The following is a 57,671-nucleotide window of genomic DNA, read 5'->3' as shown; positions in this document are numbered from 1 at the left end:
AATCTCTGGAACGCTGATCTGTATTGCGGATCAGAAGAGAAATTGGAGTACCGGTAGTCTTTCCTTCAAAAACTCCGGAAAGGATCTCCACCAGATCTCCTTCCTTACGGGCAGTTGTATAACGGCTCTGACCGGGCTTTCTCCGGTCAAGAAAAACCTGGATATCTTCTTCGCAGAGAGAAAGACCTGCGGGACAGCCGTCGAGAACGGCACCGATAGCCTTGCCGTGAGATTCTCCCCAGGTGGTAACCACGAATTTTTTTCCGAATGATGACTGACTCATTTGTATAACTTCCTTTCGTTGGAATTCTGGAATCATTATATAGGAAGCCGGAAAAAATGTAAAGAACGTGGAAGGCAGAATGAATTTTTATGTAAAGATCATGTGAAATTATTTAAAAGCTCTTTTAAAAAGAAAAGGTATGAATTGACAAAGCTATTTTGACTATTTATAATAAAAAAGAATTTTGCCCTGGCAAAAGAAAAGTAAGAGAAGGGAAGTGGGAATCGTGGTAAGGATTTACAAGACAATAGACGGAGCCATCCACCAGATACAGGAACCGGAGGAAGGCTGCTGGATTGCGCTGACGAATCCGACGGCAACAGAGATTTTTGAATTTTCCGAGAAGTTTGATATAGAGGTTGACGATTTACGATCCCCTTTGGATGAGGAAGAACGGTCACGTATCGAAGTTGAGGATAATTATACACTGATCCTGGTTGATGTTCCTATGATCGAGGAACGTAATGACAAGGACTGGTATGGGACAATACCGCTTGGCATCATTGTGACGGGGTCTATGATCTTTACCATCTGTCTGGAGGACACACCGGTTCTTACCAGATTTATGGAGGGAAGAGTCAGGAGCTTTTTTACCTATATGAAGACCCGTTTTATCTTTCAGATCCTTTACAGAAATGCGAGCATGTACCTGCGTTATCTGCGTATCATTGACAAAAAAAGTGAGCAGGTGGAAGAAAAACTGCATCTTTCCACAAGAAATGAGGAGCTGATCGAGCTTCTGGAGCTGCAGAAATCCCTGACTTATTTTATCACATCACTCCGGTCCAATGAGGTTGTGCTGGAGAAGCTTCTGAAGATAGACAGCATCAAGAAATATCCGGAGGACACTGATCTTCTGGAGGATGTCATTACTGAGAATAAGCAGGCGATCGAAATGGCCAATGTGTACAGCGGTATCCTGAACGGAACTATGGATGCTTTTGCATCGATCATCTCCAATAATATGAATATCGTTATGAAGGTACTGGCGATCATTACTATTGTCATGAGTATTCCGACTATTGTGTTCAGTGCTTACGGAATGAATGTGGCTGGTTCCGGTATGCCCTTATCAAGGAGTCCATTGGGATTTCTGATCATTATCCTGATTTCTGTGGCGATCAGTGTTGTGGCAGCGATCATTCTTTCCAAGAAGCGATTTTTCTGATTTTCAAAAGTTTTCTGAAAGGAGATTTTAATGAAATTTATCGACAAACTGGAACGTAAATTCGGAAGATTCGGGGTTCCGAATCTGACGGTTTACATCATCGGATGTTATGTGTTGGGGTATTTTCTGGCTATGTTTGCTCCGGGAGTTTTGAACATGCTGAGTCTTGATATGTCCATGGTCATGAAGGGACAGATCTGGAGACTGGTGACATGGGTGATCTATCCGCCGTCCAGTGTGGGAGGAACCGGCAATCTTGTGATGTTCCTTCTCGCAATCTTTTTTTTCTATTATCCGATCGGTACTTCACTGGAACGTACCTGGGGAACTTTCCGGTACACATTGTATATTTTTTCAGGTGTTTTGTTTACTGTGATCGCAGCAGTGCTTTTACATGTGTTTACAGGTGGTTATGTGGTGATGAACGGGATCGCCTATTCTCTTGGCGGAAATATTTTTACCACATATTATATCAGTCTTTCTATTTTCCTTGCCTATGCAGTCACATATCCGGATCTTCAGCTGCTTCTTATGTTTGTGATCCCGATCAGGATGAAGTGGATGGCCTTTGTATACGGACTGTTCATTGCGTGGGATATCGTATCTTATCTTCGAGTCGGGCTTTGGGTAGGTGTAGTACCGATCGTAGCATCACTTTTAAACTTTGTGATCTTTTATTTCAGTACCCGTGATATGAACCGATACAATCCGAAGGAGATCCACAGGAGGCAGCAGTTTAAGAAGGCTGTAGCTCCTTCCAGAACAGGGTCCGGTCCGGATGGGATCGTCAAGCATAAATGTGCGATTTGCGGACGTACCGAAAAGGATGACCCAAACCTGGAGTTTCGTTTCTGCTCAAAGTGCAACGGAAATTATGAATATTGTCAGGATCATTTATTTACACATAAACACGTACAGTAAAACGCACAAACGAAGGAGAACATTATTATGAAAAAAACTAAGATTATCTGTACACTTGGACCTGCCAGCAATAACAGGGAAACTCTGAAGGCTCTTATGGAGAATGGAATGGATATTGCCAGATTCAACTTTTCTCACGGAGACCACGAGGAGCAGAAGGGCCGTGTGGATATGATCAAGGAGCTTCGTGAGGAGCTTGATATGCCTATTGCCATGCTTCTTGACACAAAGGGACCGGAGATCCGTACCAGACTTTTAAAGGACGGACAGAAGGTTAAGCTGGAAGCGGGAAAACAGTTTGTACTTGGAATTGGCGATTTTGAAGGCGACAGCACAAAGGTTGCTATCACATATGAGACACTTTACAAGGATGTAAAACCGGGAAACAGGATCCTCATTGATGATGGTCTGATCGAGTTGGAGGTTAAGGCGATCAAGGGAACCGATATTGTCTGTGATATCTTAAACGGTGGTGAGCTGGGAGAGAAGAAGGGTGTAAATGTTCCCTATGTAAAAGTAAATCTTCCGGGAATCACAGAGCAGGATAAGAAGGATATTATCTTTGGTATCGAGCAGAAATTTGATTTCATCGCGGCATCTTTTGTCCGCTCCGCAGAGGTGATCCGTGAGATCCGTAAGCTTCTGAATGATAATGGTGGAAAGGATATCGGTATTATCGCGAAGATCGAGAATGCAGAGGGTGTTGAGAATATTGATTCCATCATTGAAGCATCTGACGGTATCATGGTTGCCAGAGGAGATCTCGGTGTGGAAATTCCTGCAAGCCAGGTACCTCACATCCAGAAGGAGATCATCCGTAAGTGTAACGAACATTATACACCGGTTATCACAGCAACACAGATGCTTGATTCCATGATCCGTAATCCGCGTCCTACACGTGCAGAGGTAGCTGATGTTGCCAATGCGATCTACGACGGAACCGATGCGATCATGCTTTCCGGAGAGACAGCAGCTGGTAAATATCCGGTTGATGCTCTTAAGATGATGGCAGATATCGCAGAGATGACAGAGCCGCATCTGGATTATAAAGTGTTTATTGAACATCGTTCCATGGATGGAAGAGAGAAGATCTCCAGTGCAGTGGCACTTGCAACGGTGCGTACTGCAAAGAACCTGAAGGCGAACGCTATCGTAACACCGACAATGAGTGGAAATACAGCCAGACTGATCTCCAATTTCCGCCCGAAGGTTCCAATCTATGCGATTACACCAAACTCAACCATCCAGCATAAACTTCAGCTGATCTGGGGTGTAACACCTCTGAAAGGATATCAGAGAGATACCACGGACCATATCATGTCTCAGGCCATGAATGTTGTCCGCAGCCGTCATCTGATACATAAAGGAGACCTTGTTGTATTTACAGCAGGAGACCCTGCGACCAACATGACAAACGGTCGTGGTGCAGTGACAAATATGATGCACGTGATCGAGGCAGAATAAGACTGAGTTTTCTTCGGGAACAGCAGTCGGAAAAACAGGAGATGCAGTTATTATGAAAAAAGAACCATTTGTGACACTTGAGAAACTCAACGAAATTACTGAAAAGTTTCCGACACCCTTCCATCTCTATGATGAGAAGGGAATCCGTGAGAATGCAAAAGCCCTGAAAGAGGCCTTTGCATGGAACAAAGGATTCAAGGAATTTTTTGCGGTAAAGGCAACACCGAATCCATATCTGATCAATATTCTGCAGGAGTATGGCTGTGGCTGCGACTGCTCCTCAGAAACAGAGCTTATGATGGCCAAGGCAGTAGGCTGCAAAAAGGGCGATATCATGTTTTCCTCCAATGACACACCGGAGAAAGAGTTCAGATATGCAGATGAGATCGGTGGGATCATCAACCTTGATGACATCACACATATTGAGAGCGTAGAGAAAGCTCTCGGAAAAATCCCGGAAGTGATCAGCTGCCGTTACAATCCAGGTGGAGTATTTAAGATCAGTAACGGTATCATGGATAATCCCGGAGATGCAAAATACGGAATGACTACCGAGCAGATCTTTGACGCATTCCGTATCCTGAAATCCAAAGGTGCCAAAGAGTTCGGAATCCATGCATTCCTTGCAAGCAACACAGTGACCAATGATTATTATCCAATGCTTGCAAAGGTTATGTTTGAGCTTGCCGTGAAGCTTCAGAAGGAGACAGGTGCACACATTAAATTCATCAACCTTTCCGGTGGTATCGGAATTCCTTATAAACCGGATCAGGAGCCAAATGATATCCGTGTGATCGGTGAGGGTGTCCGCAAGGTTTATGAAGAAGTCCTTGTTCCGGAAGGAATGGGGGATGTTGCAATCTATACAGAGCTTGGCCGTTTCATGATGGGACCGTATGGCTGCCTTGTCACAAAAGCAATTCATGAGAAGCATACACATAAAGAGTATATCGGCGTAGATGCCTGTGCAGTAAATCTGATGCGTCCGGCTATGTATGGTGCTTATCATCACATTACGGTTATGGGTAAGGAGAACGAGCCGTGCGATCATAAATATGATGTGACAGGTTCCCTCTGTGAGAATAATGATAAATTTGCCATTGACCGTATGCTTCCGAAAATCGACAAGGGAGATCTTCTTGTGATCCATGATACAGGTGCTCATGGTTTTGCAATGGGTTATAACTACAATGGTAAACTGAAATCTGCAGAGATCCTTCTTCATGAGGACGGCAGCTTTGAGATGATCCGTCGTGCCGAGACACCGAGAGATTATTTTGCAACCTTTGACTGCTTCCCTGTTTTTGAGAAACTTCTTCAGGATGAAGACGAACTGAAATAAAATAGCGAAAATATATAAAAACAGCCTTCTATGCATCTTGTAATGATGCCGGAAGGCTGTTTTATGTTTAAGTATCTGGTAGGCATAAGATCGCGAGCAGGGCGGAAGGTGGTCAAATGCAGGGTTACAGCTTCCGGCTGCCGGAGATTTCTGCCAGGGCTTTTCTAAACTCAAAGAAAAACAGGATGGCAGTAAATGTAACGGCCAGGATATCCGCAACCGGCTCGGCCATATAAACTGCATTTGTCCGGTCAGCACGGAAAATATTGGGCAGGATATAGATCAGCGGGATGACCAGAATAAATTTCCGGACAATAGCCACAATGATGGAATCTTTGGCTCTGCCAAGGGAGATAAAGGTCATCTGGCAGGCAATCTGGATACCAAAGATAAACACAACTGCCATATAGATCCGGAGCGCTGTTTTTGTGAAAGCAAGTAATGTACTGTCCGAAGTAAACATTCCGGCAAAGATCTGCGGGAAGATCATAATGATCAGCCACAGGATCACGGAATAAGAAACACTTGTTTTTATAAGAAGCTTAAATGTAGAACGTACACGTTTTTCGTTACGTGCACCATAGTTGTAGCTGATGATAGGCTGTGCACCCTGACCAAGTCCCTGAAGAGGAAGCATGGCAAACTGCATGACGCTGGTAAGGATAGTCATGGCTCCTACGGCAACATCCCCGCCGTATTTTAAGAGTGAGGAATTGTAGCAGACAGAGATAACGCTTTCACTGAGCTGCATGACAAAGAGAGAAGAGCCAAGAGCCATACTGGGCAGAATGATATCGGCTTTTAGTTTCATGGTGCTTTTCCGAAGCTTCAGGAAGGTCTTTTTTCCAAAGAGGAAGGAGAGGACCCAGATGCAGGAAAATGCCTGGGAGATCACTGTTGCCAGAGCAGCGCCCCGGACCCCCATGTGGAATCCGAAAATAAAAACCGGATCCAGAATAATGTTGGAGATCGCACCGATCAGTACGGAGAGCATTCCGGTTTTGGCGAATCCCTGGGCTGTGATGAAATTATTCATGCCAAGAGTCAGCTGTACAAAGATAGTTCCTACTGCATAGATATTCATGTAACCCACCGCATAGTCGATGGTGTTTGCACTGGCGCCGAATGCAAGGAGAAGGCTGCGGTTTCCGAGAAACAGGATAACAGTCAGGATCAGGGAGATGATGACCTGCATGGCGAAGCAGTTTCCGAGAGTCTGTTCGGCTTTCGACGTGTCATTTTTACCCATAAAGATGCTGGCTCTGGGAGCGCCTCCGTTTCCGACAAGAGCAGCAAAGGCAGATACGACCATAATAAGCGGCATACAGACACCTACACCGGTAAGAGCAAGAGCACCCTCTCCGGGAATATGACCAATATAGATACGATCGACGATATTGTAGAGCATATTGATGAGCTGTGCGGCAACGGTAGGAAGTGCAAGCTGCAGAAGAAGCTTTCCGACAGACTCGGTTCCTAAAAAGCTTTTGTCTTTTTCCATTTTTTTATTCCTTTCGTGTTTTTTGATAGTATATAATAAAGACCTGACAGATTTCTCCGTCAGGTCTTTTATGCGAATGCCGCTGGCCGGACTCGAACCGGCACGGATCGCTCCGCTTGATTTTGAGTCAAGTGCGTCTGCCAATTCCGCCACAGCGGCATAACCATTTATTATAATAGCACAGTATCAGGTGGCTTGCAAGGATTTTTTCAGAATAAAGGTATTATTTGGAAATATTTTTAATTCTAAAATGTTTATGAAATCGGATGAGGCATCCTTGAAATTGACTGAAAAAAGTGGTAGAGTGTACTACAAGGCTGTACCACCTGATATAGCACTGTGGATATAGCAATATACTATAAGATAACGGAGGAGACTGCATGAATCTGAATTCCAAAAAACCAGAGAAGCGGCCGCTGTATGTATATTATCTCATTGCGGTCGTAATTATAGTTCTGCTAAATGTTTTTGCTCTTCCTGCTCTTTCTGAGAGAAGTGTAAAAGAGACCGATTACACCACTTTCCTGAAAGCCGTAGACAGAGGAAAAGTATATGAAGCAACTATTAATTCTGATTATATCTATTATACGATGAAGGTAGATGGAAATGATGTCTATTGTAAGACGGTATCTGTAGAGGATCAGGATCTTGTATCCCATCTTTACGATGCGGGCGTAAGTATAGAGGGTACTGCACCGCAGAGACAGTCCCTGCTTTTATCTCTGATCCTGGGATATGTATTCCCAATCGCAATCTTTATTCTCCTGGGACGCTGGCTCAGCAAGAAGATGATGAGTTCCATGGGAAACGGAGGACCGGGAGGCATGATGTCCTTTGGCAAAAGTAATGCCAAGGTTTATGTGAAATCCTCTACGGGAATCAAATTTTCAGATGTTGCCGGTGAGGATGAAGCCAAGGAGCTTTTGACGGAAATTGTAGATTTCCTTCATAATCCGGAGAAATACAGAGAGATCGGTGCCTCCATGCCGAAGGGTGCCCTTCTTGTAGGCCCTCCCGGAACCGGTAAAACTCTTCTTGCCAAGGCAGTTGCCGGTGAGGCGGAGGTTCCGTTTTTCTCAATTTCCGGTTCGGAATTTGTGGAGATGTTTGTGGGTATGGGTGCTGCCAAGGTCCGTGATCTTTTTAAACAGGCCAATGAGAAGGCACCATGTATCGTATTTATTGATGAGATCGATACCATCGGCAAGAAACGTGACGGCTCCGGAATGGGCGGCGGAAACGATGAGCGTGAGCAGACACTGAACCAGCTTTTGACAGAGATGGACGGTTTTGACGGTTCCAAGGGTGTTGTGATCCTGGCAGCTACCAACCGACCGGATTCCCTTGACCCTGCACTTCTTCGTCCGGGACGTTTTGACAGAAGGATCCCGGTTGAGCTTCCGGATCTTCAGGGGCGTGAGGAAATCCTGAAGGTTCATGCCAAGAAGATCAAAATTGCGGATACAGTCCGGTTTGATGAAATTGCCAAGGCGGCAGTCGGTGCCTCCGGTGCGGAGCTTGCCAATATTGTCAACGAGGCAGCTCTCCGTGCAGTCCGCGACGGACGGAAATTTGCCACACAGGCGGATTTTGAAGAAAGCATCGAAGTTGTTATTGCCGGATATCAGAAAAAGAACCGTGTACTTTCCAATAAGGAAAAGCTGATCGTTTCCTATCATGAGGTTGGTCATGCACTGGTTGCTGCCAAGCAGACAGATTCTGCACCGGTCCATAAGATCACGATCATTCCACGTACCTCCGGTGCACTGGGATATACCATGCAGGTAGATGAGCAGGAACATTTCCTGATGACTAAGGAAGAACTGGAGAATAAGATCGCTACATTTACAGGCGGCCGTGCAGCGGAAGAGCTGATCTTCCATTCCATTACTACCGGTGCCTCCAATGATATTGAGCAGGCGACCAAGATTGCCAGAGCGATGATCAGCAGGTATGGTATGAGTGATGATTTTGACATGGTTGCCATGGAAAATGTAAGCAATCAGTATCTTGGCGGAGATGCAAGTCTAACCTGTTCCTTTGAGACGCAGACGCTTTTGGATAAGAAGGTTGTGGAGCTTGTAAGACGGGAGCATGAAAAGGCTACGAAGATCCTGACAGATAATATCGGAAAGCTCCATGAGATTGCCAAGTATCTGTATGAGCATGAGACGATCACCGGTGAGGAGTTTATGAAGATCTTGAATGAAGCGCCGGTGGAGATTGAGAATACACAGGAAAATTAAATATGTTGGCGGGAGGGACGCCGAAGGGAATACTTCTGTATGGGCTTCGGCTTCCGTTGGGCGTTAGTTCTAAGGCCCTGAAAATCTGCTAAAACCATTAAAAAAAGTTCGGAACTCGCGGCTTGTTGCCGCTCAGACAGCCGAACTTTTTTTAATAACGCAGATTTCCAGAATCTAAGGACTAGCAGCCCTCCTCCAGAGACAGAGCCATACAGAAGTATTCCCTCCGGCTGTGCTCTGGCCATGTGGATTGCTTCTGACTAGTCTTTACCATATTTCCGGGTGTACCTTGGAACAGGTGAGTGCCAGACTTCCGGGGCCGATGTGGCAGGAAACGCTCAGGGAGAGAGGGAAGATGTTGACTTCACCGATATTCGGGAAGGTGGTGAGGACTTCTTTTCGGAATTCTTCGGCTGCTTCCAGGTTGTGGGAGTGGATGACATCCAGGTTGATCTTTTCTCCAAAGCGGTCTGCAATGTCATCTTTGATGGCTTTAGTCATAGTGTTTTTTGCCTGGGTCATGGTGCGGGCCTTGGAGAAGGCGTCCAGCTTTTCGCCCTGGATCTGCAGAACCGGTTTCAGACGGAGCATGGTTCCGATGGCTGCAGCTGCAGGAGTGATGCGGCCGCCCTGTTTCAGGTACTTCAGAGTAGCTACAGTGATATAGATGCTGGAGTCGAAGCGGGTTTCTTCCAGCCAGGTTCCGATCTCATCGGCAGAGAGACCGTTTTTAGCCTGCTGGATAGCCTCGATGGCAGAGTAACGTAAGGTCCCGGAGATCCTCTGGTTGTTTACGACACGTACACGGCCATCATAGTCTTCTGCAAGCATGCGGGCAGTCTGCATGGAACTGGAGAGACCGCTGGACATGGGGATATGTACGATCTCGTCGTAGTCTTTGAGCAGCTTGTCCCAGAGGGTAGTGACGGATTCCGGTGTAGGCTGAGATGTGGAAACTCTGCAGCCTGGATTTTGTTCAAGATGCTGAAAGAACTCTGATTGGTTCATGTCAATGTCTTCCAGATATTCCTTATCATCTATAAAAAACGGCATTGGAAGCATGTAGATGCCAAGGTCTTTTACTTGAGCGGGAGACATGCCGCAGTTACTGTCTGTAACGATTGCTATAGATTTCATAATGGTGATCCTCCTTGCCTGGATTTTCATATTTGGTCAGTTTTTCTGTTTTCTGACCGGGACATCTCAAGTATACCACAGGAAACCGCCCTTGTCATTCAACGTTTAATTCGCTATAATGATATAACATTCTGGGAAATATTTCCCCAGTCTGGGGTAAATTGTGAAGCGGGATCTCAGAAGAGGCTTATCATATGGGAGAATCCGCTGCTTTGAAAGAGAGGGAAAATATGAACTGTCGTATTGCAGAGGGAATGGTTAATAAATATATCGATCATACGTTGCCGTTGAATGATCTGGAGGATTTTCTGGAGCATATTGAGAAGTGTTCCTCCTGCTACGATGAGCTTGCCACATATTTCATTGTACATAAGGCCATGCAGCAGCTGGATGAGAAACAGGAAGATACTGTTCTGGATTTTAAGGAGCTTCTGGAAGAGGATATCCGAAAATCCAGAAGGTATATCCGAAAAAAGAAATTTCACAGAGCGATCGCTGCAGTGGCAGTCTGCGTTCTGATCGCGGCACTGGTGGTCTTTCTTGTTTTTGTGATCCTGGAACTGAAGGAGGGAATTTGATTTTGAGTGAAAAAATATTACTGATCGATGGTCACAGCATCCTGAACCGTGCGTTTTATGGTCTGCCGGATCTTACCAATGCAGAAGGACGTCATACAGGAGCGGTATATGGATTTCTGAATATTATGTTCAGGATCATGGAGGAAGAGAAGCCGGAGTATCTTACCGTTGCATTTGATCTGAGTGCACCTACGTTCCGGCATAAGAGATATGAAGCCTATAAAGGCACCCGAAAAACCATGCCGGAGGAGCTTCGGGAACAGGTTCCGCTGATCAAGGAGATGCTTTCTGCCATGGGAATCAACATCATGTCCCTGGAAGGCTATGAAGCAGATGATCTTCTTGGTACGGTCGCCAGAAGAAGTGAAGCAAAGGGTATGGATGTTACCATTCTTTCCGGAGACCGTGATCTTCTTCAGCTTGCCACAGATAAGGTGCTGATCCGGCTTCCGAAGACTGTCCGGGGAAAGACAACCATTGAAAACTACCATACAGCGGAAGTTCTTGAGAAATATCAGGTAACGCCGCCGCAGATCATAGAACTGAAAGCACTGATGGGCGACAGCTCCGATAATATTCCGGGAATCCCGGGTGTTGGAGAGAAAACCGCGACCAAGATGATCGTGCAGTTCGGTTCCATTGAGAATGCTCATGAGCATCTGGAAGAGGTAAAGCCTAATAAGGCGAAAGAATCTCTCCGCGAGCATTATGATCTGGCACAGCTTTCCAAAGAGCTTGCAACCATCAACACAGATAGTCCGCTGGAATTTTCCTACGAAAAAGCGAAAGTGGAAAATCCCTATACTCCGGAGGCATATGAATTGTGTAAACGCCTGGAATTTAAGAACATGCTGAACCGTTTTGATCCGGCTACGACAGCAGATTCCTCCATGGAACTGGAATTTTTTACCTGTAATGATCTTTCCGGTGTGGAGGCACTGTTTGAAAAAGCAGCGCAGAAAGATCAGGTGGGTATTTCTGTTCTTGCAGATCCGAATCAGGTGTATACCGTGGGACTGGTCCTGGATGAAAAAGAAATCTATCAGATCCCGGTAGGAGGACTTCTCACAGGGGATTACCTTTGCGGAAAACTGAAAACTCTGGCGGACAGTACAGTGCTCTGTGCTATGGATATTAAATCAGTTCTCAAACATGTTTCCCTTGATGATCCGAAGAAGGTTTTTGATGCGGGGGTTGCTGCATATCTTCTGAACCCGCTGAAATCTTCCTATTCCCATGATGATATCGCCAGAGAATATCTGGATGGTATGATGCTCCCCTCAAAGGAAGACCTTCTTGGAAAGACTTCTCTGAAAAAGGCCTGGGAAGAGGAAAAGGAATGCCTTGGAAATTATGCCTGCTATCAGGCGTTTGTGCCCTGCATGGCCCGAAAGGTTCTTCTTGAAAAACTGGATGAAACAGGCATGCGTAAGGTTTATGATGAGATCGAGCTTCCTCTTGTCTTTACCCTGGACTTCATGGAAAAATGGGGGATTTCCGTTAAGGGTGAAGAGCTTAAGAGCTATGGTGAAAAACTTAAAGTCCGTATCCAGGAGCTGGAAAAAACCATCTGGCAGGAAGCAGGGGAGGAGTTTAATATCAATTCCCCGAAACAGCTGGGTGTGATCCTTTTTGAAAAGCTGGGACTTCCAGGTGGAAAGAAGACCAGGACCGGCTATTCCACAGCGGCGGATATCCTGGATAAGCTGGCGCCGGATCATGCTATCGTAAAAGATATCCTGGAGTACCGCCAGCTGACCAAGCTGAAATCCACTTATGCAGATGGTCTCGGAAATGTGATCGGAAAAGATGGAAGGATCCACTCTACTTTTAATCAGACGATCACAGCAACCGGTCGTATCAGCAGTACAGATCCGAATCTTCAAAACATACCGGTCCGCATGGAGCTGGGCAGGCTGATCCGTAAGGTTTTTGTGCCGGAGGAGGGATTTGTATTTCTGGATGCTGATTATTCCCAGATCGAGCTTCGTGTGCTGGCACATATGTCCGGTGATGAAAAACTGATCCAGGCTTATCGTGAGGCGGAGGATATCCACCGGCTCACCGCATCCCAGGTGTTTCATGTGCCGCTGGATGAAGTGACATCTCTTCAGCGAAGAAATGCCAAGGCGGTAAATTTCGGAATCGTTTATGGGATCAGTTCCTTTGGACTGAGCCAGGATCTAAGTATTACCAGAAAAGAGGCAGCTGCCTATATTGAGAAATATTTCGAGACCTATCCGAAGATCAAGGGCTTTCTGGACGGTCTGGTAAAGGATGGCAAGGAACACGGTTATGTGACAACTATGTTCGGCAGACGAAGGCCCGTGCCGGAGCTGAGATCCAGTAATTTCATGCAGCGCTCCTTCGGAGAACGTGTAGCCATGAACTCTCCGATCCAGGGTACTGCAGCAGATATCATCAAAATAGCCATGAATCATGTTTATGAACGAATGAAAAAAGAGGGACTGCGTTCAAGGCTGGTGCTGCAGGTTCACGATGAGCTTCTGATCGAGACAAAGAAAGAAGAGATCGAGGAAGTTTCCCGTATTCTGGAAGAAGAGATGAAGGGAGCTGCAGACCTTGCAGTGGAACTTGACGTAGATATGCACCAGGGTGACAGCTGGTATGAGGCGAAATAAATGAGAGTGATCGGAGTAACCGGCGGAGTAGGGGCCGGAAAAAGTACAGTACTTGGAATCCTGGAAGAAGATTTCCAGGCATATGTGATCCAGGCAGACCAGCTTGGTCACATTCTGATGGAACCGGGGGAAGAATGTTACGATGCGGTGATCGCATTGTTTGGAAAAGAAATCATAAAAAAAGATAAAACTATTGACCGGAGACGGATTTCTGATGTAGTATTCACAGATAAGGATATGCTTTTGAAATTAAACGGGATCATCCATCCGGCTGTAAAGCAGAGAATCCTGGATCTTCTTGGAGAACAGAAGGAAGCCGGAAGAGAGATCTGTGTTGTGGAAGCTGCTCTTTTTCTGGAAGAGAATTATCAGGAATTCTGTGATGAAGTCTGGTATGTGTATACAGAGGAGGAAATCCGGATCCGTCGTCTGATGGAAAGCCGTGGCTATTCCAGAGAGAAATCTCTTGGCATTATCCGAAACCAGGTATCTGACCAGGTTTTCAGAGAACATACGGATTATGTGATCGAGAATAATGGAGATCTGAAGGGTACCCGGAGACAGATCAGAGAAGGGATAGAGAGAAATGAGACTTTGTAGTATTGCCAGCGGAAGCAGCGGCAACTGTATTTATGTGGGCTCTGAGGAGGCACATGTTCTGGTAGATGTGGGGATCAGCGGGAAGAGTATCGAAAAAGGCCTGAATTCGCTGGATCTTACCGGAAAAGATGTGGACGGTATCCTGATCACACATGAACATTCCGACCATATCAAGGGACTGGGAGTGATCTCCAGAAAATACGGAATTCCCATCTATACCACAGGTGGAACAGCAGATGCCATGCTTCGTATGAAATCCCTTGGAAAAATGCCGGAGGGACTGATCCACGAGATCCGGGAGGATGAGCCTTTTGGGATCAAGGACCTGACGGTAAATCCTTTTACCATTCCCCATGATGCTGCACAGCCGGTGGGTTACCGCATGGAATGTGGAGAGCATTCTGTGGGCATCGCCACGGACCTTGGAAAATATAATGATTACATTGTAAAAAATCTGGAGAATCTGGATGCGGTGCTTTTGGAAGCAAATCATGACATCCGCATGCTTCAGGTTGGAAAATACCCTTATTATCTCAAACAGAGGATTCTGGGAGACCGTGGGCATCTCTCCAATGAGAATGCAGGACGTCTGCTCTGTCGGATCCTCCATGATAATTTGAAGGCGGTTTTTCTTGGCCATTTAAGCAGAGAAAACAACTATGAAGAACTTGCCTACGAGACTGTGTGCTCGGAGGTGACACTTGGTGACAACCCGTACCGTTCCAGGGATTTTAAGATCCAGGTAGCGAAGAGGGATCACATATCAGAAATAATCACAGTGTAGAAAGGAAAAAACGATGAAGAAGACAATTATCACAGTAGTAGGAAATGACACAGTAGGAATTATTGCAAAGGTTTGTACATATCTTGCAGAGAATCAGGTTAATATTCTGGATATTTCTCAGACCATCGTTCAGGGTTACTTCAACATGATGATGATCGCAGACACAGCAAAATGTGAAAAGGATGGCGGTGAACTTGCAAAAGAGCTTGAAAATCTGGGCAAGGAGATCGGTGTTGTGATCCACTGCCAGCATGAAGATATTTTTAACATGATGCATCGAGTATGATCAAGCAGCGAATGCGGATTGCCAATGCATATGATATCTACTTTACATCAATCATCAGGGAGAAAATAAAATGATCAATATTTTTGAGGTAAACGAGACAAATAAAATGATCGAGCAGGAGAATCTGGATGTGCGTACCATCACCATGGGAATCAGCCTTCTGGACTGTATCGATCCTGACCTGGATGCACTGAATCAGAAAATATACGAAAAGATCACCACAAAGGCCAGAAATCTGGTAGCTACCGGTGATAAGATCGCAACCGAGTACGGTATCCCGGTTGTAAATAAACGAATTTCCGTAACACCCATTGCTCTGGTTGGCGGGGCTGTATGTAAGAAACCGGAGGATTTTGTGACCATTGCAAGAACGCTGGATAAATGTGCCAAGGAAGTTGGCGTTAACTTTATCGGCGGATATTCTGCACTGGTAAGCAAAGGAATGACTCCGGCAGAGGAGCTTCTTATCCGCTCCATTCCTCAGGCAATGGCAGAAACAGAGCGCGTCTGCAGTTCTGTAAACGTTGGTTCCACCAAGACCGGTATCAACATGGATGCCGTAAAGCTGATGGGCGAGATCATCCTCGCAACAGCAGAGGCTACTAAGGACCAGGATTCTCTTGGATGTGCCAAGCTGGTAGTATTCTGTAACGCACCGGATGATAACCCGTTTATGGCAGGCGCGTTCCACGGTGTCACAGAGGCGGACTGCATCATCAACGTAGGTGTCAGTGGCCCTGGCGTTGTAAAGAAAGCTCTGGAGCAGGTTCGTGGCGAGGACTTCGGAACTCTCTGCGAGATGATCAAACGTACCGCATTCAAAGTTACACGAGTTGGACAGCTGGTTGCACGTGAGGCATCCAAGCGTCTTGACGTGCCGTTTGGTATTGTGGATCTTTCTCTTGCACCGACACCGGCTATCGGTGATTCCGTAGCTGAGATCCTGGAAGAGATCGGCCTTGAGAGAGCCGGTGCACCTGGAACAACTGCAGCGCTTGCACTTCTCAACGACCAGGTGAAGAAAGGCGGCGTTATGGCAGCAGCTGCTGTGGGCGGATTAAGTGGTGCCTTTATTCCTGTCAGCGAGGATCAGGGAATGATCGATGCGGTAAACGAGGGAGCTCTTACTCTGGAGAAGCTGGAAGCCATGACCTGTGTATGCTCTGTTGGTCTGGACATGATCGCAGTTCCGGGAGATACCAAGGCGACTACACTGGCAGGTATCATTGCAGATGAGTCTGCTATCGGTATGGTAAATCAGAAGACAACTGCAGTACGTCTCATCCCGGTTATCGGTAAGGGTGTGGGCGAAACGGTTGAGTTCGGAGGTCTTCTTGGCTATGCTCCGATCATGCCTGTAAATTCCTTCTCCTGTGATGCATTTGTACAGAGAGGTGGAAGGATCCCGGCACCGATCCACAGCTTTAAGAATTAATTTTATTTTTGGGCTTGACAGACTCACGTTGATGTGCTAAAGTAAATACAACTTAAAAAACAAACCAGTGAGAAAGAGAAGTAAACATTTCAGGAAGCTTCACAGAGAGCGGTGATGGTGGAAATCCGCAGGGGACCAGATGTTGAATGGACTTTCGAGGGCGGCCCGAACTATTTATCTGTACAGTAGGCGCCGACGGGAACCGAACCCGTTACCAATGAGGAGTGTATGTTAGTACACCGGAAAGTGGACGATTCGTCAATTTGAGTGGTACCGCGATAATAAAGAACTTTTATTACCGTCTCAAGCATGATATAAGCTTGGGACGGTTTTTGTGTTACAGGAAAAGCGATTCTGTCGCATGAAAGTTGTTCCGGAAAAGCAGACCGCAAGGTGTACAAAAGGTAATCATAAGCGGAAATAAGAAGGGAGAACAAAACCATGAAAAAAAGAATGTTAGTGATTGCAGCAGCAGTAGCAGCAACAACTATGATGATGACAAGCCCGGTTATGGCGGAGGATTTTAAAGTGGGCATCTGCAATTATGTAGATGATGCTTCCCTGAACCAGATCGTAGACAACATCCAGTCCCGTCTGGAGGAGCTTGGCAAAGAAAAGGGTGTCACATTTGATGTGTCTTATGATAACTGTAATGCAGATGCCAGTGTTATGGAACAGATCATTTCAGATTTTCAGGCGGATAAGGTTGACCTGATGGTTGGTGTGGCTACACCGGTGGCAATGCGTATGCAGTCCGCTACAGAGGGAAGCGATACACCGGTTGTTTTCTCCGCAGTATCTGATCCGGTTGGCTCCGGTCTTGTAGATTCTCTGGATGCTCCTGGTGCAAATATCACAGGAACCAGCGATTACCTGGATACTTCTTCTATCATGAAGCTGATCCAGGCACAGAATCCGGATGTAAAGAAGATCGGTCTTCTCTATGATGTCGGACAGGATTCCTCCACAACAGCGATCCAGGAAGCAAAAGATTATCTGGATAAAGAGGGAATCGAATATGTAGAGCGTACCGGAACCACTACCGATGAAGTCCAGCTCGCAGCAGATGCACTGATCGCTGACGGTGTGGATGCCGTATTTACACCTACGGACAACACCATCATGACAGCAGAACTTTCTATTTATGAAAAATTCATCGACGCAGGAATCCCGCACTACACAGGTGCCGACTCCTTTGCATTAAATGGTGCTTTTGTAGGATATGGTGTTGATTATGCAAATCTGGGACAGAAAACAGCCGATATGATCGCTGACATCCTGATAGATAATGCGGATCCGTCTAAGACAGCTGTTGAAACCTTTGACAATGGTACTGCAACAGTTAATACAGAAACCTGCAAGGCACTTGGACTTGATTTCGATACCGTAAAGAAGGCATTTGAGCCTCTCTGCACACAGGTAAATGAGATCACAACTGCAGAAAGCTTTGATGAAGTAGAATCAAAATAAATTAACCGCTCACTTTTGTGAGCAGTTATGAAATAAATCCAATTGGAGGAAATCACTGTGACGATTGCAACTATGCTCTCCCTCGGGGAGACTGCCCTGAAGCTTGGACTGATCTGTTCTCTGACAGTTCTTGCTTTGTTCCTTAGTTATTCCATGCTGAATGTCTGCGACCTTTCTACAGATGGCTGCTTTACCTTCGGGGCCGCTGTAGGAGCCGTAGTTGCTGTAAGCGGACATCCGTTTCTGTCCATTGCGGCAGCCATGGCAGCAGGTGTTACATCAGGATTTGTAACGGCTATCCTGCAGACGAAGCTGGGAGTAGACAGCCTGCTTGCAGGTATCATTGTAAATACGGCGTTATATTCCGTAAATATCGCAGTTATGGGAGGCTCATCCCTGATCAATATGAATCGGACGACCACAGTATTTACCATGATGAAGGATGCGCTTGCAGGTACACCGTTAAAAGGCAGGGAAGATATCCTCATTGCAGCCATCGCAGTGATCCTCGTGATCGTATTTCTGGTATTCTTTCTGAAAACAAGACTTGGCCTTGCGATCCGGGCAACCGGAAATAATTCTGATATGGTAAAATCTTCCTCCATCAATCCGGTCTTTACAACGATGATCGGCCTTTGCGTGGCAAATGCATTTACCGCACTTTCCGGATGTCTTCTGTCTCAGTCACAGAAATCCGTAGATATCAACATCGGTCAGGGTATGGTCACCATCGCACTGGCATCCTTGCTGATCGGAGATACCCTTCTCGGACATGGAGGAATTTTTGTGAGAGCGGTGGGAATGGTGCTTGGTTCCTTTATTTTCCGTCTTGTATATACCATTGCACTTCGTTTCAACATGCCGGCATTTATGCTGAAGCTGGTATCTTCTGTGATCGTTGTTCTTGCAATTTCCGGTCCATATCTTAAGAAACAGTGGCCGCAGATCCGAAGAAGAATGACTCATACAAAAGGAGGAAGATGATCCATGCTGAAAATCAGCCATATTTCAAAAGCATTTAATCCGGGAACCGTAAACGAAAAAAAGGCGATCACAGATCTTTCCCTGGAACTGAAAAAAGGCGACTTTGCTACGATCATCGGTTCCAATGGTGCAGGAAAATCAACACTTTTTAATGCAATCTGCGGTGATTTTCTTACAGATGCCGGTTCGATCGAGCTGGATGGCAGGGATATCACATTTATGCCGCAGCATGCACGCGCAAAAGAGATCGGACGTCTTTATCAGGATCCGATGCGTGGTACTGCACCGGGAATGACGATCGAAGAGAATCTTGCACTTGCAGCCGGCAAGGGTGGGTGGCTTTCCCGCACGACCCGGCAGGAAAAAGAGCGTTTTCGTGAGGAATTAAAGAAGCTGGACATTGGGCTGGAAGAGCGGATGAGCCATCCGGTAGGTCTTCTTTCCGGTGGACAGAGACAGGCGCTGACGCTTTTGATGGCAACCATGAATCCGCCGAAATTACTTCTTCTGGATGAGCATACTGCAGCCCTTGATCCGGGAACTGCTGAGAAAGTCCTTAATCTCACCAGACGGATCGTGGAAGAAAATCAGCTGACCTGTCTGATGATCACACACAATATGCAGTCAGCAATTGATCTTGGTAACCGTATCCTGATGATGGACTCCGGCAATATCGTGCTGGATATCGGAGGGGAAGAGAAGAAGGATATGACCGTGGATGGCCTTCTTGAGAAATTTAAAACGGGAGTGGGCAAGGCTTTGGATAATGACCGTATTCTTTTGTCTGAATAAACGGAATAAATAATGAAGAACCGTTACCGATCATGTGTAAAGTGGAAAATGAATAGCTGCTTTACACAGGTGATGGTTCTTTTTTTTATGAAAATTCTTGAGTATGTCACGTTACCGTGATAAAATATATAAAATCGTTTTGCGATTTCGTTTATGAATATGCAGCAGAGCGGAATGCGAGTGCCTATAGGCACCGACGATAATAATTTATTATGGAAGAGGGACGAATGACATGCAGTTTTCAAAAAGACTGGACCGATTTGGAGATGAAATTTTTGCTGCTCTGAACAACCGACGTATGGAGCTGGAAGCACAGGGCATGAAGATCTATAACATGAGTGTGGGAACTCCGGATTTCAAGACTCCGGAATATATCAAGAAAGCTGTAGCGGAAGCAGCTATGGATGATAACAACTGGAAATACAGTCTCCGCGATCTGCCGGAGCTTCTGGACGTAGTCTGTACTTATTATAAGAAACGTTTTGATGTGGAACTGACACCGGACATGGTAATGACTGTTTATGGAAGTCAGGAAGGAATGGGGCATCTTGGCATGGCGCTTTGTGATGAGGGAGATACAGTACTTCTTCCGGATCCGTGCTATCCCGTATTTGCAGCAGGAAGTCTGATGGCAGGAGCAGTTCCTTACTATTATCCGCTGGTTGCAGAGCATGATTTTCTTCCCTATGTAAAGGGAATTCCGGAAGAAATAGCGAATAAGGCTAAATATATGGTAGTATCCCTGCCGTCCAACCCGGTAGGAAGCATTGCCACTCCGGGACTTTACGAAGAAATCGTGGAATTTGCGAAAAAATATGATATTCTGATCATTCATGATAATGCGTACAGCGATATTATTTTTGACGGGGCATTTGGAGGAAGTTTTTTGGCCACTCCGGGAGCGAAAGATATTGGAGTGGAATTTTTCAGTCTTTCCAAATCCTTCAATGTTACGGGCGCAAGACTTAGCTTTCTGGTAGGCCGACCGGATGTGATCGCAGCGCTCCGCAAATTGAGAAGCCAGATCGACTTCGGCATGTTCCTGCCGCTTCAGAAAGCAGCTATTGCAGCACTTCAGGGACCGCTGGACAGCGTAAAAGAACAGTGTCAGAAGTACCAGGAGAGAAGAGATGCTCTCTGCCAGGGACTTCGTGATATCGGATGGGAACTTCCAAATGGAAAAGGCACCATGTTTGTCTGGGCGAAGATCCCGGGTGGCCGCACCGACAGCATGGCATTCTGTATGGAACTGATGGAAAAGGCCGGCGTCATCGTGACTCCGGGAGCAAGCTTTGGTCCCCACGGAGAGGGCTACGTACGTTTCGCCCTGGTACTTCCGCCGGAGAAGATCCGGGAAGCAGTGGAAGCGATCCGAAAAAGCGGATTAAACTGAATAACTGAAAGTTGTTCAAAATCCGATCTCAAGCCATGAAAAGATTACTTATCAGCGTTTAAGCCGCTGTGGATCTTAAATGATCCGCAGCGGCTTTTTCATCTCGTGGATGAAAGGCTGACCTGTTTTGTGGCAGAGAAGCATTTCGTAAAGATTGGAAGCCGCACAGGTTTCATTAAAAAGTCGAAGCGCAGTTTCATCGAGGATCGCAGATGCATCGGCGGCTTTGGTGATCAGCGGGATCGATGAGTTTTTCTTGATCTGGCTGAGAAGCGGAGTGCTGTTTTTTTGAAAGCCAAGTACCCGGGCATAGGGAATGTGTCCGGGTGCTTTTGTTTTTTGGTCAAGAAAGATCCGGACAAGGCTGCGGCAGATAGCAGAACGGGTAATATCCCGTGTTTTCAAAAGATCCGCAAACTGGGAAAAACCTTCATATTGATTTCGGGATTTTAGGATACGCCGGATCAGTGCATCCGAAAGCTCCGGATACATTTTTAAAGTTTCTTCGGATTCCAGAAGCAGTTTGTAATGCAGAGGAAGATCCAGTGCTGAGTCAGAAAGCCATGCTCCTTTTTTGAGAGAATCCAGGAATCCGGGAAGGGAAGCAGAAGGGATCAACCGGGAAAGATCAGCAGACTGCACAGTTCCTTGGGATTTTTTCATAAGGCTCCGGATGCCGGAAGCAGAGGGAAATTCTTCGTCGGAAAGAAGAGAAAAATCCGTATCATGATAACCACTTCCCTTTCTTAAAAGTGCATGAGGAAGGATACGGCTGTTAAGACGGAGAAGCGCTTTGCAGTATTCGATTCCCAGGATGTTATTGGGAGAAGAAAGAATGAGTTCAATATGTTCTGATGAAACGCCGAATGTGTTATGCACGGAAGTGGCTTTTTCTCGCATGTAACGGATCAAAGCACTGCTTCTTGCAGCAGGAAAACTCATTCCGGTACGAAGATTCTGCTGAAGGAGTTTGCGGTATTCAAACGGTTCCTTTACAAGAATCTGTGCAATATTCATAAGAGTCTCTGTATCTCCGCATTCACTTCCGAAACATAGCTCATCTACAACACCAAGCCCGTCAAGAAGGCTTACGCCACCTGCGGCAAATCCTTCCGCACTGGCCGTTGCTGTCCGTACCGGCATTTCCAGGATCAGATCGGCGCCTCCGAGAAGAGCCATCTCAGCCCGGAGATGTTTTTCCATAAGGGCAGGAGCCCCTCTTTGGACAAAATCCCCGCTCATGGCGATCACAATATAATCAGCACCAAGGATCTCCCGGGCATAGCGGATCTGGTATTCGTGACCTTTGTGAAATGGGTTATATTCTGCAATGATTCCAACAACTTTCATATAAAAAAGTACCTGCCGTTTCTGAAAATTATAATGGTGCTATTTTAACATAAGCAATGTAAAAAGTTAAGCGGCATTCGAAATCTGTTTTTGCTGCCATAAACCCGAATGCTGCTGTCCGCTCTGGGTCCGGCAACACCCTTTGTGAGATACAGAAATTACGCAAATTTATGATCATGCGCCGAAATCCTCGGGCCATCTGTGATCTTTATCCACAAAAAACACATCGCAGAACATTGTCGATAAACAGTAACAATTGCACTTCAAAAAATACGCAGTATAGCCATTTTCTGACAATGAAACGCTTGAAAAGAAAAGGGTAAGGGGGTATAATAAACATAGTGTAGTGCCCGAACAGACACTAGCGTTTTTGTTACATCAAGAAAGGAGCCATTTAATCATGGGATTTGTTGAACTGCTTAAAAAAAGAGCAAAAGAAAGCGTAAAAACAATTGTACTGCCAGAGACAGAGGATATGAGAACTCTTGAGGCAACTGACAAGATTCTGAAAGAGGGAGTTGCAAAGATCATCCTCATCGGTAATGAGGAAGAGATCAACAAGAAAGCTGCAGAGGGCGGCTTTGATATTTCCGGTGCACAGATCGTAGATCCGGAGAAATCTGACAGAACTCAGGCATATATTGATAAATTTGTAGAGCTGAGAGCAAAGAAGGGAATGACACCTGAGAAAGCGAAAGAGATCCTTCATACTCAGTACCCATACTATGGCGTAATGATGGTTAAGATGGGGGATGCAGACGGTATGGTATCCGGTGCATGCCATTCTACAGCAGATACACTTCGTCCATGCCTTCAGATCCTGAAGACAAAACCGGGAACCAAGCTTGTATCCGCATTCTTCCTGATCGTTGTTCCTGATTGCGAGTATGGTGCAAACGGTGCATTCGTATTTGCTGATTCCGGTCTGAACCAGAACCCGACTCCGGATGAGCTTTCTGCGATCGCAGCATCTTCTGCTGAGTCCTTCAAGCTCCTTGTTCAGGAGGAGCCGATCGTAGCTATGCTTTCCCACTCCACTAAGGGAAGTGCAAAGCATCCTGACGTAGATAAAGTCGTAGAAGCTACAAGAATTGCCAAAGAGGAGCATCCGGAGCTTAAACTTGACGGAGAGTTCCAGCTTGATGCAGCTATTGTTCCAAGCGTAGGCGCATCCAAAGCACCGGGAAGCGAAGTAGCAGGTAAAGCTAATGTACTGGTATTCCCTGACCTTGATGCAGGTAACATCGGATACAAGCTTGCTCAGCGTCTTGGTAAAGCAGAAGCATACGGACCTGTTACACAGGGTATCGCAAAACCTGTAAACGACCTGTCTCGCGGATGCTCTGCAGATGATATCGTAGGTGTTGTAGCGATCACAGCAGTACAGTGCCAGGCAGAGGATAAATAATTATTAAAAGATCAGGAGAGTTAAATCATGAACGTATTAGTTATCAACTGTGGAAGTTCTTCATTAAAATATCAGTTAATCGATTCTGAGACAGAGAATGTACTTGCAAAGGGTCTCTGCGAGAGAATCGGTATCGACGGAAGACTGGTATACCAGAAAGCCGGATGTGACAAAGAGATCACAGAGGCAGCTATGCCAACACATAAAGAAGCAATCCAGATGGTACTGGATGCTCTTACAAACGATAAGACAGGTGCGATCGGAAGCCTTAAAGAGGTTAATGCGATCGGACATCGTGTCGTACACGGAGGCGAGAAATTTGCTTCTTCCGCAGTGATCACAGACGAGATGATCAAAGCAGTAGAAGAGTGCAATGACCTTGCACCGCTCCACAACCCGGCTAACCTCATTGGTATCCGTGTATGTGCAGAGCTTATGCCAGGCGTACCGCAGGTAGGCGTATTTGATACCGCTTTCCATCAGACAATGCCTGCTAAAGCATATCTCTATGGACTTCCGCTTGACTTCTACAAGAAATATAAAGTAAGAAGATACGGTTTCCACGGAACATCCCACAGCTTCGTATCCAAGAGAGCTGTTGATTTCCTTGGCCTTGACAAAGACAACTCCAAAGTTATCGTCTGCCACCTTGGAAACGGATCTTCCATCAGCGCAGTTGTAAATGGCAAATGTGTAGATACAACAATGGGTCTTACACCACTTGAAGGTGTTGTTATGGGAACTCGTTCCGGTAACATCGATCCGGCTATCATGGAGTTCATTGCTAAGAAAGAGAACCTGGACATTGAGGGCGTTATGAACGTACTCAACAAGAAATCTGGTCTTCTCGGACTTTCCGGCGGACTTTCCAGCGACTTCCGTGACCTCAACGAGGCAGCTGAAGGCGGAAACGAGGATGCAGCTAATGCCATCGACGTTCTCTGCTATGGCATCGCTAAATTCGTAGGCGGATATGTTGCAGCAATGAATGGTGTTGACGCGATCGTCTTCACAGCAGGTATCGGTGAGAATGCGATCCCGGTACGTGAGAAGGTTGTCAGCTATCTCGGATACCTTGGCGTAACACTTGACAAAGATGCTAATGGACATCGTGGCGAGGAAATCGTGATTTCCACACCGGATTCCAAGGTTAAGGTTGCAGTTATCCCGACAAACGAGGAGCTTGCAATCTGCCGTGAGACTGTAGCACTGGTATAATCAGCTGTTTCAGTACCGGTACAGAACCGTTCGGGCATGATCGGTAATCAGGCAGAATTATATATTACTGTGGATCAGCAGTATACATTCGGGGGGCGGACAATTAAAGGTCCACCCCCGTAATTTACCCCGAATTTCTGATTAAGCCAACAGTAACAAAAAATTAAAAAAATGTAATATTTTCCCGAAAATAACGTTGACAAATCACAAGACCATATGTATAATGGATTGAGTGTGGATAGGAGAGACTTATGCAGATTCATTTATTAGACATTTCTTCCTGTGATGGCAAGACGATCCAGGAATCAGTTGCTCCTGAACTGGAGAAGATTGATTTTCAGATGGGAAGTTTTCCGGTACTTGCGAAGGAACCGGTAGAGCTTACGATCACCAATACCGGTGATAAGGTTCTTGAGCTTACTGGAACCGGTAAGATCACAGTGGGTATTCCCTGTGACCGCTGTCTTGAGACAGTAGCCGTCGAGATACCGCTGGAATTTAAGAAGAAGCTCGATATGAAGCTTTCTGATGAAGAGCGTGTCAATGATCTGGATGAAAGCAGCTATCTCACAGGTATGAACCTGGATGTGGACCGGTTGGTCTATCTTGAGGTATTGATATGCTGGCCTTTAAAGGTCTTATGTAAAGAAGACTGTAAAGGTATCTGCAGCCGCTGCGGGAAGAACCTGAACGAAGGTCCCTGCGGATGCAAGGAGGAGCCTAAGGATCCCCGCATGGCAGCTATCAGTGATATATTCAGTAAATTTAAGGAGGTGTAACCTATGTCCATTTGTCCTAAGAACAAATCTTCCAAAGCTAGACGTGACAAGAGAAGAGCGAACTGGAAAATGAGCGCTATGAACCTTGTTAAATGTAGCAAATGTGGAGCACTTATGATGCCACACAGAGTTTGCAAAGCTTGCGGAAGCTACAATAAGAAGGAAATCATCAAAGTTGAGGACTAATTTTAATTAGACAGTCAATATATGATGCGAAAAGAGTCTGGTATGCTGAGATAAGTATACCGGCTTTTTTTATACTCTGGGGGGAAATAAAAAAATATGAAACAGAACAAGAATCAGAAAAATACCGCCGTGAACCAGATCACAGAGGGTGTGATCTGGAAGCAGCTTCTGATATTCTTTTTTCCGATCTTGTTTGGAACTCTGTTCCAGCAGATCTACAATACTGCCGATACAGTTGTAGTAGGCCGCTTTGTGGGAAAAGAAGCATTGGCAGCAGTAGGAGGCTCATCCAGTATGATCGTGAATCTCATCGTAGGTTTTTTTGTAGGTTTATGTTCCGGTGCGTCTGTAGTGATTTCTCAGTTTTACGGAGCGAAAGACCACAAAAACCTTAAAAAAGCACTTCACACATCCATGATCTTCTGCCTGGCTGCCAGTATTATTGTGGGAACAGCAGGTTTTATCCTGGCTGAGCCGATCCTTCACCTGATGAAAACACCGGCAGAAGTAATTCCCGATTCTGTGCTGTACCTGCATATCTATTTTGCGGGAACATTTTTCAATCTGGTCTACAACATGGTATCCAGTATCTTAAGAGCAGTGGGGGATTCCAAAAGACCGCTCTATGTGCTGATCATTACCTGTTTGTTGAATATTTTGCTGGATGTTGTATTTGTAGTGATCTTCCATATGGGAGTCCTCGGTGTTGCACTTGCAACAGTCAGCTGCCAGGCAGTCAGTGCCATCCTTGTAACCTGGTTCCTGATGCGCGCAGAGGATATTTATCGTCTGGAATTTCATGAGATCCGTTTTGATCTCCGGTCTTTGGGGGCAGTTCTCAGGATTGGACTTCCGGCAGGACTGGAATCGGTGATGTATAATATTGCCAATCTCACCATTCAGATTTTTGTCAATGAACTGGGGACTGACACAGTGGCAGCCTGGGGAACTATGGGAAAGATTGATGCGGTGTTCTGGATGGTATGCAATGCTTTTGCCATCTCAATTACCACCTTTGTGGGACAGAATTATGGTGCCGGAAAATACCACCGCATGCGAAAAAGTGTCCGCGTCTGTATGGTGATGTCATACATTTCAGCGTTTATTGTAAGCGGAGCACTTATCCTGTTCGCAAATCCGATCTACCATTTGTTTACAACCGATCAGGTGGTTGTAGACATTGGGGTGCATATGATCCGTTTCCTGATTCCCTCCTATGCCATTTATGTTGTGATCGGAATTCTTTCCGGAGCGCTGCGCGGTGCCGGAAGAGTACTGGTTCCGATGATCCTGACCTGTGGAGGAGTCTGTCTTTTACGTATCATCTGGTTGTTTGCTTTTGTAAGATCTCATCCGGGGATCGAAAGTATCATGCTCAGTTATCCGGTGTCCTGGATAATTACTGCGGTACTGTTTGTCATCTATTATTTTCGGCGATTTCCAGGTATGCAGAAAAAGAAATAACGATATATGAAAAGGTGCTGATTCTGTGCAATAGTAGTGATCAGCACCTTTGTTTTGTTCGAAAGATGTCGATTTATTACGTATAGATTTGATTGCCTGAAAGCTGAAAAAGAGGTATTCTGGATGCAGATAGATGAAACATATGTAATGGGGATGACCAGATATGCATAATCTGCAAAAAACAATACGATATGGTTTTTGGTTGATACTTGAAGTTATTGCACTGTGTGTCGGTATGATTTATAGCGCGAGAACTGTACGGGCTGAACCCGAAGCGCAGATGTCAGATTTTGCATGGATATTCAATATTTCTGGAAAAGAAAAAGTCCTTTTTTCGGCAGCAATGAAAAATATTTTGAATATTGATCCGGAAGGACAGCAGCCGGCCAGAAAGGTAACAGAAGTTGTTACTGAAAAATGGACTGTGATCAGTGGAAAACGTCTGGATCTTATCCTGAAATATATGGGAGATATAAATTTTGAAAAAGAAGGAATCAGTCTTCGTATCCCTGCTTCTGTGGCACAAAGTTGGAAGGTAGCAGAGAATGGTACAATACAGGCACTGGTACAAAAGGTTTCCAATCATTCATATGAAATAAAGATCTATAAAGGCACTCATAAGATCACGGATATTCCGGGGAGCCGGATCATGATACCGGTAAAAGAGATGTTTCCCAACGGAGATCCGGAAACTATGGAAATTACGGATTCCCGAGGAAGAAAACTAAAGACATTCCTGGATAAAAAGCAGGATCTTCTGATCGTTGACACGGACGAGACAGGAATCTTCTGCGTAAGAGGTCGGAAAATAGATGATGATATAGAAGAGAATCCTTTTGCAGTGGCAGTCCTGACGACAGCAACAATGATAACAGTGCTGATCGTAGGAATCCGAAGCAGATCCGGAAAGCGAGGTGACAGTCATAAAGGAGAAAAGTAGGCAATGGACCCTGATCTTTGGACTTACTGTGGTGTTATCTATGACTGCTTTTTTTATGATGTATCTCATAAATAATGAATATACAGCGAAAGGCGAGCAGCCCATTCAGGGAATCCTTTGTCTGGATGATAAAGATGCGGCGGCAAAGCTACATTATCTTGCCAGGGAATGGCAATATTTTCCGGGAAAGCTGCTTACACCTGAGATGCTGAAAAAGGATCCAGGATATTACAGTTGTTATATTTCGATCGGAGAGCGTAATGAAATGGAACTGGGGAATGAAGAGGCTTCTACGTATGGATGTGGGACATACCGGATGTTTCTGATCCTGCCCGAAGAGGAAAAAATCTGGGCTATATCTATGGCGGAGGTTTTTTCCGCATACCGAATCTATATCAATGGAGAACTGGCCGGGGAAGTGGGGGATCCTGACGAAAAAACCTATATGGACCGGGTCATGAACCGTGTTTTTACGTTTCAGGGATCCGGGGTTGTGGAGATTGTCATAGCAGTAGCAGACAAAAGCCATATCAGATCCGGAATCCAGGCTATTCCGGTTTTGGGATCTCCGGTCCGTGTAAGCATACAGAGAGGACTGCGGGTACTCGGAAGCGGCTGTGCCATTGCATTCTGTATCTGTATCATGTTTGGGACTCTTATGGTACATGTCAGAACCAGAACAAAAGAATTTGCTATTTTTAATCTGGTCTGTCTCTGTGTGGCAGGATATTCGTTATGCTCCCTGGTACATAATTTTTTTCTTCTTCCCACAAAGCCCTGGTATGCCCTGGAAACTATGATCTATTATCTGATCCTTTCCTGCATGATCCGGCTTGAGGATTGTATTATAGGAAAAAAAAGGGGCATATATCTGTTTCTTTTGATCGATCTCTGGATCGTAGTAGCTTTCTTTCTGGAGATTTTTGCGGATATACTTCCTTCAGCCAGGCTTCTTTATGATGTTGTCTGGATCAGTGAGGCAGTCAAATGGGTGGCAGCGATCTATATGCTGCTCAATACTTTTGGAGAAACAGATTGCAGATATGGAAAGATCGTTTTGGTGGGAACAACGATTTATGCCTGTTCACTTGTGGCAGATCGGATAGGGTATCTTTATGAGCCGATTTTGGGAGGAAGTTTCCCGGAGACAGGTGGGCTGATACTGACAGCTGCGTTTGGCTGTGTTCTGTGGAGAGACCTGTCAGAAGCATATAAGATCCGTCTGACTTATGAGGTATACAGTCATCAGACTGAACTTCGTCTCCTTGCCCAGAAAAATCATTACGACCGATTAAAAGAACAGATGGAAGAAACCAGCCGTGTCCGTCATGATATGCGTCAGCACCTTCGTGTTCTGTCTGTATTACTGGAACGTGAGCAGTATGGAGAAATGCAGAAATACCTTTGCCGGTATACCCGTGAATTTCAGGAACGTTTGCCCTATCATTCTTACTGTAAAAATCAGATTGCCGATGCGATCTTACATTATTATGAAGAACTATGCAGAAAAAACGGGATCGTTTTTCAGTGTCAGGTAGAGGCACCGGAAAAAACAGGGATCCAGGATACAGATTTTTGTCGTCTCTTTGGAAATCTTCTGGAAAATGCCATAGAAGCGGCACAGCTTTGTCCGAAAGGCAGTTCCAGATTTGTCCGTGTACAGATCCGTACCAGAAGTAATAAACTTCTTATAAAAGAAGAGAACAGCTGCACAGATCCCTTACGCAGAAATAAAACAGGATTTTTTTCAGGTAAGCATTCCGGACAGGGGATCGGAACTGCGTCGATCATGGAAATTGCGGCACGTTATGGAGGGTTTGCGGACTTTCAGTCTGAAAATGGCATTTTTAAAGCTGAGATATTTCTTCATCTGACGCAAAGAGATACTGAAGATAGGCTTTACGGATAGCAGAAGAGCCACGTTTCCGGATCTGGACGACCTCTCCGTTGTCCAGAAGGAAGCCTTCTTCAGAAGCTTCCTGTATACGGTCCATATTAACGACACAGCCACGATAACAGGAGAGAAAATTAGGACAGTCCCGGATCTGCTCCTCAAATTTGTGAAAGGTAAGATAAGAACGGACCGGACCGGCGTCGGTATGAAGGCACACTGCATTTCGGAATGTATCTGCATATAAAATACTGCGCAGAGGGACCCGGATGGGAACCCGGTCAGAAACGACTTCAATGTAACGGGATGCCAGTAAATGTCTGGATTGAAAGGAATCCAGAATGGAACAGAGTTTTTCTGGCTGAAATGGTTTCAGAAGATAATAGGAGGCTCCTACATCATAGCTTTCCACAGCGAAATCACTGCTGGTAGTGACAAAAACAAGGATGCAGTTATCGGACTGTCTTCGGATCCTGCGCGCAGCTTCCATACCTGTCATTCCGTCCATATAAATATCAAGGAACAGGATCTGAAATTTTCCGGGCTGATAATCTTCAAAAAATTCTTCTGCGCTGAAAAAATGACAGATTTCTGCCCGGATCTGTTTTTTCTCAAAATAGGAAACAGCGATATTCTTCAGGGCTTCTGCATCCGTTGAGATGTCATCAATAATTGCAATATTCAAAATAATATAACCTCCGGTTTATAAAAGAGTAGTAAAAATAGTATATCATAACTTTTGTGTATATCCAATATCGGATTTTTGCCTGAAATGACGTATTGTGTAGAAAATTATCAGGAATGAACGTGCTTTTAGCAGATATTTAACACAAAAAATGTCATATTTCATGGAAACTGTCATTTTGTCACAGGTCTGTTGTCATTTCCTGATAATTTTTTTACAATAGCGTCAGAAGATACGAAAGGCGGTGGATATACGAAAAATAAGGGCAGCAGCTGGCGACACCAGAAACTGTTGACCAAGATCCAGATAAAAAATAATCCCCCAAGAGGGCTGTACTTCCAGATTTGAGGTACAGCCCTTTCCCCTGTCATAACAGTGATTCTTGACGGAATCGTGGAAATTCGCTATCATGGAAATGATTTTTATATACTTTGGAAGAAAACGGAGAAAATGCGCATGAACATTCTTAATATAGAACATATCCACAAAATTTTTGGAGATAAGGTGATATTTGATGATATCTCCTGCGGCATCGATCAGGGAGAAAAAATAGGTATCATCGGTGTAAACGGAACCGGTAAAACTACTTTGCTCCGCGTGATCGCTGGAGAGGAAGAACCGGACGAAGGGCAGGTGATCACCCAGAACGGGATCCGGATCAGCTGGCTTCCCCAGACTCCGGAATTTCCGCAGCATATGACCATTCTGGACTATGTGGCAGAAGGCAAATGGCAGAAGGACTGGAGTACCGAAAGTGAGGCCAGACGCATGCTGAATACACTTGGTATTACCGATCAGAATATCAATATGGATAATCTTTCCGGTGGTGAAAAGAAAAGAGTGGCGCTGGCAAGGATGCTTTTAAATCCGGCTGACATTCTGATCCTGGATGAGCCTACCAACCATCTAGACGGAGAAATGGTCATATGGCTTGAAGATTTTCTCCGGAATTTTCGTGGGACGGTGATCATGGTCACTCATGACCGTTATTTCCTGGATCGTGTGGCAAACCGGATCCTGGAGATCAGCCACGGAAAATTATATTCCTATGCAGGAGATTATTCCAGATTTCTGGAGCTGAAGGCGCAGAGAGAAGAAATGGAGCTTGCCAGTGACCGGAAGCGCCGCAGTGTACTTCGGATGGAACTGGAATGGGCAGCAAGAGGCTGTCGTGCCAGAAGTACAAAACAGAGAGCAAGGCTTGACCGTTTGGAAGCACTGAAGGCGGGAAAAACCCCGCTGAAAGAGCAGAATGTGGAAATGGATTCCATTGAGACCCGTATGGGAAAGAAAACCATAGAGTTTCATCATGTAAGTAAAACCATCGAAGGTCGTCTTTTGATCAATGATTTTGATCATATTGTTCTCCGTGATCAGCGTCTCGGGATCATCGGACCAAATGGCTGCGGTAAGTCCACACTTCTTAAAATGGCAGATGGACTGATCTTGCCGGATTCCGGAGAGATTCAGATCGGAGAAACGATCCGTATCGGGTATCTTGCCCAAAACGTTCCGGATATGGATGGAAGACAGCGGGTGATCGATTATATCCGTGAGGTGGCGGAATATGTTCCGACAAAAGAAGGAAGGATCACAGCTTCCCAGATGCTTGAGAGATTTCTTTTTGATCCGGCCATGCAGTACACTCCGGTGGAGAAGCTTTCCGGAGGTGAGAAGCGAAGACTGTATCTTTTGAAGGTTCTGATGGAGGCGCCAAATGTTCTTCTTCTTGATGAGCCCGGAAATGATCTTGATATTCCCACCATGACCATTCTTGAGGACTATCTGGATTCTTTTTCCGGCATCGTGATCACGGTGTCCCATGACCGCTATTTCCTGGATAATGTGGTGAACCGTATTATGGCATTTGAGGGAGATGGCCGGCTTGTCCAGTATGAGGGCGGTTATACGGATTATCTGGAAGCAAAGGAAAGAAAGGGACAGTCTCTGGAAACACGTTCAGATATGAATGGCGGTACAGTACAGGGAGAAACAGCCGAGCCTGAGAAAAAGAAATCCGCTGCAGATACCTGGAAACAGAACCGGAAACAGAAACTGAAATTTACCTATAAAGAACAGAAAGAATTTGACACTATTGACGATGACATCGCAGCATTGGAAGAACGTCTGGAGCAGATTGACAAAGAGATGGCTGCCAATGCCACAAATGCGGGAAAACTCAGGGAGCTTTCCGACGAGCAGCAGGAAATCCAGCAGAAGCTGGACGAAAAAATGGATCGCTGGGTATATTTAAATGATCTTGCAGAACAGATTGAAAATCAGAAAGAGTAAAAGATATTGACTTCACAGGCAAAACTCTAGTATCATAAATAACGGTACGTTAACCGGATAAACTGCAAAGCAGTTATTCGGTTATGAGTAGGTAGCGAATGCGGATTTCGAATATCCGCTTAACTTTTGGTACTCTGCAATGAAAATCCTTATACGGATGTGTATGAGGATTTTCACTACAGTGTACCATATGCATTCCGAAAAGATTTCGGACAGAGAAAGGACAACATATGTCAGAAATGGTAAAAGTCGTTGTAGATGCAATGGGTGGTGACAATGCTCCCGAGGAACCGGTAAAAGCCGCGGTGGAAGCTGTGAAAGAAAAAGAGAACATCCAGGTCATCCTTACAGGAGTACAGGATGTGATCGAAGCAGAGCTTCGGAAATACCCGGATTATCTTAAGGACAGGATCCGTGTGGTGCATGCGTCTCAGGTGATCGAGACTGCGGAACCTCCGGTCATGGCTATCCAGAAAAAGAAAGATTCCTCTATTGTAGTGGGATTAAATCTTGTAAAAAAACAGGAGGCCGATGCCTTTGTTTCCTCCGGAAGCACCGGTGCGGTACTGGTAGGAGGCCAGGTGATCGTAGGCAGGATCAAAGGGATCCGGAGACCACCTCTTGCTCCGCTGATCCCTACGGCAAAGGGCGTTTCCCTTCTGATCGACTGTGGTGCCAATGTAGATGCGAGACCAGATCATCTGGTACAGTTTGCGCAGATGGGTTCCATCTATATGGAAAATGTAGTGGGTATTAAGAAACCAAGAGTTGCTATCGTTAATAACGGTGCTGAGGAAGAAAAGGGCAATGCGCTGGTAAAGGCTACCTTCCCTCTGTTAAAAGCATGTAAGGATATCAATTTCATCGGAAGTATTGAGGCGAGAGATATCCCGTCAGGTTATGCAGATGTAGTAGTCTGTGAAGCTTTTGTAGGAAATGTGATCCTCAAGCTTTATGAAGGTGTTGGAGCTACTCTGATATCTATGATCAAAAAAGGTATGATGACAAACATTCGCAGTAAAATGGGAGCTCTGATGGTAAAACCTGCTCTTAAGGAAACCTTAAAATCATTTGATGCCAGTGAATATGGCGGAGCACCGCTTCTTGGTCTGAAAGGTCTTGTGGTCAAAAGCCACGGAAGTGCCAGAAGCGTAGAAATCCGTCATGCGATCTTTCAGTGCGAGCAGTTTAAGGAAGAGAAGATCAATGAAAAGATCGAGGAGTTTATAGCAGCTGAGCAGAAAGCACAGGCGGAAGAAAAAAGCGAAAAAAAATAAAACCGGGATTGCCGGAAATATTACAGACAGAACAGGAGGCGAACAGTCGTGGAACTGGAAATGCTGAAGACCATCATCGAAAATACTCTGGGAAGAAATATGGATGCCATTACAGAAAAAACTACCTTTGTGGATGATCTGGGAGTGGATTCTCTGGATTTTTTTCAGATTCTTATTGATCTGGAGGAAACTTTTGATGTTCGTATCGCCCCGGAGGAAGCCGAGGAGATCGTTACTGTCGGCGATGCAGTGGAGACTCTTCGCCGGGTAACGAAGGGAAGAAGAAATGGAAAATAATTTAAAAAAGCTGGAGCAGACTATCGGATACCAGTTTACCGCAAAATCTTTACTGGAGCAGGCAATGACACACAGCTCCTATGCCAACGAAAAACACCTTGGAAAGCTTGGATGCAATGAGCGTCTGGAGTTTCTTGGAGATGCGGTGCTGGAGCTGATCAGCAGTGATTTCCTGTACAAAAAATTCCGAAATAATCAGGAAGGTGAGTTGACCAAGAAACGTGCCAGCATGGTATGTGAAAAGAGTCTTGCCTACTGTGCAAGAGAATTCGGGCTTCCGGAGTTTATCCTCCTTGGAAGAGGTGAGGAAATGATGGGCGGTCGTAAAAGAGATTCCATCGTTTCTGATGCCCTGGAATCTCTGATCGGGGCTATGTATCTGGACGGTGGATTTGAACCGGCACAGGCTTTTGTTATGAAATTTATCCTGAACGATCTGGAGGATAAGAGGATTTTTTATGACAGCAAGACAGTGCTTCAGGAAATGGTACAGGAAGGCGGAAATCATCCGGTGGAATATCGTCTTCTGAAAGAAGAGGGACCGGACCACAGCAAGAGCTTTACTGTGGAGGCGCTGATCAATGGAAAAAGTATGGGAACCGGAACCGGCCATACAAAAAAGGCAGCAGAACAGGCTGCAGCCCTAGAGGCAATACGCAGTATAAAATAACAGCAGGTGGCCAATGTATCTGAAAAATATAGAGGTGCAGGGATTTAAATCCTTTGCACAGAAAATAAATTTTGAATTTCATAACGGGATCACCGGCATCGTAGGACCCAACGGCAGCGGAAAAAGTAATGTTGGTGATGCAGTCCGCTGGGTTCTGGGAGAACAGAGCGCTAAGCAGCTTCGAGGCGGGAATATGCAGGATGTTATCTTTTCAGGAACGGAGCTTCGCAAGCCTCTGAGCTTTGCGTCCGTGGCTATTACACTTGATAACAGCGATCACAAGCTCCCGGTGGATTTTGAAGAAGTAACCGTTACCAGAAGACTGTATCGTTCCGGTGAGAGCGAATACCGCATCAACGGCAGCTCCTGTCGTTTAAAGGACATCAATGAGATGTTCTATGATACCGGTATCGGAAAAGAAGGATATTCCATCATCGGACAGGGTCAGATCGATAAGATCTTAAGTGGAAAACCCGAAGAACGCCGAGAGCTTTTTGACGAGGCAGCCGGGATCGTTAAATTTAAAAGACGAAAAAATACCACACTGAAGAAGCTTGAGGAAGAACAACAGAATCTGGTCCGTGTCACGGACATCTTAAGTGAGCTGACCAAGCAGCTGGAACCGCTGGAACGTCAGTCTGAGACTGCAAAAATATATCTGGCAAAAAGAGAAAATCTGAAAGAGCTGGATATAAATATGTTCCTCCTGGAATATGAACACACCGGAAATCTGATCCGCGAGCTGGAAGAAAAAACCAGGATCGCAGAAAATCAGTTAAAAGAAGCCCAGGATGCTCATAGTCGTACCAAGGATGAATATGAACGTCTGGAAAAAATACTGGAAGAGCTGAATGAGCGGATGGAGGCGTTGCGGGAAGAAAGCCGGGATCGTGCTATCCGTAAACAACAGCTGTCCGGTGAGATCAATGTTCTTCATGAACAGATCCTGGCAGGAGAGCAGAATGACAGTCATTATCGCAGCCGTCTTTTAGCAGTTCAGGAAGATACGGAGAAAAAATCTGCAGACCAGGAGGCTCTGGAAGAGCAAAAAGCAGATCTTCAGGCAAATTTACGGGAGATCGACAGAAAACTTGCTGACGAGCAGAAAAAAATGGACAATATCCAGAGTAGCATCGAAGAATGCACCCAGGCAGTGGAAGATGGTAAGAATGAGATCATTGAGATCCTTAATTCCCGTGCAAACACCAAAGGTAAGGCACAGCGTTTTGATGCCATGAAGGAGCAGCTGGATATCCGGAAAGCAGGAATCAGTCAGAGGATCCTTTCCCTGAAAACCCAGGAAGAGGAGCAGCAGTCAGCAATCGATCAGGCACAGAAGGAATACGACACTATCACGAAGGCCATTCAGGAAACCAGAGAAGAAGGCAGCCGTCTTACAAAAGAGATACATGCCATCCAGGAAACCCTTAAACAGCAGAATACACAGCTGGAAAAGGAACAGACGTCCTATCATAGAGAGGCATCCAGACTGGAATCCCTCCGCAATATCACAGAACGTTATGACGGATATGGAAACAGTATCCGCCGTGTCATGGAACAGAAGAATCATGTTCCTGGGATCCGTGGCGTAGTGGCGGATATCATTCACGTTGAAAAAAATTATGAGATTGCTATTGAGACAGCTCTTGGCGGAAGTATTCAGAATATCGTTACGGATAACGAGCAGACTGCTAAGCAGATGATCGAATTCCTGAAGAAAAACCGGTATGGTCGTGCGACTTTTCTCCCGTTAAACAGCATTTCTTCAAGAGGCGAGTTTAATCAGAGAGGTGCTTTGAACGAACCGGGAGCTATTGGTCTTGCCAGTGGCCTGGTAACTGCAGAGAAGGAATATGACGGTCTGATCGGATATCTTCTTGGCAGAGTGCTGGTGGTGGATCATATCGATCATGCTATTGCCATTGCCAGAAAATACCGACACAGTATCCGTATGGTAACGTTGGAGGGAGAATCCTTAAGTCCAGGCGGTTCCATGACCGGTGGAGCTTTTAAGAACAACAGCAATCTTCTTGGGCGTCGTCGTGAGATCGAGGAACTGGAAAAGAAGGTAAAAGAGCTGGCAGCCGGGTATAATGAGATCCGACAGTCCATGGAAGATAACCGCAGCAGAAGAAATGAGATGCGTGATACTGTGGCGGCGCTGCAGCAGAAATTTCAGGAACAATCCATTCAGCAGAATACAGCCAGGTTGAACATTGAACAGCTGGAGAAAAAAGCGGAGGAGATCCGCGGCGGTTATACCAGAATCGAGAGGGAGCAGGAGGAGATCCGTCTTCAGGCAAGAGACATGCAGGCAGATAACATAAAGATCACGCAGGAACTTGAAGCATCCAAAAGGGATGAGGAAGAGCTGGAAACGTTTATCGAGACCCGGCAGAAGGAGCTGGAGGACTGGAAAAAGGACGAAGCGGAGACTTCAGAGAAGCTGGAAAGGATCCGTCTTGACGCATCTGCATCCCAGCAGAAGGAAAGCTTCATAAAGGAAAATCTGCGGCGTCTGAAAGAGGAGATCGAAGTTCTTTCGAAAGAGAGGGAAGAAATTCTGGATTCTCTGGAAAAAGGCAGCCAGGAAACTGCAGAAAAGAGAAAGACGATCGACAAGGTCCGTAAGGAGATCCAAGGCTTTGCCGCAAAAGAAGAGGTGGCTGCAAAACAGCTGGAAAAATGGCAGCAGGAAAAGGAAGAGCGCACAAAAAGCCATAAGGAGTTTTTTGAAAAGCGTGATGAGCTGTCTGGCCAGATCAGTCTTCTGGACAAAGAATGCTTCCGACTGAAGACTCAGGCAGAAAAGATCGAAGAGAACCGGGAAGCAAGGATTTCCTATATGTGGGAAGAATACGAGATCACTCCGAATAATGCCTTGCAGTACAGGAAAGAAGAAATGAATGACAGGCATGTGATGAAGCAGCAGATCCATAAATTAAAGGACGAGATCCGAGCTCTTGGCTCTGTCAACGTCAATGCCATTGAGGATTACAAAGAACTTCTGGAACGGCATACGTTCTTAAGCGGTCAGTACAACGATCTTTTGGAAGCGGAAAAAACGCTGGAACAGATCATCCAGGAGTTGGATGAGGGCATGCGGAAGCAGTTTAGCGAAAAATTCGGAGAGATCCAGAAAGAATTTGATAAAGCCTTCAAAGAACTGTTCGGCGGAGGCCGGGGAACTCTGGAACTTGCGGAAGACGAGGATATCCTTGAGGCAGGGATCCGGATCATTTCCCAGCCGCCCGGAAAAAAACTTCAGAATATGATGCAGCTTTCCGGTGGAGAAAAAGCACTGACAGCCATTGCACTTCTTTTTGCTATCCAGAATCTGAAGCCTTCACCATTCTGTCTTCTGGATGAGATCGAGGCTGCACTGGATGATTCCAATGTAGGACGTTTTGCGCGATATCTTCAGAAGTTGACGAAGAACACACAATTTATTATAATAACACATAGACGTGGTACCATGAATGCAGCAGACAGGCTTTATGGAATTACCATGCAGGAAAAAGGGGTATCCACGCTGGTATCCGTAGATTTAGTAGAGAACCAGCTTACCCAGTAGCAGAGGGGATGAATCAGTATGGCAGAAGAAAAAAAAGGGTTTTTTAAACGTCTGGTAAGCGGACTTACCAAAACGCGAGACAATATCGTTGCCGGCTTTGATTCCATTTTCAGCGGTTTTTCCAGTATTGATGATGATTTTTATGAAGAACTGGAAGAGATCCTGATCATGGGAGATATCGGCATTAACGCAACCACCTCCATTCTGGAGCATTTAAAGGAGCAGGTTGCTGAGCAGCATATCAAGGAGCCGTCCCAGTGCAAACAGCTTCTGATCGACAGCATCAAAAAACAGATGCAGGTAGAAAGCACAGAATATGAGTTTGAGAACCGGAAATCCGTGATCCTTGTGATCGGTGTCAACGGAGTAGGTAAGACTACCTCTGTAGGCAAGCTGGCCGGTAAATTAAAGGATCAGGGAAAAAAGGTCATCCTCGGAGCAGCAGATACCTTCCGTGCGGCAGCCGGGGAGCAGCTGACACAGTGGGCCAACCGTGCAGGCGTTGAGATCATCGGCGGCCAGGACGGAGCAGATCCGGCATCTGTTGTCTATGATGCAGTGGCAGCAGCCAAAGCCAGAAATGCAGATATTCTGATCTGCGATACCGCAGGAAGACTTCATAATAAGAAAAACCTTATGGAAGAGCTTCGCAAGATTTACCGTATTCTGGAACGTGAGTATCCGGAAGCATATTTGGAAACGCTGGTAGTTCTTGACGGAACCACGGGCCAGAATGCGCTTTCCCAGGCAAGACAGTTTGCCGAGGTCGCAAACGTTACCGGAATCATTCTTACCAAACTTGATGGTACAGCCAAGGGCGGAATCGCAGTAGCGATCCAGTCTGAGCTTGACATACCAGTAAAATACATCGGAGTAGGCGAAAGTATCGATGACCTGCAGAAATTTGATGCAGACGCATTTGTAAACGCCCTCTTTGACGTAGAAGAAAGGAGCTAAATACAAATGCTTACATTAGAGAGCTTTGAGGAAGCGGCAGCAAAAGTACAAGAAGTGACACAGGAAACAAAGCTGATATACAGCAGTTATTTCTCAGATATGACGGGAAATAAGGTTTATCTGAAGCCAGAGAATATGCAGCGTACCGGTGCATATAAGGTGCGTGGCGCATATTACAAGATCAGCACACTTTCTGACGAAGAGAGGAACAAAGGTCTGATCACTGCATCTGCAGGAAATCATGCCCAGGGTGTTGCTTATGCTGCACATAAATATGGAGTAAAAGCAGTCATTGTCATGCCAACTACCACACCACTGATCAAGGTAGAGCGCACCAAGAGTTACGGTGCGGAGGTTATCCTTCACGGCGACGTATATGACGAAGCCTGCGCACACGCACTTGCCCTTGCAGAAGAAAAAGGATATACCTTTATCCATCCATTTGATGATCCGGCAGTAGCAACCGGTCAGGGAACTATCGCCATGGAAATCGTACAGGAACTTCCGCTTGTAGATTACATTCTGGTACCGATCGGAGGGGGCGGACTTGCTACAGGTGTCTCTACACTTGCGAAGCTTCTGAACCCACACATCAAAGTCATCGGTGTTGAGCCGGCAGGCGCAGCATGTATGAAGGCATCCCTGGAGAAAGGGGAGGTCGTAACGCTTCCTCACGTAAATACTATCGCAGATGGTACTGCAGTACAGACTCCGGGAAAAAATATCTTCCCATATATTCAGGAAAATCTGGACGATATCATTACCATCGATGATGATGAGCTGATCGTGGCTTTTCTGGATATGGTAGAAAACCACAAGATGATCGTAGAGAACTCAGGACTTCTTACTGTAGCAGCTCTCCGTCATCTGGATGTAAAGAATAAGAAGATCGTTTCCATCTTAAGCGGTGGAAATATGGATGTGATCACCATGTCATCGGTTGTACAGCACGGACTGATCCAGCGTGACCGTATCTTTACCGTATCCGTACTTATCCCGGATAAGCCAGGTGAACTGGTACGTGTTGCAAGTGTGATCGCTGAAAATCAGGGTAATGTTATCAAACTGGATCATAACCAGTTTGTAAGTACCAACCGAAATGCAGCCGTAGAACTTCGGATCACTATGGAAGCATTCGGAACAGATCATAAGAATCAGATCGTTGCAGCTCTGGAAAAAGCGGGTTGCAAACCGAGAGTGGTACGTGCTATACTGTAGGACGTGTTATATTGCAATAACTGAAACTTCTGACCGGACTGTTGCATATGATGTAACAGCCCGGTCTTTTACGAAAATACCTGCATAGACAGAAAGGACAGATAAATATGTGTGGAATTGTAGGATTTACAGGTAGACACCAGGCAGCTCCGATCCTTTTAGATGGACTCTCCAAGCTGGAATACAGAGGATATGATTCCGCTGGAATCGCCGTACGTGACGGCGAGGACGAGACGGAAGTGATCAAAGCCAAGGGAAGACTGAAAGTTCTGTCAGAAAAGACAAACGGCGGAGAGACTGTACCGGGAACCTGTGGTATCGGTCATACCAGATGGGCAACTCATGGTGAACCTTCTGAGAACAATGCACATCCGCATATGACAGACGACGGTAATATCGTAGCAGTCCACAACGGCATCATTGAGAACTATCAGGAACTGAAAAATAAGCTCACCCGTAAAGGCTATACTTTCTATTCTGAGACCGATACCGAGGTAGCAGTCAAGCTGATCGATTATTATTACAAGAAATATGAGGGAACACCGGTGGATGCCATCACACATTCCATGGTACGTATCCGTGGTTCCTATGCCCTTGCGATCATGTTCAAGGATTATCCGGGTGAAATATATGTAGCCAGAAAAGACAGCCCCATGATCCTTGGAGTGGCAGAAGATGAATCCTTTATCGCTTCTGACGTACCGGCGATCCTGAAATACACCCGCAATGTATATTATATCGGCAATCTGGAGATGGCGCGTGTGAAAAAAGGCGAAGTCACCTTCTACAATCTTGATGGAGATGAGATCGAGAAAGAGCTGAAAACCATTGAATGGGATGCAGAAGCAGCAGAAAAAGCCGGATATGAGCATTTTATGATGAAAGAGATCCATGAACAGCCAAAGGCAGTACTGGATACGTTGAATTCCGTGCTCAAGGATGGAAAGATCGACCTCAGTGAAGTTGGCCTGGAAGAAGAAAGCATCCGGAACATCCAGCAGATCTATATCATAGCCTGCGGCTCCGCTTATCACGTAGGAATGGCAGCACAGTATGTGATCGAGGATCTTGCACAGATCCCGGTAAGGGTAGAGCTCGCTTCCGAATTCCGTTACCGAAAAATGGCCCTTAACACCAACAGCCTTGCAGTGATCATCAGCCAGTCCGGTGAAACAGCAGACAGTCTTGCAGCACTTCGTAAATGCAAGGAAAATGGTATTCGTACACTGGGAATCGTTAATGTAGTGGGATCTTCCATTGCACGTGAGGCTGATAATGTATTTTATACTCTGGCCGGACCGGAGATTTCTGTAGCTACTACCAAAGCGTACAGCACACAGCTGATCGCAGCTTATACACTTGCGATCCAGTTTGCAATGGTAAGAGGAACGATCACAGAAGAAGCCTACAGCAATTATATCAGTGAACTGCAGACACTTCCGGATAAAATCCGTAAGATCCTGGAAGATAAAGAGCGTATCCAGTGGTTTGCCTCCAAACAGGCAAATGTAAAAGATGCTTTCTTTGTAGGAAGAGGAATTGATTACGCTATCAGCCTGGAGGGCAGTCTGAAGATGAAAGAGATCAGTTACATTCATTCTGAAGCCTATGCTGCCGGAGAGCTGAAACACGGAACGATCTCCCTGATCGAAGACGGGACTCTTGTGATCGGTGTGCTGACCCAGCCGGATCTCTACGAAAAAACAGTCAGCAATATGGTTGAGTGTAAGAGCCGTGGCGCCTACCTTATGGGCCTGACCACATTTGGCAATTACAATATCGAGGATACCGCAGACTTCACCGTCTACATCCCGAAAACAGACCCGCACTTTGCAACATCCCTGGCAGTGATCCCGCTTCAGCTTCTGGGCTACTACGTAAGCGTAGCCAAAGGCCTGGATGTGGATAAACCACGAAATCTGGCGAAGAGCGTGACAGTGGAATAAAAAATTTAAAATGTAAATATGGGAGGAGCCTCAGAGTGTATAAAATCATACTCTGAGGCTCTTTCTACTTCATTCCTATAAAAAAAGAAGGGAAAAAACAACGGAAGAGTACCTGGAAAATATTTTGGATGATATGCTGATGCGATTGGAAAAATAGAAATTTTGTGAAAAATAACTCAAAAATACTCATTTCTAAGGCAGAGTTTTGGAAGATGATCCGCTGCCTTCGAATTTTTTTATTTTCGAAATAAATCTGTTGTTGTAATATGGAAATTGATGTGGCATAATAAATGGGAAAATGTTAAAAATAAGAAAAATCCAGATTAAGGAAATGTAAAGTCGCATTTTCAGAATAACATGGCTCCTGACAGGTTATGACAGGAAGCGAGTATGACAAAGGAGAAAATTATGGCAATTTTTTCAATGATCTTATCTTTGTTGTGTGGAGTATCATTATTTTTGTTTGGTATGTCCCTAATGGGAGATGGTCTGAAGCTGGCAGCTGGTAATAAGCTGGAAGCATTTCTTTATAAGATGACCAATACTCCGCTGAAGGGTGTCGCACTTGGTACTGGTGTTACCAGTGTGATCCAGTCGTCTTCTGCGACGACAGTTATGGTGATCGGTTTTGTAAACTCCGGTATGATGAAACTGAAACAGGCGATCGGTATCATCATGGGAGCCAATATCGGAACCAGTATTACTGGCTGGATCTTATGTCTTTCTTATATTGAAGGATCCAATGGAATCGCCAGTGTTCTTTCCACAGCAACTATTTCTGCTGTTGTGGCTGTAGTTGGTATTGTTTTCCGTATGTTCTGTAAGCGTACCTTACATAAGAACGTGGGAAATATCATGCTTGGTTTTGCGATCCTGATGACAGGTATGCAGATGATGAGTGGTGCGGTATCTCCATTGCGTGAGAGTCCGATGTTCATCAAGATGCTGACTATGTTTTCCAATCCGATCGCAGGTATTCTCGTAGGTATCGCTTTTACTGCGGTACTCCAGAGTGCGTCTGCAACAGTCGGTGTGCTCCAGGCTCTTTCCGTAACCGGTATCCTGACATTTGCAAGTGCATTTCCGATCGTTCTTGGTATCGGTGTTGGTGCTGCATGTCCAGTTCTGATTTCAGCCATCGGAGCAAATAAGAACGGTAAAAGAACTGCTCTTGTATATCTGATCAATGACCTGTTTGGTCTGATCCTCTGGTCGGTGATCTTTTATACCGTGAATGCGTTTGTACATTTTACATTTATGGATATGACCATGACACCGGTAGCGATCGCACTTTTGAATACGGTGTTCCGTCTGGCAACGGTTATCGTGCTGTTTCCATTCATTCCAAAGATCGAGAAGCTGGTATGCTGGCTTGTGAAGGATAATAAAGAAGATCTGGAAGATGAGGCAGACTTTGATCTTCTGGAAGAGCGTCTTCTGAATTACCCGGCCCTTGCTATCGCACAGTGTCACCGTGTAATGAACGGAATGTCCAAGAAGCTCCGTAAGAATGTCAACAGAGCCATGAATCTTCTGAATGATTATCAGCAGGATAAGTATGATAAGGTTCAGCGAAAAGAGGATCTGATCGACAAATATGAAAGTCGTCTCGGAGAGTATCTGATCCAGCTGACAAAGAGAGAGATGAATTCTGCACAGACAAGACAGACTTCACTGTATCTGCATACGATCAATGACTTTGAGCGTATCGGTGATCATGCTTCTTACATTGCTCATATGTCCAATGAAATGCATGATAACCATACGAATTTTTCACAGGAAGCCTGGGATGAGCTGAATGTTGTTATGGAGGCAGTTCGTGAGGATATCAATATAACCTGCAATGCTTTCATGAAAGACGATAAAGAAATGGCACAGAGAGTAGCACCTCTCGGAGCTGTGATCACAGGACTTTGTGATGTACTGAAGATGCGTCATGCAGAGCGACTGAGCCAGGGCAAATGCGGACTGGAAGAGGGAACGGTATTTAGTGATATCCTCAACAGTTTCTGTCGTATCGCAACTCACTGTGCAAGTGCTATGGTGGCACTTATGAAGAGCGGAGAGACAGGATCTGATCTTCATATTCACGATTCCAAGATCTATCCCACAAACAGTGCGGACTACTACCAGTATTTCAAGGAATACGGACAGAAATATGATATTGGAAACCAGGAAGGCCATATGCTCAGCATGGAGCCGGAAGAAGTAGAATAAGAAATGAAAAAGAAGGGGCTGATTATTGACAGCCTCTTCTTTTTTATTTCTACCACGGATATTTTCCCTTTTTAGCATAAGGTAGAAGTTTACCATCGAATTTGATGATGACACGATGATTTCCTTCTGCATCTTCGGTTACATCTACATCCAGTCCGAAATCGATTGCGCTCATGATTGCGTTTCCGCCCTGTTCGTGAATGATGTCTTTGATTGCAGGACCGTAGGTATCAATGACTTCGTGAAGTCTGTAAAGGATAGGATCTGTATTTCCTTTATAAGGAAGCTTTTTTTGCTGCTTTTAAAGCTTCCAGTTCGTCAGCATGTTCCAGTCGGGTAAGGTAATCAGCGTTGTTCATTGGTGTCATAATAGATTCCTCCTTGGGTAATATTCTTAAATAAACTATATATAACAAAAAAACGAGATACCTTTAAGAGGTACCTCGTTGTACTGAGATGATTATAGTTCAGAGAACAAAATATGTCAACCCTCTATTTTTTATTACTTTTTATAAAAAATATATAATTGCTGATAATTACAAATAAGGGTTATCAAAATACAGATTTCATGATATGATAAACCTATCAGATAGCGTGAGACATATAATGGGGATATGTATCTCGCAGCAAGAAAAGGGAGGTTTTTATTATGGGTGAAAGTATGATCACATCGTTTGACGGAACGAAACTGTATCTGAAAAAAGAAACGGCAGCAGACAATAAAGCTGTGATCGTGATTGTCCACGGACTCTGTGAGCACCAGGGCAGGTACGATTATTTTGCGGAAAAACTTCATGAGGCGGGAATCGGAACCTATCGTTTTGATCACAGAGGACATGGACGGTCTGAGGGTGAAGAGACTTTTTATTCAGATTTCAATGAGCTTCTGGACGACACCAACGTAGTTGTGGATATGGCAATTGAGGAAAATCCGGATATTCCGGTATTTCTTCTTGGACACAGCATGGGCGGATTTACGGTTTCTCTGTACGGAGCCAAATATCCGGATAAAAAGCTCCGGGGGATCATTACCAGTGGTGCGCTGACTGCAGATAACGGCAATCTGATACGTGGTGTGCCGGGAGAAATGGATGTACATACGCGCCTTGCCAATCAGCTGGGGTCAGGTGTATGCTCTGTACAGGAAGTGGTAGACTGGTACGGAAAAGATCCATACAATAAACAGTCCTTTACAGCGGGGTTATGCTATGCGATCTGCGACGGACTTGACTGGTTCAAAGAGAAAAAAGCAGAGTTCCATTATCCGGTCCTTATGACACACGGCGAGAAAGACGGTCTGGTAAGTGTACAGGATACCTATGATTTCTTTAGGGAAGCAGGATCAAAAGACAAGCAGATGAAGATCTACGGCGGACTTTTTCATGAGATCCTGAATGAGTATTGTAAAGATGAAGTGATCGGGGATATGATCCGGTGGATGGAAGTGAGGATCTGAATATAAACAAATTGTTTTACAAGTAGCAGCAAAGCCAGGTGGAAACATATAACACCTGGCTTTCTTTTGCAAAGAGATTCTGTTACAATAGCAGGATGAAAACAAGAAGACAGAACAGGAGAAAAATAACCATGTCAAATATCATAGAAATCACAGATTTCAACGCTTCGGAGCTGGATGTATATGCCAGGATCTCGGAGATACAGCTTTTGAACCGGGCAGAACCGGAGAAGGGGATCTTTATTGCGGAGAGCCCGAAGGTTATTGAGAGAGCTTTGGATTCCGGGTGCCAGCCGATTTCTTTTCTGGTGGAACATAAACATGTTGAGGGTGAGGCAAAAGAACTGATCCGTCGTTGTGGAGACATCCCGGTTTATACGGCAGAATTTGATGTGTTGACGCAGCTGACCGGATTCAAGCTGACAAGAGGAATGCTCTGTGCAATGCGCCGGCCGGCGCTTCCTGATATAGTCGATGTATGCAAAAATGCCCGCAGGATCGCAGTTCTGGAAAATGTGGTAAATCCTACTAATATAGGCGCAATCTTTCGTTCTGCGGCGGCTCTTGGGATGGATGCGGTGCTGCTGACACCGGGGTGCAGCAATCCATTGTACCGCCGTGCGATCCGTGTCAGTATGGGAACCGTATTCCAGATACCATGGACATTTTTTGATGAAAAAACAGAGTGGAAAACGGAAGGAATCCGGTCTCTGAAAGCGATGGGATTTAAGACGGCAGCCATGGCTCTTAGGGAGGATTCCTTTGATATTGATGATCCTCATCTGATGGCAGAAGAAAAACTGGCAGTAGTTCTTGGGACAGAGGGGGATGGTCTTGCTTCGGAGACCATTGCGGACTGTGATTATACGGTATGTATTCCAATGGCACACGGTGTGGATTCACTGAATGTGGCGGCAGCCAGTGCAGTTGCATTTTGGCAGCTGGGAAAACGCTAAATATTTAAGAGAGTTCCTGTTTTTTATGATCTTGCATTCCGGTTTTCTTCTTCCATATCCATCAGATGAAAAGAAAGCAACAGATACAGGATCTCGTTTCTGTCTGTAAGATCTGAATCCAGAAAATCTTTAATCTTATCCAGACGATAAAGAAGAGTACTTCTGTGGATAAATAAAGCGCTGGCAGTATGAGAAATGTTCTGGTTGTGCTCCAGAAAACAACGCAGTGTTTCATAGAGATGAGATTGCTTTGCCTCATCCTTATATTTCATTGACAGAAGCTTTTCGTGACAGACCATGTAAGCAGGAAGCTTTCTGGTTGCCTGTTCCAGAATATAGGGCAGAGCGATGGAGTCAAAATAGTGGATACTTTCTGCGGGATTTTTGCGTTTTCCAACCTGCAGGGTAACAGAAGCCTGCGTGTATTGCCGGTGGAAATTGAAATGTCCAAGCATCTTCCGGCTGTATCCGGCGCTTAACATGCTGCTTTTGATAAAGCCCTCGATCTTATCGGAAATCTCATGGATAGTCAGAGTGCAGAGATCCAGATTGATAAAAAGCACAGCATTGCCTTTATGTTCCGTGGCACAGGTGGCGGGAATTGTATTTTCCAGATAGTTACAGATGGCATTAAGGGTCAGATTTTTCTGGTCGATCAGTCCGGTCTGGATCAGGATGCATTGATACATATGGGAAGAAAGCCATCCCACATTTGTCAGCTGCTGACTGATTTTTACATAATCAGCTCCGGGATCTGTCAGAATGGACATAAAAATCTGATGAAGAGGAAAAGCTTTATCCCGGCTGTGCATGATACCTGTGGAAAGTGCATGGGATACCATCTGGGAAAGGTACTCCAGAACAAAACCAAACGTATCATCCAGGGGAACCTCACCTTCGGAAAACATCAGCCTGTATACTGCTTTATCATTATTGGAGATATTTACGCAAAGAGAAGGAGCAGTAAGGCCATTTCCCGGATAATAAAAATATCCGGTTTTATAAAAAGCTTCTTCGTAATGAGGATCCTGCTTCAGGCTGTCCACAATAGCCCAGGAATTTTCAGTGGAACCCAAAACAGAATTGGAAAGATCACTTAGATTCCAGTCTCTGGAGGCAATGATAGTAAAATCCATACCGATCAGCATTATTGGATTAGGAATAACGGAAGCTGTAAGATCCAGAAGCTCCTGGATAGATGCGTTCCGGAGACGGGAATCCATCAGGGACTGATTCCACTGATCATAGAGGATAAAAATATCCTGAATCCTGTTAAAGACAATATTGACCGGAATATCTTCAGGGATGATACACATGTTTGGCTGAGTTAATTCGTAGTTCTGATAGATTTTTCCAATCATCAGGAACAGAATATTTTTGGGATGATGAAAAGTGAGCTGAAAATCCGGATCTGTGATAAGGTAAACACGCCCATCCTGAAGAGAGGTGTTCTTTTCAAAGCGGGAAGGGCAGGAAAGGGTGGGGAATGTATCCAGCCTGGATGTATGCAGGGGAAAAGATTTCTGTAAATGATAGCAGATGAGTTTTGCACTGAGTTTCAAGGAAAATCCTCCTTCCTGTATTTTGTAGGAAAAAACAGGAATAATAGCCATGTTATGTGGAGTTGTGATTCTTTTGATTTACAGTATAATAGAATCATAAGGAAAAAACAAGTGCAGAAACAAGCCTTTTATATTGGGGTGTGGCAAAACAAGTGCGGAAAAAAGGGCAGGGCTGTATGTCTGTTAATGATCTTCCGAAGCTGATCAAAGAATATGGAAAAGATATCACATTTATGGGTGGTATCGATAACGGTAAAGTAGATTGCTTTGACTGGAATCAGGAAATGATCGAAGAGTCAACAGATCAGCTTTGCAGAGACTGTGGTAAGATTTATTTTATCCCATGTACCACCCATGGCCTGAATTTCTCATGTATCCCAGGTGTATATGAGGCAGTGGATCAGGAAATCGATAAAATGACAAAGGAAATGTTTTGATCGAAGCATAAGACTTATTAATAAGAAGCAAATAGAATAACAAAGGTCGGAAAAGCCTGCAAAACCCAGCAGAAAAGTGCTTTTCCGGCTTTTTTTTGTGAAATTCAGGAAAAAATAAATTTGTAAAGCAAAAACCCTTGACAGGTGTGGCGGAATCGTGTATGATAGCCAAGGTGATTACAGATGGAGAAATTTGTAGAGCAGACATTTTTATTTGATTTTTATGGAGAGCTTCTGACAGAGAGGCAGCGGCAGGTGTACACCAGTGTGGTATTTGAGGATTATTCCTTAAGTGAGGTTGCTGAGGAACTTGGCATCAGCAGACAGGGTGTGCATGATATGATCAGACGGTGCAATCGGACGTTGGAAGAATATGAAGAGAAGCTTCATCTGGTCGAGAAATTCCTGAACATCCGCAGTCAGGTCATAAAGATCCATGAACTGGCTGACAAGTACCACGCCGAAGATATTGCGGCGATTTCCAATGTGATATTAGAGGAGTTATGATCAATGGCATTTGAGAGTTTAACAGATAAACTGCAGAATGTATTTAAGAAGCTGAAGGGCAAGGGCCGTCTCACAGAGGCTGATGTCAAGGTAGCACTGAAGGAAGTTAAGATGGCGCTTCTGGAAGCGGATGTTAACTTTAAGGTCGTTAAGCAGTTTACGAAATCCGTTCAGGAAAAGGCTATCGGACAGGATGTTATGAATGGTCTGAATCCGGGACAGATGGTGATCAAGATCGTAAATGATGAGCTGGTCAACCTGATGGGAAGTGAGACAACAGAGCTTCCGATCAAACCGGGAATGGATCTTACCGTTCTTATGATGGTCGGTCTTCAGGGTGCAGGTAAGACAACGACGGTTGCCAAGCTGGCAGGCAAACTGAAATCCAAGGGAAAGAGACCACTGCTTGTGGCCTGTGATGTTTACCGTCCTGCAGCGATCACACAGCTGCAGGTAAACGGTGAGAAACAGGGCGTCGAGGTCTTTTCCATGGGAGATAAGCAGAATCCCGTGGATATTGCAAAAGCAGCTATCGAGCATGCGAAATCCAATCAGCAGAATGTTGTGCTCATCGATACAGCAGGACGTCTTCACATTGATGAGGATATGATGCAGGAGCTTGAGGATATCAAAGCGAATGTGAATGTAGATGCTACAGTGCTTGTAGTTGATGCCATGACAGGACAGGATGCAGTAAATGTGGCGCAGAACTTTTCTGATAAAGTCGGCATTGATGGTGTGATCCTGACTAAGATGGACGGTGATACACGAGGCGGCGCTGCGCTTTCCATTAAAGCCGTGACCGGCAAACCGATCTTCTATGTTGGTATGGGAGAGAAGCTTTCAGATCTGGAACAGTTTTATCCGGAACGTATGGCTTCCAGGATCCTTGGAATGGGCGATGTAATGAGTCTGATCGAGAAGGTGGAAGCATCTGTGGATCAGGAACAGGCTCAGGAGATGCAAAAGAAGCTGAAGAAAATGGACTTCGACTTCAATGATTATCTTACCAGCATGGAGCAGATGAACAAGATGGGTGGTATTTCCAGTATCCTGAACATGCTTCCTGGAATGGGCGGTAAGATGAAGGATATCGAGGGTATGATCGATGAGAAGGCTATGGACCGTACCAAGTCCATCATTCTTTCCATGACACCTCAGGAGAGAAGTAACCCCAACATTTTGAACATCTCACGCAAGAACCGTATCGCCAGAGGCGCCGGAGTGGATATTACAGAAGTAAATCGTCTTGTGAAGCAGTTTGAGCAGAGCAAGAAGATGATGAAACAGATGCCGGGATTAACAGGCGGCAAGATGAATATGGGAAAAAGAGGCGGCTTTAAGCTTCCCTTTTAATAAATAACAATAAATTTTCAGAAAGATAATTGGAGGAAAACAAAAATGGCAGTTAAGATCAGATTAAGAAGAATGGGACAGAAGAAAGCACCTTTCTATAGAATCGTAGTAGCAGATTCTCGCTGCAAACGTGACGGAAGATGCATCGCAGAGATCGGAACATATGATCCGAACCTTGACCCAAGCGTATACAAAATCGATGAAGAGGCAGCAAAAAAATGGCTTGCAGCTGGTGCTCAGCCTACAGAGGTAGTTGCTAAGCTTCTTAAACTTGCCGGAATCGAGAAATAATACCTGACAGATTTGGATCTGTGGCCTCAATGAGGCAGGAGCAAGGAGGTATGTAATGAAACAACTTGTAGAAGTAATTGCAAAATCTCTTGTTGAAAATCCGGATGAAGTAGTCGTTACTGAGACTGAAAAAGACGACGCGATTGTTGTTGAACTGAAGGTCGGACCGGCCGATATGGGTAAGGTTATCGGAAGACAGGGCAGAATTGCCAAGGCAATCCGTACTGTTGTGAAAGCGGCTTCTTCAAAAAGCAGCAAAAAAGTGATTGTAGATATTCTGCAATGAAAAAGAGACAGGAGCTGTGGATTCCATGGCTCCTGTTTTTACTCTGAAAGGGAGCAAAAATGGAAGATTTATTAAAGGTAGGAGTTATCACAACGACCCATGGCGTCCGTGGTGAAGTAAAAGTTTTTCCGACAACGGATGACGCAGAGCGTTTTCTTGATATTGAATATGTGCTTCTGGATACAGGAAAAGAGCTTCGCAGACTGAATATTCAGAATGTAAAGTTTTTTAAAAATCTTGCGATCCTGAAGTTTGAAGGCATTGACAACATCAATGATATTGAAATGTATAAGGGCCGCGAGCTTTGGATCCCACGTGAAGAGGCACAGGAGCTTGGCGAGGACGAATATTATGTGGCGGATCTCATCGGAATGGAGGTACTTCTGGAGAATGGGGAGAAATTCGGAGTGCTCCGTGATGTGATGGAGACCGGCGCCAATGATGTTTATATTGTAGATCGTGTGGATGGCGAGGAAATCCTGCTTCCTGCGATCCATGACTGTGTTCTTGATGTGGATGTGGAAAAAAATACCATGACTGTACATTTGATGAAAGGGCTTGTTTAAATGAATTATCATGTACTTACATTATTTCCGGAAATGATCGAGAACGGAATGAACACAAGTATTACAGGCCGTGCCATTACAAAGGGACTGTTATCACTGGAAGCGATCAATATACGGGATTTTGCATTCAATAAGCACCAGAAGGTAGATGATTATCCTTATGGCGGTGGAGCCGGAATGCTGATGCAGGCGGAGCCGGTATATCTGTCTTATGAATCCATTGCAGAACGTATTGGAAGGAAACCCCGCGTGATCTTTCTGACTCCTCAGGGAAAAACCTTCAATCAGGATATGGCAAAAGAGTTTGCCCTGGAAGAAGACCTGGTTTTCCTCTGTGGTCATTATGAGGGAATTGATGAGCGTGTTCTGGAAGAAATCGTAACAGACTATGTTTCCATTGGTGATTATGTACTTACCGGAGGAGAACTTCCGGCTATGGTCATGATGGATTCTATTTCCAGAATGGTACCAGGTGTTCTGAATAATCAGGAATCCGGTGAGACGGAATCCTTTTCCGGGAATCTTCTGGAGTATCCCCAGTACAGCCGCCCGGAGGAATGGCATGGCAAAAAGGTTCCGGAGGTGCTGCTTTCCGGACACCATGCCAATGTGGATAAATGGAGAAGAGAGCAGTCTATCATCCGTACAGCCAAATGGAGGCCGGATCTTTTACCAAAAGCTGATCTGACCAACAAAGAGTGGAACGAGGTCCGCAGGCTTCGCAAACAGTGGAAAGAGGAAGTGGAAAAATAATTATGAAAACATCAGATTTTTATTATGATCTGCCGCAGGAACTGATCGCTCAGGATCCGCTGGAGGACAGAAGTTCTTCCAGACTGATGCATCTGTCCCTGAAAGATGGAAGTATCGAACATCGTCATTTTACCGATATACTGGATTACCTGCATAAGGGAGACTGTCTTGTGATCAATGATACCAAGGTTATTCCGGCACGTCTTTATGGTCACAAGGAAGAAACTGGAGCGCTGATCGAGATCCTGCTTCTGAAACGCCGCGAAAATGATATCTGGGAGTGTCTTGTAAAGCCGGGAAAAAAAGCACGTCCCGGTGCAAAGATCACTTTTGGTGACGGTATCCTGAAGGGTGAGATCATTGATATTGTAGATGAGGGAAACCGTCTGATCCAGTTCCATTATGAGGGGATTTTCGAAGAGATCCTGGATCAGCTGGGAGAAATGCCGCTGCCGCCGTATATTACCCACAAGCTGAAGGATAAGAACCGTTATCAGACTGTATATGCAAAGAATGAGGGATCTGCTGCCGCACCTACCGCAGGACTTCACTTCACGCCGGAGCTTCTTGAGAAAGTAAAGGAGAAGGGTGTGAATATTGCACATGTAACTTTACATGTAGGTCTCGGAACCTTCCGCCCGGTAAAGGTAGATGATGTAGAAAAGCACCACATGCACTCGGAGTTTTATATTGTGGAAGAAGATCAGGCAAAACTGATCAATGATACAAAGAAAAACGGCGGAAGAGTGATTTCTGTGGGAACTACCAGCTGCCGTACCCTGGAGTCCGCAGCCGGAGAGGATGGAATCGTGAAGGCCGGAAGCGGATGGACAGAGATCTTTATCTATCCTGGATATAAATTCAAAGCTATCGATGGACTGATCACTAATTTCCATCTGCCGGAGTCCACGCTTCTGATGTTAGTTTCAGCCCTTGCCGGAAAAGAACATATTATGGCTGCTTATGAAGAAGCTGTGAAGGAAAGATATCGTTTCTTCAGTTTCGGGGATGCCATGATGATCGAATAAGATTTAAAATTACTTTTTATATAAATAATATCCCAACGGATCGTAGCATGGAAACATGCAGCACAGGATCTGTTGGGATATTATTTTTTGTTATGCTATTTATTCTTCACTGTCAGAGCCTTCCGATGTAGCGGATGAAGAATCCGCGGCAGGAATCGCAGCACTGCATTCCTCTATCTTGGATTTGATCCTGGATGCCTCATCTCCGGATGCAGGAGTTGGCTGATAATTGTTGTAGCCATCTGCGGAAGAAATAGAGCAGGGAATGATATTGGTCACGTTATCAGCCTGTACGCCTTCTGAGGTGACAGTGAAGGTCTGCTGGAAGATCATGGTGTCCATATCACTTGGAGAACTGTTTCCTCCAAAACAGAAATTGCCAAGACTGTAGATGATGTTTTTTCCTTTATAGGTTTCGATTCCCTGGAGTACATGCGGATGATGGCCACATACCAGATCTGCACCTTCATCGATAGCAAGACGGCCAAGGGTCATCTGATTGGTATCAGGAACTGTTTCGGTCTCATTGCCCCAGTGGAAGATCACAACTATAAGCTCTGCTCCATCTGCTTTGACCTTTGCGATATTATCTTTCAGCTGCTGTTCGCGCCCAAGATGATCCTTCAGCTCATAAATTCCGACAAGACCAACTTTGATTCCCTTGATGTCCATAACTGCAGTATCATCATAACCGAAGTGTGTAATGCCTGCATTATCCAGAGCAGTCAGAGTATCCGTGTAGCTTTGCTCTCCGTAATCATGGCTGTGATTGTTTGCAGTGTTTACAGCTTCAACGGAACCGCTGGTGAGTATCTGAGCATATTCGGCAGGTGCTTTAAATGCAAAGGTTTTATCTTCTCTGGCATCGGAATCGGTGAGGGTTCCTTCAAAATTGGCAATTGTCAGGTCATCTGCCTCAAAGATGCTTTTTACATTCTTAAAGAAATAATCTTTGCCGTTGTTATCGTAGCATGCGTTCAGACTTGTGTCATAATCAAAGGTCTCATCGGTACCCAACGTGCAGTCCCCGACTACGCTGAGCGTCAGTGAAACGGGATCTTTCACAGCAGCAGCTTCTTCTTTTGCCTTTTTTGAGGCCTCCTCTTCCTGGGCCTTCTGCAGAGCGGCGGCTTCTGCAGCTTTCCGGGAAGAAATGTATGCACGTGCGGAAAAAATGATCACAAGAATAAGTATGATCAGGATCCCGCCAGCTGCAAGAAACATTTTCTGACGGCGTACCTGGTAATATCTGGATTTTTTGCTGATGTCATTCCTGCGAGTCCCAGTGGAATGTGAACGGGAATTACGGGATGCAGAACCAGAATGCTTCCGCCGTGCTTCTCGTGCTCTGGCGGCTTCTCTGCGTGCCTGCTCCGGATCGTGGCCATGAGGCGGCCGCCTTCGATTGTCGTTTGCCATTCTTTTTCTCCTTCGTATGTAAAGATATCTTTATTATAGAAAGAATGGTAAGTATTGTAAAGGAAGAATCGCAGACTTTTCAGAAAAAGAAGTTTTTGATATAATAATTAGGCCAAAAGGCAGAAATATAAACTACAGGGAGATGGTGCTGATATGGTATTATATATCGGAAATCATACAAGTTCGTCCAAAGGCTATGCGGCCATGGGGCGTCAGATGCTGAAAAACGGCGGAAATACCTTTGCTTTTTTTACCCGCAATCCCAGAGGAGGCAAGGCAAAAGAGATCGATCCTGCAGATGTGGAAAGATTTCTGGAGCTTTCCAGGGAAAATCATTTTGGAAAGCTGGTGGCACATGCACCGTATACCATGAATGCCTGTGCCGCAAAAGAAAATCTGAGAGATTTTGCAAGAGAGATCATGGCAGATGATCTGAAACGTATGGAATATACACCGGGAAATTATTATAATTTTCACCCGGGCAGTCATGTAGGGCAGGGAACTGAGACGGGAATTACCAAAATTGCGGAAATCCTCAATGATGTCCTTACAGAAGAACAGAGTACGACCGTCCTTCTGGAAACTATGTCCGGCAAGGGTTCAGAAGTAGGAGCAACGTTTCAGGAGCTTCGTGATATCATTGACAGGGTGGAAAAAAATAATAAACTGGGTGTTTGCCTGGATACCTGTCATGTATGGGATGGCGGTTATGACATTGTCCATGATCTGGATGGTGTTCTTGATGAGTTTGACCGGGTGATCGGCCTTTCCAGATTGAAGGCTGTTCATCTCAACGACAGTATAAACGGATTGGGCAGTCATAAGGATCGCCATGCAAAGATCGGCGAAGGCCAGATCGGCCTGGATGCACTTGTGAATGTGGTGTGCCATCCGGCTCTTGAGGGAATTCCCTTTATTCTGGAGACACCAAATGATGATGAAGGATGGAAAAGAGAAATTGCACTTTTACGAGAACGATATTCCATGAAAGGAGATTGATCCATGAAAAAGTTCAGATATTTTATCCTGGTGCTTGCCGGGGTGGCAGCGATGATGCTGGGAGGATGCAAAGATAAGGAAAAATATGACGAATCTGCTTTTCAGGATGACCTGGAACCTCTGAGTGAGTATGAAGTGGAGGCCATGGACCAGAATGGTGACGATGAGATGGCAGTAGCTGATGAAAGCGACCTGGAGCAGCTGCAGGATTCTGAAAATGCTGCAGGATCAGGAGACACAGATGGGTCCGCTTCATCGGATGCAGCAGACTCACAGAGCGAAAAGAAACTGGATGAAAATGGCACCTATACAGATAAAGATGAAGTGGCCCAGTACATTTATGAGTATGGCCATGTACCCTCCAATCTGACTGCTGCAGACTATGATAATGCAGACAGTATGCTTCCGGTAGAGGAGGGCGTCACCTATCAGCAGTGCAGCCTCGATGATGCAGGGAAACAGAAACTGATCTTCACTCAGGATGCAAAGCGCATTTATTACACAGACGATGACGGACAGTCTTTTGACGAGATCTATTAAAATAAAAAGAACAAAATAAGCCCCCCCCGCAACCTGTCCGAAAACCTTATTTTTAGGCATAAATTTAGCCCCTTTCCTTCATCTGTGACATTGAAAACTGAATAAAATACACAGGATGAA

Annotated in this window: 51 protein-coding genes, 1 tRNA gene and 1 other annotated feature (1 of these 53 running past the window's edge); of the genes, 43 read left to right on the top strand and 9 right to left on the bottom strand. The window is 45.3% G+C overall.

From position 1 onward, the window contains the following. On the bottom strand, window positions 1-283 hold the start of the coding sequence (aroC, locus tag ACTNDQ_RS07955; RefSeq protein ID WP_022426905.1) for a chorismate synthase. The gene continues 812 nt to the left of window position 1, outside the view; only the first 283 of its 1,095 coding nucleotides appear in the window; its start codon is at window positions 281-283; the stop codon falls past the left edge of the window. Window positions 284-509: 226 nt separating this feature from the next. Here aroC and ACTNDQ_RS07950 point away from each other — a divergent pair, with 226 nt between their 5' ends. The 4 genes from ACTNDQ_RS07950 to ACTNDQ_RS07935 are packed head-to-tail and all read left to right on the top strand — an operon-like array spanning window position 510 to window position 5,178. Next, a complete protein-coding gene (locus tag ACTNDQ_RS07950; RefSeq protein WP_022426904.1) occupies window positions 510-1,451 on the top strand; it encodes a magnesium transporter CorA family protein in 942 nt (313 codons plus the stop codon). Window positions 1,452-1,481: 30 nt separating this feature from the next. Then, complete coding sequence (locus ACTNDQ_RS07945; protein WP_278797253.1) at window positions 1,482-2,372, top strand: hypothetical protein; 891 nt, start codon at window positions 1,482-1,484, stop codon at window positions 2,370-2,372. 27 nt (window positions 2,373-2,399) lie between these two features. Then, window positions 2,400-3,836, top strand: a complete 1,437-nt coding sequence (gene pyk, locus ACTNDQ_RS07940; RefSeq protein ID WP_021653035.1) for a pyruvate kinase — start codon at window positions 2,400-2,402, stop codon at window positions 3,834-3,836. Window positions 3,837-3,888: 52 nt separating this feature from the next. Then, window positions 3,889-5,178: a diaminopimelate decarboxylase gene (locus tag ACTNDQ_RS07935; RefSeq protein WP_059085911.1), complete on the top strand. Its 1,290-nt coding sequence runs from the start codon at window positions 3,889-3,891 to the stop codon at window positions 5,176-5,178. A 124-nt stretch (window positions 5,179-5,302) separates the two neighbouring features. On the opposite strand, the gene ACTNDQ_RS07930 is transcribed toward ACTNDQ_RS07935, so the two are convergent. Together ACTNDQ_RS07930 and ACTNDQ_RS07925 are read right to left on the bottom strand one after the other, a co-directional pair. Beyond that, the gene (locus ACTNDQ_RS07930) at window positions 5,303-6,679 is read right to left on the bottom strand and encodes an MATE family efflux transporter (RefSeq protein WP_279198868.1); all 1,377 of its coding nucleotides are present in this window, start codon (window positions 6,677-6,679) and stop codon (window positions 5,303-5,305) included. A gap of 77 nt (window positions 6,680-6,756) precedes the next feature. Further along, window positions 6,757-6,838, bottom strand: a tRNA-Leu gene (locus ACTNDQ_RS07925). 221 nt (window positions 6,839-7,059) lie between these two features. Here ACTNDQ_RS07925 and ftsH point away from each other — a divergent pair. Beyond that, window positions 7,060-8,925, top strand: a complete 1,866-nt coding sequence (gene ftsH, locus ACTNDQ_RS07920; protein ID WP_278797249.1) for an ATP-dependent zinc metalloprotease FtsH — start codon at window positions 7,060-7,062, stop codon at window positions 8,923-8,925. Window positions 8,926-9,192: 267 nt separating this feature from the next. On the opposite strand, the gene ACTNDQ_RS07915 is transcribed toward ftsH, so the two are convergent. Further along, entirely contained in the window at window positions 9,193-10,062 is an 870-nt protein-coding gene (locus ACTNDQ_RS07915) for a DegV family protein (protein WP_059085909.1), read from the bottom strand. Between the two features lie 194 nt (window positions 10,063-10,256). On the opposite strand from ACTNDQ_RS07915, the gene ACTNDQ_RS07910 reads away from it, so the two are divergent. The 10 genes from ACTNDQ_RS07910 (at window position 10,257) to ACTNDQ_RS07865 (ending at window position 21,026) form a co-directional block, all read left to right on the top strand. Then, the gene (locus tag ACTNDQ_RS07910) at window positions 10,257-10,640 is read left to right on the top strand and encodes an anti-sigma factor family protein (RefSeq protein ID WP_022427101.1); all 384 of its coding nucleotides are present in this window, start codon (window positions 10,257-10,259) and stop codon (window positions 10,638-10,640) included. A 2-nt stretch (window positions 10,641-10,642) separates the two neighbouring features. Beyond that, window positions 10,643-13,282, top strand: a complete 2,640-nt coding sequence (gene polA / locus ACTNDQ_RS07905) for a DNA polymerase I (protein WP_279198869.1) — start codon at window positions 10,643-10,645, stop codon at window positions 13,280-13,282. After that, complete coding sequence (gene coaE / locus ACTNDQ_RS07900) at window positions 13,283-13,882, top strand: dephospho-CoA kinase (RefSeq protein ID WP_015525251.1); 600 nt, start codon at window positions 13,283-13,285, stop codon at window positions 13,880-13,882. Beyond that, entirely contained in the window at window positions 13,869-14,666 is a 798-nt protein-coding gene (locus ACTNDQ_RS07895) for an MBL fold metallo-hydrolase (protein ID WP_441064349.1), read from the top strand. The genes coaE and ACTNDQ_RS07895 overlap by 14 nt, the downstream gene beginning before the upstream one ends. 13 nt (window positions 14,667-14,679) lie before the next feature. Further along, window positions 14,680-14,952, top strand: coding sequence for an ACT domain-containing protein (locus ACTNDQ_RS07890; RefSeq protein ID WP_015525249.1), 273 nt, complete (start codon window positions 14,680-14,682; stop codon window positions 14,950-14,952). 70 nt (window positions 14,953-15,022) lie between these two features. Beyond that, window positions 15,023-16,387: a PFL family protein gene (locus tag ACTNDQ_RS07885; RefSeq protein WP_279198871.1), complete on the top strand. Its 1,365-nt coding sequence runs from the start codon at window positions 15,023-15,025 to the stop codon at window positions 16,385-16,387. 58 nt (window positions 16,388-16,445) lie between these two features. Next, window positions 16,446-16,696 (top strand) — a binding site (T-box leader). 132 nt (window positions 16,697-16,828) lie between these two features. Then, entirely contained in the window at window positions 16,829-17,857 is a 1,029-nt protein-coding gene (locus tag ACTNDQ_RS07880; protein ID WP_021652537.1) for an ABC transporter substrate-binding protein, read from the top strand. Between the two features lie 72 nt (window positions 17,858-17,929). After that, complete coding sequence (locus tag ACTNDQ_RS07875) at window positions 17,930-18,841, top strand: ABC transporter permease subunit (RefSeq protein WP_279198879.1); 912 nt, start codon at window positions 17,930-17,932, stop codon at window positions 18,839-18,841. A gap of 3 nt (window positions 18,842-18,844) precedes the next feature. Further along, a complete protein-coding gene (locus ACTNDQ_RS07870; RefSeq protein WP_279198873.1) occupies window positions 18,845-19,633 on the top strand; it encodes an ABC transporter ATP-binding protein in 789 nt (262 codons plus the stop codon). Between the two features lie 232 nt (window positions 19,634-19,865). Continuing rightward, window positions 19,866-21,026 carry a pyridoxal phosphate-dependent aminotransferase gene (locus tag ACTNDQ_RS07865; RefSeq protein WP_441064348.1) on the top strand — a complete coding sequence of 387 codons (1,161 nt, stop codon included), beginning with the start codon at window positions 19,866-19,868 and terminating at the stop codon, window positions 21,024-21,026. 75 nt (window positions 21,027-21,101) lie between these two features. Here ACTNDQ_RS07865 and ACTNDQ_RS07860 read toward each other — a convergent pair whose 3' ends face one another. Further along, complete coding sequence (locus ACTNDQ_RS07860; RefSeq protein ID WP_278796544.1) at window positions 21,102-22,376, bottom strand: tRNA(Met) cytidine acetate ligase; 1,275 nt, start codon at window positions 22,374-22,376, stop codon at window positions 21,102-21,104. Window positions 22,377-22,776: 400 nt separating this feature from the next. Between ACTNDQ_RS07860 and pta the strand changes: the two genes are divergently transcribed. The 7 genes from pta (at window position 22,777) to ACTNDQ_RS07825 (ending at window position 30,280) form a co-directional block, all read left to right on the top strand. Beyond that, a complete protein-coding gene (pta, locus tag ACTNDQ_RS07855) occupies window positions 22,777-23,784 on the top strand; it encodes a phosphate acetyltransferase (RefSeq protein ID WP_015525244.1) in 1,008 nt (335 codons plus the stop codon). 27 nt (window positions 23,785-23,811) lie between these two features. Next, a complete protein-coding gene (locus tag ACTNDQ_RS07850; protein WP_118369303.1) occupies window positions 23,812-25,002 on the top strand; it encodes an acetate/propionate family kinase in 1,191 nt (396 codons plus the stop codon). 251 nt (window positions 25,003-25,253) lie between these two features. After that, window positions 25,254-25,781, top strand: a complete 528-nt coding sequence (locus ACTNDQ_RS07845; protein WP_015525242.1) for a YceD family protein — start codon at window positions 25,254-25,256, stop codon at window positions 25,779-25,781. A 3-nt stretch (window positions 25,782-25,784) separates the two neighbouring features. Beyond that, window positions 25,785-25,967, top strand: a complete 183-nt coding sequence (gene rpmF, locus ACTNDQ_RS07840; protein ID WP_015525241.1) for a 50S ribosomal protein L32 — start codon at window positions 25,785-25,787, stop codon at window positions 25,965-25,967. A 96-nt stretch (window positions 25,968-26,063) separates the two neighbouring features. Then, entirely contained in the window at window positions 26,064-27,431 is a 1,368-nt protein-coding gene (locus tag ACTNDQ_RS07835) for an MATE family efflux transporter (protein ID WP_288787945.1), read from the top strand. Window positions 27,432-27,711: 280 nt separating this feature from the next. Further along, a complete protein-coding gene (locus ACTNDQ_RS07830) occupies window positions 27,712-28,371 on the top strand; it encodes a hypothetical protein (RefSeq protein WP_278796545.1) in 660 nt (219 codons plus the stop codon). A gap of 40 nt (window positions 28,372-28,411) precedes the next feature. After that, window positions 28,412-30,280, top strand: a complete 1,869-nt coding sequence (locus ACTNDQ_RS07825; protein WP_441064347.1) for a GHKL domain-containing protein — start codon at window positions 28,412-28,414, stop codon at window positions 30,278-30,280. On the opposite strand, the gene ACTNDQ_RS07820 is transcribed toward ACTNDQ_RS07825, so the two are convergent. After that, window positions 30,219-30,947 (bottom strand): LytR/AlgR family response regulator transcription factor, encoded by a 729-nt coding sequence (locus tag ACTNDQ_RS07820; RefSeq protein ID WP_114002550.1) that lies wholly within the window; start codon window positions 30,945-30,947, stop codon window positions 30,219-30,221. The two genes, ACTNDQ_RS07825 and ACTNDQ_RS07820, sit on opposite strands and share 62 nt — an antisense overlap. A 456-nt stretch (window positions 30,948-31,403) precedes the next feature. Between ACTNDQ_RS07820 and ACTNDQ_RS07815 the strand changes: the two genes are divergently transcribed. From ACTNDQ_RS07815 to ACTNDQ_RS07775, 9 genes are all read left to right on the top strand, one after another. Beyond that, window positions 31,404-33,239 carry an ABC-F family ATP-binding cassette domain-containing protein gene (locus tag ACTNDQ_RS07815; protein ID WP_022427037.1) on the top strand — a complete coding sequence of 612 codons (1,836 nt, stop codon included), beginning with the start codon at window positions 31,404-31,406 and terminating at the stop codon, window positions 33,237-33,239. A gap of 230 nt (window positions 33,240-33,469) precedes the next feature. Further along, entirely contained in the window at window positions 33,470-34,516 is a 1,047-nt protein-coding gene (gene plsX / locus ACTNDQ_RS07810; protein ID WP_441064346.1) for a phosphate acyltransferase PlsX, read from the top strand. Between the two features lie 48 nt (window positions 34,517-34,564). Continuing rightward, window positions 34,565-34,813 carry an acyl carrier protein gene (locus ACTNDQ_RS07805; RefSeq protein ID WP_278796551.1) on the top strand — a complete coding sequence of 83 codons (249 nt, stop codon included), beginning with the start codon at window positions 34,565-34,567 and terminating at the stop codon, window positions 34,811-34,813. Then, complete coding sequence (rnc, locus tag ACTNDQ_RS07800; protein WP_021652555.1) at window positions 34,803-35,483, top strand: ribonuclease III; 681 nt, start codon at window positions 34,803-34,805, stop codon at window positions 35,481-35,483. Before ACTNDQ_RS07805 ends, rnc begins: the two co-directional genes overlap by 11 nt. A gap of 13 nt (window positions 35,484-35,496) precedes the next feature. Then, window positions 35,497-39,057, top strand: a complete 3,561-nt coding sequence (gene smc / locus ACTNDQ_RS07795; protein ID WP_441064345.1) for a chromosome segregation protein SMC — start codon at window positions 35,497-35,499, stop codon at window positions 39,055-39,057. A gap of 18 nt (window positions 39,058-39,075) precedes the next feature. Continuing rightward, entirely contained in the window at window positions 39,076-40,014 is a 939-nt protein-coding gene (gene ftsY / locus ACTNDQ_RS07790; RefSeq protein ID WP_015525230.1) for a signal recognition particle-docking protein FtsY, read from the top strand. A gap of 6 nt (window positions 40,015-40,020) precedes the next feature. Continuing rightward, a complete protein-coding gene (gene ilvA, locus ACTNDQ_RS07785; protein ID WP_441064344.1) occupies window positions 40,021-41,232 on the top strand; it encodes a threonine ammonia-lyase in 1,212 nt (403 codons plus the stop codon). A gap of 107 nt (window positions 41,233-41,339) precedes the next feature. After that, entirely contained in the window at window positions 41,340-43,178 is a 1,839-nt protein-coding gene (glmS, locus tag ACTNDQ_RS07780) for a glutamine--fructose-6-phosphate transaminase (isomerizing) (RefSeq protein ID WP_278796555.1), read from the top strand. A 408-nt stretch (window positions 43,179-43,586) separates the two neighbouring features. Next, window positions 43,587-45,395 (top strand): Na/Pi cotransporter family protein, encoded by a 1,809-nt coding sequence (locus ACTNDQ_RS07775; RefSeq protein ID WP_441064343.1) that lies wholly within the window; start codon window positions 43,587-43,589, stop codon window positions 45,393-45,395. Window positions 45,396-45,444: 49 nt separating this feature from the next. Here the strand turns inward: ACTNDQ_RS07775 and ACTNDQ_RS07770 are convergent, their stop codons facing one another. Next, window positions 45,445-45,609, bottom strand: coding sequence for a cyanase (locus tag ACTNDQ_RS07770; protein ID WP_279200060.1), 165 nt, complete (start codon window positions 45,607-45,609; stop codon window positions 45,445-45,447). A gap of 435 nt (window positions 45,610-46,044) precedes the next feature. On the opposite strand from ACTNDQ_RS07770, the gene ACTNDQ_RS07765 reads away from it, so the two are divergent. Both ACTNDQ_RS07765 and ACTNDQ_RS07760 read left to right on the top strand, forming a co-directional pair. Continuing rightward, complete coding sequence (locus ACTNDQ_RS07765; protein WP_441064342.1) at window positions 46,045-46,851, top strand: lysophospholipase; 807 nt, start codon at window positions 46,045-46,047, stop codon at window positions 46,849-46,851. 131 nt (window positions 46,852-46,982) lie between these two features. Next, the gene (locus ACTNDQ_RS07760; protein WP_114002543.1) at window positions 46,983-47,807 is read left to right on the top strand and encodes a TrmH family RNA methyltransferase; all 825 of its coding nucleotides are present in this window, start codon (window positions 46,983-46,985) and stop codon (window positions 47,805-47,807) included. A gap of 23 nt (window positions 47,808-47,830) precedes the next feature. Here ACTNDQ_RS07760 and ACTNDQ_RS07755 read toward each other — a convergent pair whose 3' ends face one another. Beyond that, window positions 47,831-49,369, bottom strand: a complete 1,539-nt coding sequence (locus ACTNDQ_RS07755) for a PucR family transcriptional regulator (protein ID WP_320810316.1) — start codon at window positions 49,367-49,369, stop codon at window positions 47,831-47,833. 176 nt (window positions 49,370-49,545) lie between these two features. Between ACTNDQ_RS07755 and ACTNDQ_RS07750 the strand changes: the two genes are divergently transcribed. The 8 genes from ACTNDQ_RS07750 to queA all read left to right on the top strand — a co-directional run bounded on the left by ACTNDQ_RS07750 (window position 49,546) and on the right by queA (window position 54,593). Next, window positions 49,546-49,806, top strand: coding sequence for a hypothetical protein (locus tag ACTNDQ_RS07750; protein WP_278796560.1), 261 nt, complete (start codon window positions 49,546-49,548; stop codon window positions 49,804-49,806). A 183-nt stretch (window positions 49,807-49,989) separates the two neighbouring features. Continuing rightward, complete coding sequence (ylxM, locus tag ACTNDQ_RS07745; RefSeq protein ID WP_015525222.1) at window positions 49,990-50,313, top strand: YlxM family DNA-binding protein; 324 nt, start codon at window positions 49,990-49,992, stop codon at window positions 50,311-50,313. A 3-nt stretch (window positions 50,314-50,316) separates the two neighbouring features. Next, window positions 50,317-51,669, top strand: a complete 1,353-nt coding sequence (gene ffh / locus ACTNDQ_RS07740) for a signal recognition particle protein (protein ID WP_015525221.1) — start codon at window positions 50,317-50,319, stop codon at window positions 51,667-51,669. Between the two features lie 45 nt (window positions 51,670-51,714). Then, window positions 51,715-51,960, top strand: coding sequence for a 30S ribosomal protein S16 (rpsP, locus tag ACTNDQ_RS07735; RefSeq protein ID WP_015525220.1), 246 nt, complete (start codon window positions 51,715-51,717; stop codon window positions 51,958-51,960). Between the two features lie 55 nt (window positions 51,961-52,015). After that, a complete protein-coding gene (locus ACTNDQ_RS07730) occupies window positions 52,016-52,246 on the top strand; it encodes a KH domain-containing protein (RefSeq protein ID WP_015525219.1) in 231 nt (76 codons plus the stop codon). 59 nt (window positions 52,247-52,305) lie between these two features. After that, window positions 52,306-52,812, top strand: coding sequence for a ribosome maturation factor RimM (rimM, locus tag ACTNDQ_RS07725; protein ID WP_059085894.1), 507 nt, complete (start codon window positions 52,306-52,308; stop codon window positions 52,810-52,812). Next, window positions 52,813-53,565, top strand: a complete 753-nt coding sequence (gene trmD, locus ACTNDQ_RS07720; protein WP_015525216.1) for a tRNA (guanosine(37)-N1)-methyltransferase TrmD — start codon at window positions 52,813-52,815, stop codon at window positions 53,563-53,565. It begins immediately after the preceding gene. Between the two features lie 2 nt (window positions 53,566-53,567). After that, the gene (queA, locus tag ACTNDQ_RS07715; protein ID WP_015525215.1) at window positions 53,568-54,593 is read left to right on the top strand and encodes a tRNA preQ1(34) S-adenosylmethionine ribosyltransferase-isomerase QueA; all 1,026 of its coding nucleotides are present in this window, start codon (window positions 53,568-53,570) and stop codon (window positions 54,591-54,593) included. Window positions 54,594-54,692: 99 nt separating this feature from the next. Here the strand turns inward: queA and ACTNDQ_RS07710 are convergent, their stop codons facing one another. Continuing rightward, window positions 54,693-55,817 carry a CapA family protein gene (locus ACTNDQ_RS07710; protein WP_441064357.1) on the bottom strand — a complete coding sequence of 375 codons (1,125 nt, stop codon included), beginning with the start codon at window positions 55,815-55,817 and terminating at the stop codon, window positions 54,693-54,695. A 348-nt stretch (window positions 55,818-56,165) separates the two neighbouring features. Between ACTNDQ_RS07710 and ACTNDQ_RS07705 the strand changes: the two genes are divergently transcribed. Beyond that, entirely contained in the window at window positions 56,166-57,011 is an 846-nt protein-coding gene (locus tag ACTNDQ_RS07705; protein ID WP_173740298.1) for a deoxyribonuclease IV, read from the top strand. A gap of 3 nt (window positions 57,012-57,014) precedes the next feature. After that, window positions 57,015-57,551 carry a hypothetical protein gene (locus tag ACTNDQ_RS07700; RefSeq protein ID WP_441064341.1) on the top strand — a complete coding sequence of 179 codons (537 nt, stop codon included), beginning with the start codon at window positions 57,015-57,017 and terminating at the stop codon, window positions 57,549-57,551. Window positions 57,552-57,671 lie beyond the last annotated feature (120 nt).

Source organism: Blautia massiliensis (ex Liu et al. 2021) (assembly GCF_052064225.1).
GTDB classification, from domain to species: domain Bacteria; phylum Bacillota; class Clostridia; order Lachnospirales; family Lachnospiraceae; genus Blautia_A; species Blautia_A fusiformis.
This window is presented reverse-complemented; position numbering and strand designations above follow the sequence as displayed.

What these genes read in the sequence shown, in the direction of transcription:
- ACTNDQ_RS07865 (WP_441064348.1), top strand. Translation starts at nt 19,866, where the DNA reads ATGCAGTTTTCAAAAAGACTGGACCGATTTGGAGATGAAATTTTTGCT.
- ACTNDQ_RS07915 (WP_059085909.1), bottom strand. Translation starts at nt 10,062, where the DNA reads ATGAAATCTATAGCAATCGTTACAGACAGTAACTGCGGCATGTCTCCC.
- ACTNDQ_RS07875 (WP_279198879.1), top strand. Translation starts at nt 17,930, where the DNA reads ATGCTCTCCCTCGGGGAGACTGCCCTGAAGCTTGGACTGATCTGTTCT.
- ACTNDQ_RS07885 (WP_279198871.1), top strand. Translation starts at nt 15,023, where the DNA reads ATGATCAATATTTTTGAGGTAAACGAGACAAATAAAATGATCGAGCAG.
- queA (WP_015525215.1), top strand. Translation starts at nt 53,568, where the DNA reads ATGAAAACATCAGATTTTTATTATGATCTGCCGCAGGAACTGATCGCT.
- rimM (WP_059085894.1), top strand. Translation starts at nt 52,306, where the DNA reads ATGGAAGATTTATTAAAGGTAGGAGTTATCACAACGACCCATGGCGTC.
- ACTNDQ_RS07845 (WP_015525242.1), top strand. Translation starts at nt 25,254, where the DNA reads ATGCAGATTCATTTATTAGACATTTCTTCCTGTGATGGCAAGACGATC.
- ftsH (WP_278797249.1), top strand. Translation starts at nt 7,060, where the DNA reads ATGAATCTGAATTCCAAAAAACCAGAGAAGCGGCCGCTGTATGTATAT.
- ACTNDQ_RS07945 (WP_278797253.1), top strand. Translation starts at nt 1,482, where the DNA reads ATGAAATTTATCGACAAACTGGAACGTAAATTCGGAAGATTCGGGGTT.
- ACTNDQ_RS07815 (WP_022427037.1), top strand. Translation starts at nt 31,404, where the DNA reads ATGAACATTCTTAATATAGAACATATCCACAAAATTTTTGGAGATAAG.
- ACTNDQ_RS07895 (WP_441064349.1), top strand. Translation starts at nt 13,869, where the DNA reads ATGAGACTTTGTAGTATTGCCAGCGGAAGCAGCGGCAACTGTATTTAT.
- rnc (WP_021652555.1), top strand. Translation starts at nt 34,803, where the DNA reads ATGGAAAATAATTTAAAAAAGCTGGAGCAGACTATCGGATACCAGTTT.
- pyk (WP_021653035.1), top strand. Translation starts at nt 2,400, where the DNA reads ATGAAAAAAACTAAGATTATCTGTACACTTGGACCTGCCAGCAATAAC.
- ACTNDQ_RS07870 (WP_279198873.1), top strand. Translation starts at nt 18,845, where the DNA reads ATGCTGAAAATCAGCCATATTTCAAAAGCATTTAATCCGGGAACCGTA.
- ACTNDQ_RS07830 (WP_278796545.1), top strand. Translation starts at nt 27,712, where the DNA reads ATGTCAGATTTTGCATGGATATTCAATATTTCTGGAAAAGAAAAAGTC.
- ACTNDQ_RS07850 (WP_118369303.1), top strand. Translation starts at nt 23,812, where the DNA reads ATGAACGTATTAGTTATCAACTGTGGAAGTTCTTCATTAAAATATCAG.
- glmS (WP_278796555.1), top strand. Translation starts at nt 41,340, where the DNA reads ATGTGTGGAATTGTAGGATTTACAGGTAGACACCAGGCAGCTCCGATC.
- ACTNDQ_RS07750 (WP_278796560.1), top strand. Translation starts at nt 49,546, where the DNA reads ATGTCTGTTAATGATCTTCCGAAGCTGATCAAAGAATATGGAAAAGAT.
- ACTNDQ_RS07730 (WP_015525219.1), top strand. Translation starts at nt 52,016, where the DNA reads ATGAAACAACTTGTAGAAGTAATTGCAAAATCTCTTGTTGAAAATCCG.
- ACTNDQ_RS07930 (WP_279198868.1), bottom strand. Translation starts at nt 6,679, where the DNA reads ATGGAAAAAGACAAAAGCTTTTTAGGAACCGAGTCTGTCGGAAAGCTT.
- ACTNDQ_RS07880 (WP_021652537.1), top strand. Translation starts at nt 16,829, where the DNA reads ATGAAAAAAAGAATGTTAGTGATTGCAGCAGCAGTAGCAGCAACAACT.
- ffh (WP_015525221.1), top strand. Translation starts at nt 50,317, where the DNA reads ATGGCATTTGAGAGTTTAACAGATAAACTGCAGAATGTATTTAAGAAG.
- smc (WP_441064345.1), top strand. Translation starts at nt 35,497, where the DNA reads ATGTATCTGAAAAATATAGAGGTGCAGGGATTTAAATCCTTTGCACAG.
- ACTNDQ_RS07835 (WP_288787945.1), top strand. Translation starts at nt 26,064, where the DNA reads ATGAAACAGAACAAGAATCAGAAAAATACCGCCGTGAACCAGATCACA.
- ACTNDQ_RS07890 (WP_015525249.1), top strand. Translation starts at nt 14,680, where the DNA reads ATGAAGAAGACAATTATCACAGTAGTAGGAAATGACACAGTAGGAATT.
- trmD (WP_015525216.1), top strand. Translation starts at nt 52,813, where the DNA reads ATGAATTATCATGTACTTACATTATTTCCGGAAATGATCGAGAACGGA.
- coaE (WP_015525251.1), top strand. Translation starts at nt 13,283, where the DNA reads ATGAGAGTGATCGGAGTAACCGGCGGAGTAGGGGCCGGAAAAAGTACA.
- ACTNDQ_RS07710 (WP_441064357.1), bottom strand. Translation starts at nt 55,817, where the DNA reads ATGTTTCTTGCAGCTGGCGGGATCCTGATCATACTTATTCTTGTGATC.
- ACTNDQ_RS07935 (WP_059085911.1), top strand. Translation starts at nt 3,889, where the DNA reads ATGAAAAAAGAACCATTTGTGACACTTGAGAAACTCAACGAAATTACT.
- ilvA (WP_441064344.1), top strand. Translation starts at nt 40,021, where the DNA reads ATGCTTACATTAGAGAGCTTTGAGGAAGCGGCAGCAAAAGTACAAGAA.
- ylxM (WP_015525222.1), top strand. Translation starts at nt 49,990, where the DNA reads ATGGAGAAATTTGTAGAGCAGACATTTTTATTTGATTTTTATGGAGAG.
- ftsY (WP_015525230.1), top strand. Translation starts at nt 39,076, where the DNA reads ATGGCAGAAGAAAAAAAAGGGTTTTTTAAACGTCTGGTAAGCGGACTT.
- ACTNDQ_RS07910 (WP_022427101.1), top strand. Translation starts at nt 10,257, where the DNA reads ATGGGAGAATCCGCTGCTTTGAAAGAGAGGGAAAATATGAACTGTCGT.
- rpsP (WP_015525220.1), top strand. Translation starts at nt 51,715, where the DNA reads ATGGCAGTTAAGATCAGATTAAGAAGAATGGGACAGAAGAAAGCACCT.
- rpmF (WP_015525241.1), top strand. Translation starts at nt 25,785, where the DNA reads ATGTCCATTTGTCCTAAGAACAAATCTTCCAAAGCTAGACGTGACAAG.
- pta (WP_015525244.1), top strand. Translation starts at nt 22,777, where the DNA reads ATGGGATTTGTTGAACTGCTTAAAAAAAGAGCAAAAGAAAGCGTAAAA.
- ACTNDQ_RS07700 (WP_441064341.1), top strand. Translation starts at nt 57,015, where the DNA reads ATGAAAAAGTTCAGATATTTTATCCTGGTGCTTGCCGGGGTGGCAGCG.
- ACTNDQ_RS07760 (WP_114002543.1), top strand. Translation starts at nt 46,983, where the DNA reads ATGTCAAATATCATAGAAATCACAGATTTCAACGCTTCGGAGCTGGAT.
- ACTNDQ_RS07765 (WP_441064342.1), top strand. Translation starts at nt 46,045, where the DNA reads ATGGGTGAAAGTATGATCACATCGTTTGACGGAACGAAACTGTATCTG.
- ACTNDQ_RS07825 (WP_441064347.1), top strand. Translation starts at nt 28,412, where the DNA reads ATGACTGCTTTTTTTATGATGTATCTCATAAATAATGAATATACAGCG.
- ACTNDQ_RS07775 (WP_441064343.1), top strand. Translation starts at nt 43,587, where the DNA reads ATGGCAATTTTTTCAATGATCTTATCTTTGTTGTGTGGAGTATCATTA.
- ACTNDQ_RS07705 (WP_173740298.1), top strand. Translation starts at nt 56,166, where the DNA reads ATGGTATTATATATCGGAAATCATACAAGTTCGTCCAAAGGCTATGCG.
- ACTNDQ_RS07860 (WP_278796544.1), bottom strand. Translation starts at nt 22,376, where the DNA reads ATGAAAGTTGTTGGAATCATTGCAGAATATAACCCATTTCACAAAGGT.
- plsX (WP_441064346.1), top strand. Translation starts at nt 33,470, where the DNA reads ATGTCAGAAATGGTAAAAGTCGTTGTAGATGCAATGGGTGGTGACAAT.